Below are 57,671 nucleotides of genomic sequence, written 5' to 3' on the forward strand. Positions count from 1 at the left end.
AAGCAGTCATCGCTAGAGTACGCGGGATAGGGGTAGCGGTCATGATTAGCTGATGTGGGTAAGCGCCTTGCTTGGCCCCTTTCTCACGTAACTCTAATCGCTGGTGGACGCCAAAGCGGTGCTGTTCATCAATAATAACCAGCGCCAGATGATGGAATTCAACATGTTCCTGAAACAAGGCGTGAGTACCCACTACCATTTGTGCTTCACCGCTGGCAATGCGTGCGAGTTCTGCTTCTTTAGCTTTACCCTTTAACTTACCTGCCAGCCAGCCCACTTGGATTCCCATTGATTCAAACCAGTTGGCAAAGTTGATGGCATGCTGTTCGGCTAGCAGCTCAGTGGGTGCCATTAGTGCAACCTGATAACCGTGCTCGATAGCTCGAACCGCAGCCAGTGCCGCGACGAGGGTTTTCCCTGAGCCTACATCGCCTTGGACAAGGCGCATCATCGGGTGAGGCTTCACCAGATCGGCTTCAATCTCTTTTACCACTCGTGCCTGAGCGTTGGTTGGTGAGAACGGCAGTTGTGCCAGAAGTTGGTTCTTCAGTTTTTCACAGGGAGCAAGTGGCAAAGCAATATCTTGCTGTCCTTTACTGCGCACTGCCAACATAGAGAGGTTCTGAGCCAACAGTTCTTCCATGATCAGGCGGATTTGTGCCGGATGCTTACCTTCATCAAACTCATCTAAGTTGATCGTTGGGGGCGGTCGGTGAATGGTGTGCAGCGCCTGAGACATGGTGATTTGGTGATCGTATAAACCCGCTGGCAGTAACTCTTGTACGGCGGCTTTATCCAATAACGCTAACGCCTGCTCGGTCAGGTTACGCAGGGTGATTTGTCTTAGGCCATCTGTGGTTGGATAAACGGGCGTCAGGCTTTGTTCTACATCTGGCTTTTGTTCGCTGATATAGAACTTGTAATCGGGGTGGACGATTTCCAAACCCATTCCACCACGTTTTATTTCCCCGTAAGCGTGTACTAACTTACCTTGAGAAAAGTTGTTCTTCATCGCCGCGGTAAAATTGAAAAAACGCAGCGTTATAGTGCCGTAACCATCACTGATTTTTACCGTGAGCATTTTGCGTTTACCGAAAATGGTATCCACGGCCATCACCTTGCCTTGTACTGCGGCCCACAGACCGGCATGGAGCTTAGCAATAGGATAAATACGGGTACGATCTTCGTAACGAAGTGGCAGGTGAAACAGTAAATCCTGAACCGAATGCAAGCCAACTTTGGCTAGTTTTTCTGCGACTTTCGCGCCAACCCCTGAAAGGGAAGTTAATGGAACAGCAGATAGCAGTTGGGCAGACATAGAAGGCTCAAAAAAATGGTTAACATTGCAATATGTTAACCATGGAGCTGTGTTTTTGTACAGGAAAAAATAAGAGGAGCGACCAGGAACTAGGATCCTAGTCTCGCTATTATTTCTGCTGCATCTCTTTCCACCACGCCTCGTCGGCGATGATTTGACCCTCATCGTCGAGTGGCGGATAAGCGAGACCTTTACGTTTCGCAACTTTAGCCAGAACCGGGTGACCTCGCTCAAACAGAATTCGGTTAATCGTCTCTTTCGGCAGAGCGCTTTCTTCACGCTCGTACATACCAGCGGCTTCACGTTGACGCTGAGCTTCATACAAAATCACCGCACTTGCGACAGAAACATTGAGAGACTGCACCATGCCAATCATCGGGATGATGATGTCTTGATCAGCGAGCTGTTTGGCTTGTTCTGAAGCGCCTGTTTTCTCACTGCCTAAAATGATGGCGGTTGGTTTAGTGTAGTCGATGTCTCGAAAGTCGACAGCTGTTTCCGATAGGTTAGTCACCAGCACCTGCATGCCTTGCGCTTTTAATTCGGTCACTGCGTCTTCGATAGAATCGTGAGTGTCCACTTCTACCCAGTTGCGTGCGCCCGCTGATGTGTGGCTCAGGGTACGCATTTTATTTGGCCAAATGGCGTGGACTTTGTGTAAGCCAGTTGCATCGGCAGTGCGGATAACCGCTGAGACGTTATTCGGCTTGTGAACTTCTTCAAGGCATAACGTTAGGTCGGTCTGGCGTGCTTTCAGGACTTGGTGGATACGGTGGTAGCGTTCTAGGTTCATAGTAAATAAATAGGGATATAAAAAATCGCCACCTAGCGGAGTAGGTGGCGATGATTGTTATTATCTTCTTCTGCGTCGGACTCGAGTCGCGTGTGGCATCGCTTTGATTTTTCTCATGATGCCAGCAAGGTGAACACGATCTTTGGTGGTCAGCAGTACGGTGACGGTATACAGGCGACCATCACGTTCTTCCGTTGACAAGCCATGGATATTCGAGCCTGTTTTCGAAATTACGTTGGTTAGCTCAGCGAGCGCACCCTGATGGTTGAGCATGTCGACTTTAAGTTCAGCGATGAACTCTTTATCGTAATCGTCAGACCAGGCAACTGCCATGTAGCGATCCGGTTCTTTCTGGTAACCACGTACGTTTGGACAGGTTTCGCGGTGAACAACTAATCCACGGCCCGGTGATACGTGAGCAATAATGTGATCATCCGGAATTGGGTGACAACAGTTTGCAAACGTCAGCAGTAAACCTTCCGCGCCACGAATTGGCAGCTTCTTCTTCGAATCGCCAGGAATCGAACTGGTTGTGGTCAGCTCTTCGGTATCACCTAGCAGACGACGCGCAATGACGATACTCATTAACTCACCCAAACCAATTGCAGCCAACAAGTCATCGGTACTTTCCAAACGAAGGTCAGTCAGGACTTCCTGGACGTTATCTGGGTAAATGGAGTCGATAGAGTGGCGACCAAGTGCGTGATTCAGCAAGCGGCGACCGAGTGTGATTGATTCTTCACGACGCATGGTTTTCAGTACTTGGCGAATCTTGGTTCGAGCACGTGAAGTCACGACATAGTTCAGCCATGCAGCGTTTGGACGGGCACCTGGTGCGCTGATGATCTCGACCGTTTGACCGTTTTTCAGTGCCTTACTCAGTGGGTAAGGGTTACGATCAACACGAGCACCAACACAAGAGTTGCCGACATCAGTATGCACCGCGTAGGCGAAGTCAACCGCTGTCGCGCCAAGTGGTAATTCGACGATACGACCTTTTGGTGTGAAGACGTAAATTTCGTCTGGGAACAGATCCGATTTTACGTTTTCAATGAATTCGAACGAGTTACCCGCGCTTTGTTGCAGTTCAAGCAGGCTTTGCATCCAGCGTTGAGCTTTCACTTGCGCTGTCGTGCCAGAGGTATCGCCTTTGTCTTTGTAAGACCAATGCGCAGCAACACCTTTATCCGCCATTTGATCCATATCTTCAGTACGGATCTGTACTTCTACCGGAACACCATGAGGGCCGACCATCGAAGTATGCAGCGATTGGTAGCCGTTGGCTTTTGGAACCGCAATGTAATCTTTCATGCGGCCTGGGCGTGGCTTGTATAAGCTGTGCACCTGGCCCAGAACGCGATAACACGTATCTGCAGTATCAACAACCACTCGGAATGCATAGATGTCCATGATGGTGTGGAAGCGCTGTTCTTTGGTTTTCATCTTGTTATAGATAGAGAACAGATTCTTCTCACGTCCAACAACGCGTGAACTCAGACCGACATCTTGCAGGCGGCCTTCGATCTCGCTGTGGATACGTTGGATCATCTCTTTACGATTACCACGTGCCGTTTTCACGACTTCTTTTAGAACGCGATAACGGTTTGGGTAAAGCGCTTCAAAGCCCAACTCTTCCAGCTCGGTTTTAATATTGTGAATACCAAGACGGTGGGCGAGTGGCGCATAAATCTCTAGAGTTTCACGAGCGATACGGCGTTTTTTGTCTGGTCGAAGTGCGCCAAGCGTACGCATGTTGTGCGTTCGGTCAGCCAGTTTGATCAGAATTACGCGGATGTCTTGCACCATAGCCAGAACCATCTTACGAAAGTTCTCAGCCTGAGCCTCTTTCCTGTCACGGAATTTGAGTTTGTCCAGTTTAGATACACCATCAACCAGCTCAGCTACAGTATTACCGAATTGCTCTTCGAGATCTTCTTTACTGACATCACAATCTTCAATGACGTCATGCAATAGAGCAGCTTGGAGGGTTTCGATATCCAGACGCATTTCTGCCAGGATTCGAGACACAGCGACAGGGTGGATGATGTATGGTTCACCGCTAGAACGGGTTTGCCCTTCATGGGCATCTCGCGCTACCACATAAGATTGACGCAGAGCCTCAATCTGAGGCTCTGTTAGGTATTCTTGGGCAACGTCTTTGAGGCTATCGAATAGATACAAATTATAGGCCCGGGAGGTTGTTGAATTCTCGAGTCAGAATTAACGGTTGTGAGCGATGCTGCTTACTGCCGCTAGCTCTGCCGCTTCTTGCTCTTGTTGTTCTTGACGTTCACGAGCGTCCAGAACTTCTTTCGTGATTAAACCTTCTTCGATTTCGCGAAGTGCGATAACCGTTGGCTTATCGTTCTCTTCTGGCACTAGTGCATCTTTACCGCCAGTTTGCATTTGACGAGCGCGGCGAGCCGCAATCAGTACTAGGTCGAAACGGTTGCCAACTTTTTCAACAGCGTCTTGAACAGTTACGCGTGCCATGAGGACTCCAAATAGTTAACTAAAATATTAGAATGACGAGAAAGTATACAGTCTAACTGCTTTATTTACTAGCGATTAGACGTGCCACTGTAAGCGGGCTTTCTCCGGTGTTTTATTGTCTGCTCTTTGCTACGGAAAATTAAGAGCAAAGAAGCAAGAATTCTTTATGTTTTACAGCGTGACTTTATATTGAAGTTACTCTGCTAACAACGCGTCAAGCATACCTTTATATTTAGCAGCTTGCTTTTCTTCCTTCAATCTTTCAGCTCGAAGAATCGCTTTAAAGTCCATCAGCGCTGTATCGAAATCGTCGTTTACAATCACGTAATCGTACTCGTTGTAATGCGAGATTTCTGACTTGGCTTCTGCCATGCGCTTGGCAATGACTTCATCGCTGTCTTGGCCGCGAGTGTTCAGGCGACGCTCTAGCTCACCATTTGATGGTGGCAGAATGAAGATGCTTTTTGCTTCAGGCATTTGCTCACGAATTTGTCGTGCACCTTGCCAGTCGATATCCAAAAATACGTCGATACCTTTGTTTAGCGTTTCTTCAATCCAGACGCGGGAAGTGCCATAGTAGTTACCGAATACTTCGGCGTATTCCAAAAAGTCACCTTTCGCAATAAGAGCTTCAAACTCTTCTTTTGCTACGAAGTGGTAGTGGATACCGTTTTCTTCACCAGGGCGCATGTCGCGAGTGGTGTGAGACACAGACACTTTCATTGCGTATGTCGGATTGCGCTCCAACATTGCTGAGATCAAGCTAGATTTACCTGCGCCGCTAGGTGCAGATACGATATAGAGAGTACCTTTGCCCATTGTACTGTTCCACTATTGATTGGATTGATTGAGTGCCGACGGAAAGTCGCGACAGTCTTATAACGATAGCACTGGCGTTGTTGAATTAACCACCAAAGGGATGGATATTGGTGATAATCCCGCCAGAAAAATGGAGGCGAAGAGTATCATGATCTCTATATTGTTGCCAGTTGATCTTTCTATCTGTACTCACTGTTAATAAAAGAGCAATTTATGCTGATGTGACTTATTCGGACTCGGTTTCTAAATAGACGGAAAAAAGGGGAAGCTTTCACTTCCCCAGGCGTGCGACTGACTCACACTTAATTTTTAAGTTTATTGACTTGTCTGAGCTTAGCCCTGGCTTTCTAAGAAAGTGATCCAAGGGTTCGCAACGGCTTTCAAGTCAGGAGACTGAGCGGCACTTTGCATTGCTTTAAGAGCACTGTCTGGCTGGTTCAGCTCAAAATATGCCATGCCACGAATGTAGGCTAATTCGCCTTTTTGATCGCGCTTGGCATCAGGAGCGGCGTTTTGAGTAAACTTCGTCGCTTCTGAATATTGCTTGTCTAAAATCATCAAACGAGCGATTTTGATTTGAGTTTTCGCCTTTGGAGCCAAGTTATAAGCTTGTTGGTAGACGTCGATTGCTCGTCCAAGCTCCTGTGCTTGCTGCCAGAATGCCCCCTGCTTTTCTAGATTCTCCGCGTTACGCTCTACATGACCTTCGTCAAAGGCCGTTTGAAGCGTTTTTGCTGCTCGGAATGGTACGCCTTGATAAGCCTGGAAGTTCACTAAGCGCAGGTACTCTTTTTCATCTTCCAGAAGACCTAGTTTATAGGCCATCTCCAGAGTAGAAAGGGCATTACGCTCTTGGTTTAACTCCATGTAGATACCAGACAATTGCGTCCAGTAACGCTTATTTTTCGGGTACTTGGTCGTTAAAATCTTCAGAACACCGGCCACGCTCTTGAACTGTTTGAGTTCATAATGCGCAGACATCAGCAGCTGGTACCAGGATTCGCTAGGGTCTTTACTCATTGCAATGGCCTGTTTAGTCGGCGGAATCGCATTTTTGTAATCTTCTAGCTGAATATAAGCACTCGCCAGCGTGATGTAGGCATGAGCTTGCGGTTTTTCTTCCGTTGTCTCGGCAATTTTGAACCACTCTTTCATAGTAGAGACGGACTTTTTAAACTGACCTTCAGCAAGATAAAGCTGAGCCACGCTGTAGCGAACCTGTTGAGCAACAGGGACAGGCAGCGCGTTCAAACTCAATGCATCAGCAAAGTATTTGACCGCTTTGGGATAGTTATCTTGCAACGAGTACAAGAAGCCCATTTGTTGCAATAACACGGCGCGGTCGTATTCACGTTTGCTGCTACTTAACGCTGAGTTCAGTTTCGAAATCGCTTCCGAATACTTTTCCGTTGCGATCAGTTCCTGAACTTTATTGACGGTTCTGAATGTTCTGTCAGACAACTCAGGAGTGCTGGAGAAAGCAGGCGCGCCGTACGCACCTGCAATGAACACCAGAGAAGCCAACAATTTTGTGTATGATTTCATGATTGCGACTCCTTAGTTGGTAGAGAACTCGATTTCTTGAGAAAGGCGAGAACTTACAGCTTTACCATCAACCATCTTAGGTTTGAAGGTCCATTTAGCTACGGTTGTTTTCGCTGCTTTACCCAAGCCTAACTTACGTGGTGTTTCTTTTAAGACTTTTACATCTTCGACGCCACCGCGCTCGTTAACGGTAAACTCTACAAGTACGATACCTTTCTCAAGTCCCGAGCGTGCCGCTTTACGAGGCATCTGCGGTTGGAACGTGGCCAGAGGAACCGGGCCTCCGCCGCCAATGACCTGAGCACCACCACCTTGTGTGTAGTGACCCAGTACTGAACCACCCGTTACGTTAACTGGAAGGTCTAGATTAGGCATGTTCATTGGAACTTGATCCATCACCGGTTTCACGGTCGACGTCACCTTCATTTCTGGTGGTGGCGGCGGACGCTTAGGTGGTGGTGGTTTCGGGAGTTCGCGTTTTTTCTCCTGTACTTTTTCGTCTGGTTTAATGCGAATGAAATCGACCATACGCTGATCATCATTCGACACTAGCTCGTGGCGCTCTTTGTTTACCAGCTTGTCCATCCCCCAGAACAATCCGAGGGAGACAATGAGCGCCAGTGCAATTGAGGCCAGATACCGCATAAGCTTAATCCTTACCGGTTGCGGCAATGGAGATGCTTTCTACACCTGCCATCTTGATCTGGTCCATAACCTTCACGACTACGCCTGCGTTGGCTTCTGTATCCGCCTGGATAACAACTGCACCATCAGGGCTTTCTGCGCGAAGACGCTCGATGTTGGCGCGAACGGCGTCGACTTCAATGCGTCGTTTATCAACCCAAACGTCACCCGCTGCACCAACGGCAACCATGATGTTACCTTTCTTCACGGTTTGTGCTGAGCTTGCCGTTGGGCGGTTTACTTCAATACCAGCTTCTTTAACGAACGATGTTGTTACGATAAAGAAGATCAACATGATGAATACGATGTCGAGCATCGGTGTCATATCGATAGCGGTTTCATCACTGCTATCACTGCTATAGCGTCTTTTCATGACCTATACCTCTAATTCCATTTACTCAGGCAATATGCTTAAGCTTATCTTCCAGCTTTTGCGTTGTGACTTTGGCTAAATGATCAAGACGTGAACTAAAGAACAGTCCTGACAGAGAAGCCACCATCCCGGCTAACGTTGGGATTGTTGCCTTTGAGATCCCCGAGGCCATTGCTCGAGGGCTTCCTGTTCCTGTAACCGCTAAGATGTCGAATACCTGGATCATGCCGACAACCGTGCCGAGCAGACCGAGTAGGGGACAAAGCGCAATCAATACTTTCACGATTGGCAGACCCTTTTTATTCTCAATATCCTGACGAGAAACGATTTCTTGTCGGATCATCTTTGCGTTCCAGCTTTGATGTTCTGAACGCTCACTCCAAAGAGTCACGGCTTTTTTCGCGGCTCTCGGAGCGACGGCGGCAAAGTAGAACCAGCGTTCTAGCAGCACTGCCCACAACATGAAGCTGAGGATGAAGATGGCGACGAGTACATCGCCACCCATTCCCAAGAAGCGCCTAATTGATTCAAGTTCTCCAACTAACCACCACATAACGCCTCCTTAGCTTTCGGCTTTATGTAGTTTTTCCTGATAGCGAGCGATGAAACCTGCACTCTGTTCTTCAAGAGTTTGAACCAAACGACGACCTTTACTGTGTACGATGGTGTAAAGGAACAGTAGAGGAATTGCGACAACCAGACCTAGCATGGTGGTTACCAATGCTTCAGAAATACCGCCAGCCATTAGTTTCGGATCGCCGGTACCAAATAGCGTGATTGCCTGGAAGGTACCGATCATACCCATTACTGTACCCAATAGACCTAGTAGCGGTGCAACAGAGGCAAACAGTTTGATTGAGCTAACAAAGCGTTCGATGCTTGGCGCATTGCGTAGGATGATTTCGTCCAGTTTCGCTTCAAGATCTTCAAGGTTGTCGCCTTTGTGCTCTTGGTAAGCTTGGATAACTTCACCTAGTGGGTTACCAGGGATAACCGTGTCAGATTTCGCCTGTTTACGCATCTTGCCACCGATAACCTGAAGGCGTAGGAAGCAGAACAGTGCAATGATGACACCGACAGCACCCATAGCCAGGATGACGTAACCAACGATACCACCTTGGTCAATACGTTCCTGAACGGTCGGGCTCTGTACCAATAGCGATAGGATTACGCCACGAGACGGGTCAAGGAACAGCGGCTCGTATGTGCCTTCTGCTGATTCGAAACCAGCAACTTGGCTTGTGATGTTCTTGCTTGGCTGACGTGATAGTTCTTCGAACTTGCCAGTTTGAGGTACGTAAATGACGTATTTGCCATCTGCAATTGCGTTGAACTCACCTACTAGTGTTACGTCGCGAACCGCTTCTTTACCTTCACCGTAAACAACGGTTGCTTGTGTTGTTGATGTATCACCAGATACGACAACTTGTTGAAGAATGGTGTGCCAGAATGCTTCTAGCTCTTGAGTTGACGGTAGCTCTTTACTTTCTGCCAGTTTCGTCAGCAGTGCATCACGCTCTGGGAACTGAACGGCATTTTGCGAAGCGGCAAACAGACCTTTAAATTCGCCTGCGTATTGACGAACTACACCAAACATTTCACCCAAGGTACCTGAACGAACACGCAGTGTTTCGGTTAGTTCAGTCAGTTGTTTGTCGTTTTCGTCGAACGTTGCTTTTAGCTGATCACCCAGTGCTTGTTGTGAGGCAAGCTCATCGCGCGCTTGTTGTAGCAACACGGCTTGTTGATCACGATCGCGCTTGAAGATTGCTTCGCGTTCTTTGTTTTCTTTCGATTCAACAATACTTTCTGATTTTACGTTTTTCAGTAGTTCAGACAGTGTTTGTGGGGTTTCTGCTTGAACGCCAGAAACCATAAATAAGCTAGCTAATAGGCCAGCGGCTAGAGTTTTGAATCCTTTCATCTCTTATTCCTCCCCAGCAAATACAGGCAGTTTGATCAGCGATGGTGGCGCTTGCTTCTTAGCGATGCGCAGACCTTGCTGTACAGCAATACGGTAGCTTTCAGGTAATGTTTCCCATTGACGAGTTTGTTGGTTCCACATACCCGTTTCACCGCCGTCTGGAGATTGGAATAGAAGTGCCGTACGACCAATGCGCAAGAAGTCGTAAGTCACAACTTCGCCGCCACGGTCCAGGCTAGCTTTGTAAGATTCGATAGAGCGCGAGAAGCCTTCTTCGATTTGGTAAGCTTCCATTACTTTACGGAATTTCTCTGAAGTCGTTACGTCTGCACGGTCCATCAGGCGACGTAATTCTTGAACGCGTTTGTTACGTTCTTCTTTTTGGAACGGCAAGTCGAGCGTCACGAATTCGTCTAGTGCATCGATCATTTTTAGTGTTAGAGGGACAACTTCGGTTGCCGTTTGATCGATTTGAGCAATCTGATTGTTTAATGAATCCAACTCACCTTGTTGAGATTGAACCATACGGTTAATTTGGTCATTGTAGACTTTCATGCTGTCGATTTGACGAAGTAAGCCTTTGTATTCAGCCAACATGCCTTCAGTGCTTTCAGCGTAGTTGTCGATTTTTTCTTGTGAAGCCTGTGAAGACTTAGTGGTTTGTGCTTGATTAGAGACTACGGTTCCTGAGTCAGCAGCCATTGCTGCACCACTTACCGACAGGATCGCGGCAGTCAACGCACTTACGCCAAATTCCTTTAACGTCATAGTAGCATCCTTGTTAGTGTATAAAGTCAGTCGAATAGGGCGCAGGAAATCCTCCTGCGCCAAAGGTCTTAATTAAAAGTTTTGAGAGTATTTCAAGAAGTAAACGCGGCCTTGAATGCTGTATAGGTCTGACTCATAAGTCACGCCATCAGCTTCAAATGCTGGATCTTCGTCAGTCAGGTTACGTACACCTGCTGTGAATTTTGCATCCCATGGAGCCAGGTAGTTGTACGCCACGTTCCACGTTGTTTGTGAAGAGATGTGGCCAATTTTCTTGTAGTTGTCATCAACATCTTGCGCCTGGTCTGCGATGTGATCTGCAGATAGGTAGATGTCGTGATCTTCAAGGAAGCTCACACCAACACCAGAGTTGAAGCGGTACTCAGGCAAGCCGTTGCGGCCTACTTGGTTGTTTGTTGGACCGCCAACGTATTCAGGTGTGCTGTAGTCAAGTACGTAGCTACCCATAAAGTCGTAACGAACAGTTGCGTAATCGAAGTCGTAACGGTAGCCCAGTTTCAGGTCGATACCAGAAGTGTCTAGTGTACCTAGGTTCTGAAGGCCCGCTGTTGCTTCTACGATACGACCATTTGCATCACGGATGATGTTCGGGTTAGAAACGCCAGAGCTACGCTCTTCGTCGATCATGCTTTGCAGAGTATTCAGTGTGATCATGTCATCAATGCTGATGTTGTAGTAATCCACTGTTACGTCTAGATCTTCGATTGGTGAGTAGCTCACACCAAAGTTAAACGATACTGATGTTTCTGCTTCCAGATCTTCGTTGGCAGTACGAGTCACATCGTATTGAGTTTCTGGACAGTCTGCATATGCAATGCCATTCGCTGAACAGTAGCTGTAGTCTTTTGCGAAGTCTGACGAGTAGCTGTCAGCCGCGTAAAGGTCAGATAGTGTTGGAGCACGGAAACCCATGCCAGCGCCAGCGCGGAACATCAGGTTATCAAGAGGCTGGTAACGGAATGATACTTTTGGCGAGATTTCATCACCGAAGTCACTGTAGTGGTCGTAACGAGCTGCGATGTTCATTTCTAGCTCATCAGTGAATGCGATCAAAGATTCCGCGTAGAATGCGTAAGTTTCGCGATCACCTGCAGCAGAGTTACCCGCACTACCGATGATGTTACCCGCTTCACTTTGTGGATCGTAGATGTCTGAGTAATCGTAAGTTGTGAACTCGGCACCAAGGTACAGTGGAATCGTTACGTCACCCACTTGCGCAAGGTCAAACTGAAGACCGCCAGAGAATTGGTGCATTTCCATTTCTGTTTCACGGCCAGTACCTGCAGAAAGCTGATCTGTCGCGTCTGCGCTGAACTCACCGTTTACAAATTGGCCTGACTCAGCCAGTTGTGATGCTGCTGAACCGAAGACATAACCAGTACCTGTTTCGCTACCGTTGGAGTAGTTCATATGGTAGCCAGCTTCCCAAATCACGTCACCGAATGTGTCAGTGTAAAGCGTGCCATCTAAACCTGCTTTGAAGTCAGCCTGGAAGTCTTTAACGGTATTATCACGTGTTCCCACGTTGTTGAAACGGTAGTAGACGGCTGCTGGACCTTTCGTTGGATCAAGACCATTTTCAGTGAAGAAATCAGCACCGCCACTAGTAGTAGGATCAACGGTAAAGTAGCCTGCAGCAGGTGCAAAACGGCCAAAACTTTCGTTACGGTTCAACAGTAGCTGTGAGTTAAACGTAGTGTCGTCAGTCAGGAAGATATTACCGTTAACAAATACAGTGTTACGCTCTAGAGAGGCAGTTTGAGCCGCTTCGCCAGTGTAGTCGTAACCACAGATGTCACCCAGGCCCGGGTAGTTTGTTAGGCCAACAAACCCTTTTGATGTACAAGATGCATCAGTGTTGTAACCGTTAAGCGCTTTCAACTCGCCGTCATGGTACACGTTACGTCCGTAAATACTTACGCCAGACATATCGAAGTAGTTCGCTGCGTCAGTATTCGTTGAGCTTAGGTAATCGCGATCGCGTTGGTAGATTTCATCTTTGCTGTCATGCTCAAACGAGAACATGATGTTACCTTTCTCGCCGCTGGTACCCATCACAAGCGCAACGTTTCCTTCATCACCGCCTTCCTGGCTAGGGATGCCTGAACCAACCGTTACGTTAATGCCATCAAACTCTTCTTTCAGGATGATGTTAACTACACCAGCAACCGCATCAGAACCGTATACCGCAGAGCCACCGTCGGCCATTACTTCAACACGCTCAACAATCGCAGATGGAATCGCGTTGATGTTCGCTGCGCCGCCACCCATGGTTGCAGAACCAGGAAGACGTTTACCGTTAACAAGAACCAAAGTACGTGAAGCGCCTAAACCACGCAGAGACATGGTTGCCTGGCTTTGCCATGAGCTACCAGAGCTTTCACTGTAAGAACCAAATGAGTTGAATGAAGATTTACGTAGAACGTCTGCAATCGATACGTCACCAGCACGTTCGATCTCCGCACGACCGATCACTGCTATCGGAGTGCTTCCTTCCATTGATGCGCGCGTAAGGCGCGAACCAGTAACTTTCATTTTTTGAAGTTTTTCAACTTGCTGCTCTTCTGCCTGAGCTGCTACAGGTGCGAAAGCCGTCGCCGTACCCAAAGCAAGGCTGATCGCAACAGATAAAGCTGTTGTGTTTTTATACATCCTTGTTGCTCCAATTTATTATTATTTCCTGTGTCTGGTCGTAAACGACCAAATGTGACGTTAATGTTTCGTTAACGTGCGGCCAATGTATAACCGAGGTCAAAAAAGGAAGTCAAACCAGTAGTAAACTAGGATGGTCAAATGTAAAAAAGATGTAAAAATCTGAAGAGATTATGAATTGCAGAATAATTAACCAAGTAATTATAAAAAAATGACATTAAACCTCGATAAAACACCGTGTTTTGTCTTTCTTGTAAACTTTAATGGGTTATGTTGTGTATGGTTTTTAAGCGGGTAATTGAATCTGAAAAAAAGTATTTTTCCAGTGAATAATTCTGACATGGGTTTTATATGTAAAGCTAATCAAGTTAGCTCTAGCACGTAGGGTGGTATCAAAATATGATACCCGTTGCTACCAAAGGGCTCACTCGTGATTTCGAGTCAATATGCTTGGTTGGTATTTGTCTTATTATTCTTAATTTTTGCATTTTTATGTAGGGTTTTGGCTCTAATTTAGTCAGATTGATATTCTGTATGAATTATTTTTGTGGTTTTTTATCATTTTTTACCAAAATATTGCGTTTTTTTTGATAGTGGACGAAGTGCGTCATGTTTTGTTTTTAAACACTTGAAGCCAATGTGGATTCAAGCTAAATATGACGCTGACATTATTGCAGTGATAAAAAACAAGTTATTGACCCACATGGAACGTGCTTCAGTGATTTGAATTTCTGCAAGATAGATATGCACCATTTGGGGCCGGTATTTTTTCTGTTACGCCGGTCTAAATTGGACAGTAGACAAGGAGCAAGTTGTATATGCTGTCGTACTTTTTACGCCGTTTAGCGTTAGTGATTCCGACGTTTCTCGGAATTACCATTCTTATTTTCGCCATTACTCGTTTTGTACCAGGTGGTCCTGTTGAGCGTATGTTGTCTCAAATGCAATCACAGGGAGATGGCGCCGCCTCTATGACGTCTGCAGGTGGTAACACCGCGCTTTCTGACGATCAAATTGCAGAGTTAAATGCTTTCTATGGTTTGGACAAGCCAGTGATGGAAGCGTACGTCGAGTGGTTAAGCCGTTTGGTCACGTTAGATCTTGGCGAATCAACCCGTTACTACGAGCCAGTATCAGAGATGATTGCAGAACGCCTGCCTGTTTCTCTGTTTTACGGAGGGATGACGTTCTTTATCAGTTACTTCATCTCCATTCCTCTCGGTTATTACAAGGCGCTCAAGCATGGCTCCGTGTTTGATTCCTCTTCCTCGATATTGATATTTGTTGGCTATGCCTTACCTGGGTATGTGGTGGGCGTGCTTCTCATTACCTTGTTCAGTTATCACCTCGAGTGGTTCCCTATGGGAGGCTTTGTTGGCGATGACTTCGATGACTATGAAACCTTCTTTGAGCGAGCCAAGGACATCATGTGGCATGCCGTGTTGCCATTGATTTGTTATCTGATTGGTGACTTTGCCACGCTGACAATGACGATGAAAAACAACCTGATGGAAAACCTGTCATCAGATTACATTCGTACTGCAATCGCAAAAGGTTTGCCGTTCAAGAAAGCTGTTCGCCGACATGCTTTGCGTAACAGTTTAATTCCGATTGCGAGCCATTTCGGTAACTCTTTACTTTTCTTTATGACGGGCGCATTCCTGATCGAGGTTATCTTTAACATTGATGGTATTGGCCTGCTGGGCTACGAGTCCATTATGGAGCGTGATTATCCTGTAGTTATGGGCATTGTTGCCATCAACGCGATCTTGTTGTTGATCGGTAACATCATTTCAGATGTCTGTGTTGCTTTAGTCGACCCTCGTGTGAAGTTTGGAGCGTAAGATGTTTACAGTCAGTCCATTAACTCAAAAGAAAATTCGCCACTTTAAAGAGATCAAACGTGGTTACTGGTCATTCGTGGTTTTATCAATCATGTTGATCCTCTCTCTGTTTGCAGAGCTGTTGATCAACAGTAAAGCTCTCGTCGTGAAGTATGACGGCAGTTTCTACTTTCCTGTGGTCAGTGATGTACGCTTAGGCAGTGATTTCGGCCAAAACTCCGCAAGTGAAGCAGATTACCGTGTACTGCAGAAGGTGTTTGAAGAGCAAGGTGGAGATAATTTTGTCATTTTGCCGATCGTTCCTTGGAACCCGTATGAGCAGGATTTCAGCGGTGATTTCCCGCCAACAGCACCGAGCGCTGAGAATAAGCACTATTTAGGTACTGACGTTATCGGTCGAGATATCTTAGCTCGTCTGGTTTATGGCTTTAGAACCGCGATGGGATTTGCGTTGCTAACCATGATCGTCTCGTACGCGATTGGTACAGCAGTAGGTTGCGCGATGGGTTTCTGGGGCGGCAAATTCGATTTGTTCGTTCAGCGACTTATCGAGATCTGGTCGATGGTGCCATTCCTGTACGTGATTATGATTCTGGTTTCAATCGTTCAGCCCACCTTCGCGCTCTTCGTCGCCATCAACGTTCTCTTCTCCTGGATGGGGATGACGTGGTACATGCGGACCATGACCTATAAAGAGTCGGCTCGTGAATACGTAATGGCAGCGCGTGCTTTGGGTGCATCAACGGGACGTATTCTATTTAATCATATACTTCCTAATACGATGGTTATGATTGTAACACTGGCTCCATTTACTATTGCGGCTAACATTACTGCACTAACAGCGTTAGATTACTTAGGCCTTGGCCTAATGCCACCAACACCGAGCTGGGGTGAGCTACTGCAACAAGGTAAGTCGAATTTAGACTCGCCATGGATTGTGTCTTCAGTAGTGACTTCGATTGTATTGGTATTGGTGATGGTGACCTTCATTGGTGAAGCGATCCGAGCGGCTTTCGACCCGAAAAAATTCACACGCTATGTTTAATTAAGCGTGTGAACAAAACATAAAAAAGGGAAGTTTTATGAATAGATTACTTTTAGCGTCTACGTTGACCGCCCTGAGTTTCGGTGCAATGTCCGCGACGCTCCCGACTGACTTAGAATGGAAAACAAACTGGGATGAGCCGCAATATGGCTCTCCAGAAGCTAAGCGTGGTGGCACTTATCGCACTTATATGTCGAGTTTTCCACAGACATTACGTAGCGTAGGGCCAGACGCGAACGCAGGACTGCGTGCTTTCTTGTTAGATGACACTCCGGGGTTGGTGGTGCGCCATCCGGATACTTTGGAATTCATTCCTGAGCTGGCAAATGAATGGGCGTTGGCTGGTGATAACAAGACGGTTTACTTCCGACTAAACCCGGAAGCGAAATGGTCGGATGGCAAGCCAGTGACTGCAGACGATTTTGTCTTCATGCTCAAGTTCTACCGTTCCGCAGATATTCTTGAGCCTTGGTATAACGATTACTACAACAAAACGGTCGCAGACGTCGTTAAATTCGATGATCACACGTTTTCAGTTGTAGCAGCTAAAGAGTTCAACCAAGAAGAACTGATGTTGAGAATGGGCGCGTTACGCCCACGCCCAGCGCACTTCTATGCTAACCCAGCCAAAGATGAAAACGGCGATGGCATCCATGATGATTTTGTTCGTTACTACAACTTTAAAAGTGAACCAACCACAAGCGCTTACTACCTGGATGATATCAAGAAAGGCAAAAGCGTAACGTTTAAACACGTTGGTAAAGACTGGTGGGGCTATAGCAATAAGTACTACCAAAACCGCTACAACGTCGACAAGATTCGTATCACTGTCATTCGTGATAATGACATTGCGATGAAGCACTTTGAGAAAGGCAATCTCGACGCCTTTGGCTTAATACTACCAAGTTTGTGGCATGATAAATCGAACACGGAACCGTATCAAAAGGGCTACATAGAGAAGTTCTGGGGCTACAACCAATATCCTGTAGGGGCTGGTGGCCTTTGGATCAACACGGCACAACCGCTATTGAATGATCTTAATGTGCGCAAAGGTGTCACCTACGCGACGGATTTCGATGGCATGATCGAAAATGTCTTGCGCGGTGACTACTCCCGTAAGCCTAATCCAACCGGTTTTGGCCATGGCAAATACTCGCTGCCGGATGTAAAAGCACCCGCCTTTGATGTCGATAAAGCTATTGCAGCATTTGAAGCCGCAGGCTTTGACCAAATTGGGGCTGACGGCATTCGCGTTAACTCTGAAGGTCAGCGACTGAGTTTCGAGTTGACCTATGGAACGCCTGTCCACACTCCGCGTATCGCTTATCTAAAAGAGCAGGCTAAGTTGGCTGGTTTGGACATTGAACTGAAACTGGTGGATGGTTCTTCGATGTTCAAATATGTGCGTGAGAAAAAACACGATCTCGCTTTCCTGACCATGAGTACTTCTGAGATTCCAACCTATTGGGAATACTTCCATTCGGTCAATGCCAATAAGCCGCAAACGAACAACTTCACCAATTACAGCACACCAGAGCTGGATGAAAAAATCATGGAGTATCGTTTCGGTTTAGATATGGATAAGAAAATCAAACTCGGACACGAAATTCAGCGCAACATTATCGATGCGCACGTGATTATCTCAGGCTACATGGTGCCTTACGTTCGCTACGGCCACTGGCGCTGGCTAAAGCTACCAGAAAAACCGATGAACCGTATGACAGAAGCACTTTACAGTGATGGTGTTATTGGTGACGGCACATACTGGATCGACAGTGATGTGAAAAAAGAAACTCAAAAAGCGATGAAATCGGGTAAGACATTCGAGCCTGTAGTTGAAATCGACGACACCTATAAGCTGTAAGGAGGTGTTATGGAAAACGATGTAATTTTAAGTGTTAAAGACCTCGAAGTAGAATTTATGACCGACGATGGGCCGGTAAAAGTACTCCATGGTGTGAACTTTGATGTTCGAGCCGGGCGCACGCTTGGCTTAGTAGGTGAGTCGGGCAGTGGCAAGAGTGTGACTTCAATGTCTATTATGGGGCTGCTGCCGAAGCCATACGGTAATATTGTGAAGGGTGAAGTGAACTACCGCGGAACCAATCTGGTGGATTTGCCTGCAAATGAAATGTATGCAATGCGTGGTAACCGCATTTCTATTATCTTCCAGGATCCAATGACGGCATTGAACCCTGTTCACACCATCGGCCGTCAGATTTGTGAAGTACTCGAACTACACCGCCCAGAGCTGGATAAGAAGTCACGCGAGTCCTATGCAATTGAAATGTTGGATAAAGTAAAAATTCCAATGCCAGAAAAGCGTCTCAACGAGTATCCGCACAACTTGTCTGGCGGTATGCGTCAGCGTGTCATGATCGCAATGGCACTGGCTTGCAAACCGGACATTTTGATCTGTGACGAACCAACAACTGCACTGGATGTAACCGTACAGGCGTCTATCCTTGAACTAATGAATGATCTTCAGGAAGAGACGGGCATGGCGATGATCTTCATTACCCACGACCTCGGTGTGGTGGCAGAAGTGTGCGATGACGTGGCAGTGATGTATGGCGGGCGCATTGTTGAAAAAGCAGAGATTTTTGAACTGTTTGATAACCCGCAGCACCCATACACGGAGCGTTTGATGGGATTGATGCCAAGCTTAGATAATGAACCTAAGCAGATGATCGACATCAAACCAATAGATGCAAGTATGTTTGCTCACTAGTACAAAGTGAACGAGTCATAAAAGAGGATGTTATGGCAAAAGAAGTATTAAGAATTGAAAATCTTAAGCAGCACTTTGTATCTGGTAAAGGACTGTTTAAGAAAGGCTACACGATTAAGGCAGTAGACGGTGTGTCTCTGTCTGTCGGTGAAGGGGAAACACTGGGTCTGGTAGGAGAATCAGGCTGTGGTAAAAGTACCTTAGGTCGAACTATATTAAAGCTTTACGAACCAACGGAAGGCAAAATCTTTTTCGAAGGCAAAGATATCACCAAGTTGTCGGTAAAAGAGATGCGCTCTCTGCGTAAAGACATGCAGATTGTATTTCAGGACCCGATGGAGTCGCTGAACCAGCGCCACACCATCGGTATGATACTGGAAGAACCCTTTGTTATTCATAAAATTGGTACGCCAGCTGAGCGCAAACAGTGGGTGAAAGAGTTATTGGTTAAAGTAGGCTTGCCAGAAACGGCAGTAAACCGTTATCCGCACGAATTTTCTGGTGGCCAACGTCAACGTATTGGTATCGCTCGAGCTATTGCGTTAAAACCAAAACTCTTGATTTGTGACGAGTCTGTTTCGGCGCTGGATGTATCCGTTCAGGCTCAGATCCTGAACCTGTTGTTACAGCTGCAGCAAGAAATGAATCTGGCGATCATCTTTATCTCGCATGACTTATCGGTGGTTAAACATGTCTCAGATAAGGTCGCAGTGATGTACTTTGGTAAGGTGGTAGAAGCGGGTAACGCGAAAGAGATCTACGCCAATCCTCAGAACGAATACACCAAAAAGTTGCTATCTGCTATTCCGATTACGCACCCTAAATACAGGAAGAAAAAGCGTTTGGCTGAAAAAAAGCAGCGAGTGGCGTAAGCTGTGCCACTTCTAGGTTAAACAATAAACGCTCCGCCAAATAGTCGGAGCGTTTTTGTTTTGTATGATTTTACAGCTAGCATGCTAAACTCAGGTTTATCTCTTTGGTTTTATTTGGATAATTGACTATGGCGTCAGAGTTACCTAAATCATTCAGCCGACCGTTCTTAAAAATCTTCCATATCTTTGAGGCGATACTGTTGGTCGCTATTACCTTGGCGACCTTGTATGCCATGGTAGAAGAGTTCATTCATGTTTTTATTGAAAAACGCGTATTGCTAACAGACATCTTGTTGATGTTTATCTATCTCGAAGTGTTAGCGATGGTTCGGCAGTTTGTGATGAACGGGAAAATTCCGGTTCGTTACCCTATCTATATAGCAATGATGGCGATTGCTCGTTACATCACTCTTGGTATGAAAGAGTTGGATGCAGTTCCTGTTGTTTGGTTATCTCTAGCGGCATTGATACTTGCGGCGGCGACATTGTTAATTCGTATCGGTCATCATTACTGGCCGTACGTAGATAACCGCACGGCGGAAAAAGACGAGTAAAGCAGGCTTTATCCCAAATGGTTGAATCAATCAGTGGCTGAACTATTGTTGTTCAGCCATTTTTTCATAGTAAAGCCGCTGCTGCTCATTGAGTTCTTCTCTGATTTTTGCGGTTTCCTGTTCATTCCCGAGCAAGCTAAGACAATAATCCATATCGGCTTGTGTAAAGCGTTGCTCTGTTTTGGCCTTATGAGCGAGGGAGCGTATCGGGTCTGAACACTGGTTACGCTGGGTAATTTCTTTAAGGGGTTTACACGGTTTATAAGCCTCAAAGGCAAATGACATCGGTAAGTAGCCAGTCCATTTTAGTTGTTTGGCCATGATTGAGCAATGCAGCAACGCTTCTGCGCGTTCTAAGTCGACTTCCGGTTCTTGCTCTGCTTTGCTTATCGGAGAAAAAATTAGAGAAAACAGTATGCTGCTATAAACAAGAGATTTATTGATCATAATATGGCCTCGTTTTATAGCTGGCTTTCTTTGCTAACGGCAATGTATGTGGTTTGTGATAAATAATTATAGTTTATAGGTTTGCGTAAGTGTGCTTATTCAAAGTAAGAGTAAAGGTGAAAGAGCGCTGTTATATCAGTTTGGGTATGCCCATTTACTTAAAAAGCGCGATTTGAAGATTAAGTCCCCCCGTTTTAGGTGCTAATTAAGATATTTCTATCTGGTTTTTTAGTGTTTAAATGAGCCCTTGCTTTGTCCGACCTACAGCTATCTTCTCTTTTTGAACCTGATTTTGAGATCTAACTCGAAATATACGCTTGAGAATGAAGTACAAAAAATAATTAAGTTTTTTGTAAATGCGGACTTTGAGGAAATATCCCACATATATTGGCTGAGAGTCTAAACGGTTTTTTAAATCAATATTGGACTTTATTTTTAAAGTTGTTACTTATTTCAGTGTTATTTGATGTTTTTTAATTTTTGTTACTTCCGGTGTTACCAGCTTATTAATATTTAGACTTGTGATTTAAGGCTATTTAATTTTCTAATTCTTTAAATTTAAGTGATTTTGTTAAATATTTGTTAATCAAAAAGTTCTGTTCTCATTAAAATTATCACCGATACTGTTGCGATAGTCATGTCACTGGATAATCTAACTATTTTCTTGTTTACCAGGTGTTACATTTCTACTGTCTTATAGTCGCCTCGTTCCTCCCCAATTAACAGATTAAGATGACCGTTTAATGTCGATGCTGGAAGAAAACGAGTGATTGATGGGTTTGTTTGTCAGAGTCTAATTTTTAGAATTGTCATTACCCAATCCGTGGAAGTGATATGTCAATTTTAGGCAATTTATCTGTCGAAATTGTGCAAACAGTTTTTTACATTCATATTGATTTCTTATATGATGGCCAAAATTCTAAAATTCATATATTAATCAAGGTTAAAGATAATAGAGAACTATTATTGCGGCTCTTTATTGGTATACCCTCACTTGCAGAAAAAAAGGAGATTCAAGTGAAACTTTCACTATTGGCAATCGCGGTTGGCTCCATAATTTTAGTCGGCTGTAATGATAGTAGCACTGATACTATATCGTTTTCTAAGGATGTACGTGCATTCGATGGTGCTGTTCAAGGTATGACTGCTCAGTTTGATTGTATTGATGGTTCAGGCGGCGCTATCAACGGGACTACTGACTACGATGGTTTTATCACTATTGAAAATGAAACGTTTGCAACTAACCCTGAAACGTGTTCTGTAACCTTCAATGGTACTGCCGATGCCGTGGATACCTCTAATGGTAAAAGCATGTCGGGCGTAAGCTACAGTGTGCCAAAAGGCTTGCTCCAAGCGGGCCAAGAAGCAGCGGCAACGCCACTGACGACAATTATTGCCAAAGTGCTTGGTGATGACGTGTATTCTGAAGAAGTTGCTAAAGAGACTTTGACAAAACTGGGTATCGATATTGATCAGCTGAACAATGATGGTGTCCAAATTGATGTTCTTGAGCTGCTTACTGACCCAGAAACAGCACTAAATACTCTTAAGGCATCGAGTCCAACGGTTTACTCAGAAATCATGGTTACCACAGTTGTACTGTCTGACACGCTTGTCGCTCAAGGTGACAAAGCAGATGTAACTGTTGATCAACTTGCTAATGTTGCTAGAAGGGTAAGTCAGGCTGTACTGGATGAACATCCAAACTATCCAGAAAATGACAATGGTGACGAAATCTATGTTGATCTTTCCGAAGCATTGGAAGATGACGCAGTATTCAGCGAAATTGCTGATGCCGAACAAGACGATGATATCGACTCGACTGATCCAATCTTTGATAAAATTACTGATGATATAGCATCAGCTAGACCATCGGTTCCCGTCCCTGATCCTGAGCTTCCATCTACAGGCGGTACAGGTGGTACAGGTGGTAGTGGTAGTGAAGGCGGCGGCGGCGCTTAATAACTTTCACTTTCCTCATCATCGTTAAAAGATTAGTCACCCACAGCGTTCGCTTTGGGTGACTTTTTATCAATGGATGTATCGCATGTTCAAACCAAATTTTTCATTGCAAAGCTGCATACCAGCTGTTTTGCTTTTAGCCCCCTGTGCCAGTTTTGCTTCACCCGATAACCTCTCTTCATATCAGAGTTTCACCGGATTGGGATTTACCCCAAATGCTCAGGTGATTGATACTGGGGATTTTCATGTTTCTTTCAGCCAAGGCGCTCCTTATCAGGGATCTATTGCTCAGCTTGATGACTGGTTTTTTGGTGTCGGTATTCTTCCTGGTGTCGAAGCCGGGGGGAGAATCGTAACCAAAACTTACGATTGTAATATTTACTTTGACCAAGACTGTGGCATTCGAGACCTGTCAGCGTCTTTCAAGGCACAAGTGCCCTATTTCTATGACTTCACCGGCATCCAACTAGCTGTAGGGGCTCAAGATGTTGGTGGTGCTGTCAGCTTTTTTGATGCGGCTTATGTTGTTGCAGATAAAACCTTCGAAGATTATGGATTACGTTTCAGTACTGGCTATGGTAAATCCGATCTTAGCCTTGGGATTATGGATGGGCCATTTGGTGGGGTAGAGTGGCAACCGCTTCCCTTTACCCAACTTGTTGGCGAATATGATGCCAGCGAATTCAATGTCACAGCGAAGGTTTTTACTCCCGAGGGCTTTTTGCCCTATGGCATTCAAACCTCTGCTCATGTTGAACTTTACACCGGCCACCAGAGTAGTGAACAGACGCTATGGGGCATCAATACTGCCATTCCATTATTAGGTTATAGCAGCAATAGTATTAATAGCCGTAAGCGATTGAAACTGGCTGAACAAGAAACGACTGAGCAGCGTCTTGCCTCTGAGTTGGCTGAAAGTAAATCAACTAGCCTGACGTCTTTGCAACAAGCTCTCAAGAATGAAGGCTTTATCAATATTCAAACGGGTACCCATCTTAACCAATTTGTTGTTGCCCTCGAAAACCGACGTTATAACCACAACGAAGTTGACGGTGTCGGTGTGGCCTTGGGCTTAATCGCAACAAACCTAAGCCATGATACCCTTGCTGATATGGTAAGTAGCAGTGATGCACCAGTGATCAACGTGCTGTTGTTGAACAACAATATTCCAGTAATGCGAGTTTCCACTACACTGGACTGTTATCAGGACTTTTTGGTGACAGGCGAGGTATGCAAGCAGACCTCGTTTTCGTCAAAAAACCTCAATGAATACCGCAAACAGACTCAGTGGATCCACCAGAATATCAACGAAGGTATTGGTCGCTCGCAACTCATCTTTGCGCCGATTATGAATTACAATGTTGCTACGGAGTATGGTGTTTTTGATTATTCTGTCGGTCTGAGCTCCAACTTATATACACCACTGTGGCAAGGCGCTGCGTTTGATATCCGACATGTATTGCCGCTGGGGGACAGCGATGATTATGACAGCGGTGGTATTTGGGAAAATCAAAGCTTAGATAATGAGATCAACCGTGTTCTAATCCACCAAGCTTTCCGTCTACCTATTGATATTATGACCCAGTTTTCTGCCGGTTATATCTACGGTGGTTACCTCGGCGGGATGAACGAAACGCAATGGAATTCACCTGAAGGGAACCATGGCGTTAGCTTCCAAATTAGCGAATTCACCTACAAGGATGATGTAGACTCACGTGGCCGTCAAATCGAAGACAAAGCGACCCGCTTAGCCAACTATACCTATTCAAAACCAGACTGGAACTGGCAGTTGAGTTTACGAGGTGGGGAGTATTGGTTTGGTGATAAAGGCTTTGATATCACGACCACGCATTGGTTAGGTGACGCTAAATTCTTTGCGAAATACTTGAATAGTGAAGATGAAGAATTTCTGACTCTTGGGGTTTCTTTACCATTGACGCCTTGGCGAGACATGAAGCCTGGATACTTACAGGTTAGAGGTATCGACCAATATGAGCTGACGGTACAAACTCGAATCAATGATTCTCACAACAATGTGAATACCGGCCTTGGGCAGTCTATTGAGTTGCAACACAGTTTGGAGCGTGAGTATCTTAACCGTTCGAGGCTAACACCAGCGTATTTCAATACCAACCAACAGCGTATGAGAAATGCGTATATTCGTTTGTTAGAGCAAGAACTTTAAGTAGATTAAAAGTGATATTTAAGGGCGGTTACCTAATTTAGGCTCCGCCCTTTTTTCTTTAGAGGGTTAGGTATGTGAAAGTGATAAATACCCTAGAAAATATTATTCGATGTTCTGGATCTGTTCACGCATCTGCTCAATCAGAACTTTTAGCTCGACGCCAGATGCCGTGATGTCCGTGCTGATTGATTTCGACGCTAGAGTGTTCGACTCACGATTGAACTCTTGCATCATGAAATCCAGACGACGACCGACAGCGCCACCTTTTTTCAGAATGTTAGTGGTTTCTTTTACGTGAGAGTCGAGACGATCCAGCTCTTCTGCAACGTCAGATTTTTGCGCCAAAAGGATAAGCTCTTGCTCCACGCGAGAAGCATCCAGCTCGACTTTGGCATCTTCAAACTTAGAGAACAGACGCTCACGTTGCCACTCCAGGATTTCTGGCATGCGCGCACGAACTTTTACCACTTCTGCAGTAATAGCATCTAGGCGTTGTTCGATCAGCGCTTTCATGTTGTCGCCTTCACGGCCACGCGCATCAATAAACTCACCTAAAGCTTCATCAAAAGCACTCAGTAAAACCTTGTTTACTTCATCCATGTCTTGCTCTGGCGTTTCCATCACACCTGGCCATTGCATGACTTGGAATGGGTTGATGCGGCTTAGTTCGCCCGTCATGTGCATCACTTGCTCTGCCGCTTTAATCACTTGGTTTGCCAGAGTTTCATTGATGCTAAGTTCACCTTTCGCGGCTGGGTTCGCTTCAAAACGAAGGTTACACTCAACTTTACCGCGAGCCAGGCGCTTACGAAATCGCTCGCGTAGCAAAGGTTCTAGTGCTCGGAATTGTTCTGGCATGCGGAAGTAAGTTTCCAGGTAGCGCTGGTTTACACTGCGGATTTCCCATACCGCCGAACCCCAATCGCCTTTCACTTCTTTGCGCGCATACGCTGTCATACTGTAAATCATCGAATTTTCCTGTCTTCAATTTTTTGAAAATTACCTAGAGAGTGTATCACGGAGTGAGAATAGGTGCGCGGGATGTAGCGCGATGTACTAGGGAAATGTGCATCGATTGCATGACTTGTGACCTAGGAATCCGGAATCGATTCCGCTATAATCCTCGCCCAACCAAATCGTCTTCTCCTCATATTTAAGGTAGATGCCCATGCGTCCAAACGATCGCAAGGCGGACCAAGTTCGCCCAATCAAAATTACTCGTAACTACACCGCTTACGCTGAAGGCTCAGTGTTAGTGGAGTTCGGTAATACCAAAGTGTTGTGTAATGCGACCGTCGAAGAATCTGTACCGCGCTGGCTAAAAGGCCAAGGTAAAGGCTGGGTAACTGCAGAATACGGCATGCTGCCACGTGCAACACACTCTCGTACTCGTCGCGAAGCGGCAAACGGTAAGCAGGGTGGCCGCACGATGGAAATCCAACGCCTTATCGCGCGCAGTCTACGTGCTGTTGTCGACTTAAAGGCGATGGGTGAGTTTATGATCACCGTTGACTGTGACGTAATTCAAGCGGATGGCGGCACAAGAACTGCTTCAATCAGTGGCGCAAGCGTTGCGATGGCAGATGCGTTCCAGCACCTAATTGAGAGCGGCAAGCTAAAAGCAAACCCAATGAAAGGCCACGTAGCGGCGGTTTCTGTTGGTTTGCTAGGTGATGAAGTACTGTGTGACCTTGAATATGTTGAAGATTCAGCCGCGGATACCGACATGAATGTTGTCATGACTGAAGAAGGCAAGATGATTGAAATTCAGGGCACAGCAGAAGGCGAACCGTTTAGTCACGAGCAACTGATGGCACTGCTGGAGTCGGCGAAAATCGGCATTAGCGAAATCGTCGCGGCGCAGAAGGCGGCGTTAGAAAATTAATTTTTAAAAATAGCTTCCCCGCAAAGGAAGCTATTTTTTTGCGTATTTTTAGGGCTTTTGTCCTAGAACTTTAATACTGATATCCACACACTGAAAATTGAGAGAAATCCATGAAAGCATACCAGCGTGAATTTATTGAGTTTGCACTTGAGAAAGAAGTTCTTAAGTTTGGTGAGTTTACTTTGAAATCAGGCCGTAAGAGCCCTTACTTCTTTAACGCTGGTCTTTTCAATACAGGTCGCGACCTTGCTCGTCTTGGTCGCTTCTACGCAGCCGCATTGGCAGACTCAGGTATCGAGTTCGATGTGTTATTTGGCCCTGCGTACAAAGGTATCCCTATCGCGACGACAACAGCAGTAGCACTTGCGGACCACCATGATATCGACACGCCTTACTGCTTTAACCGTAAAGAAGCGAAAGACCACGGTGAAGGTGGCAACCTGGTAGGTTCGGCTCTTGAAGGTCGCATTATGCTGGTTGATGATGTGATCACAGCAGGTACCGCAATTCGTGAATCGATGGAAATCATCAAGGCGAATGGTGCTGACTTAGCTGGCGTGTTGGTTGCTATCGACCGTCAAGAAAAAGGCAAGGGTGAGCTGTCTGCGATTCAGGAAGTGGAACGTGACTTCGGCTGCGCGGTGATCTCTATCGTGAGCCTGGGCGACCTGGTGACTTACCTTGAAGAGAAAGGTAACGCAGCAGAGCACCTGGAAGCAGTAAAAGCGTACCGCGCAGAATACGGCATTTAATCTATTCTGAAGCTTTAAAACGTAAAAAAGGGGCTGGTGGATATCCATCAGCCCCTTTTTATTTTGTTACCACTTATCTGTAGCGAATGCCTTTTGGCACGTTTTCATCCTGCATGGTTTTGTAGCGCTTATGCAGCCACATCCATTGTTCAGGAGCGCGTAAGATGACTTCTTCTACGTATTTGTTCATGTACGCTGCGGCGGCAACTTCGTCTTTTTGCGGGTAATCGGCTTCAATGCATTTATCTGCAATGATTTCATACTTGCCCTGCTCATTGCGGAAACCAGAACCCGGAACAATGGCACACTTCGACGTATAAGCCAGAATGCTCGTACCTGTTGTCGTACACGCATCCTCTACTGCGAAGAATGGCACATACACCGATTTGTTGCGTCCGTAATCGTGGTCAGGTAGATAGAACAGACGTTCACCACTACGCAAGACGCGAATCATCTTTTTCACGTCTTTACGGTCAATCAGTTTGTTGCCGTTATGGGTGCGGCCCCAGTACTGGATAAAGTTATAAGCTGGATTATCGTGTGGACGAAACGCACCGTAACCAGCCAGTCCCATGACTGCAAAAGCACGTGCGGTGATTTCAAGGTTCAATGCATGCACACAGCAGAGTAGGACGCCTTTTCCTTCTTGCGCCTTTTCTTTCAGAGCACCAACATCTTTTTCCACTAGCAGCGTTTTAAAGCGCCAAGTTGGCCAGAACCAGGTAATGCCGGTTTCGATCAGTGCCATGCCGGTGTTTTTGAAGTTTTCGGTAACGATACGATCGATGTCTTCTTGAGACTTGTCCGGAAAAGCCAACTCAAGGTTACGCTTTGCGACGTGTACTCGTTTTTTACCATAACGCATGCCGAGCTTACCCACCGATTGGCCCAACGACAGAAGCAAGCGGTAAGGAAGAATATTAACGATGATCGCCAGTAGACCAAACCCTATCCACACGCCCCAGTTGCGTGGATGGAGAAGGGAAAGAGAAAACTCTGGCTGCATGTGGTTGTCTTTACTCATAATCTCTACTTAATTTGTGCGCTGAGCAATGCCCAATATTCATCAAAGTTGGCAGTAGGTTGATATTTGAAGTCACTACGAACAAAGCGGTTTAGACTGCCTTCTACTTGACCTAGGATCTGTGCCGCAAGAATGCGTTCTTCTACAGGGAAAGATTTCCCTTCACGAAGTTTACGTTCACGTAGGATCTGACGCAGTTGCGTTTCAATTCGTTCGAATAGCTGATTGATTCGCTCACGCAGACGTTCATTCTCAAACATTAGAGCATGACCTGACAGAATGCGTGTCAGACCCGGGTTACGCTCCGAAAAGACCAGAATCAGGTGCATCACCATGCGGATACGCTCTAAGGTATCTTTTTCGTCGTCAAGAATACGGTTAATACGAGTCATTAATGCTTCTTCAATGAACTCGATCAAACCTTCGAACATACGCGCTTTACTTGGGAAATGGCGGTAGAGCGCCGCTTCTGAAACGCCAACTTGTTTCGCCAGTTTTGCCGTAGTAATACGTGAAGCGCCTTCTGTAGATTCAAGCATCTGTGCTAACGCTTGCAAGATCTCTTCACGACGATTGGATTTTTTACTGCCGGCCATTAGTTATTTCCTTTCAAAATACAAAGTTGAGCGGAGGGGATTATAAGACGCTAAGTCGGATCAAACTAGACTACTGAGGGTGGATTGGGAGTTACAACACCCTCAATTGTCATGTTTGTACTAAATTTTCGCCAGTTTCTTATCAAAAAATGAGCACTAATTACATTAATGCGTGCATTTTTTCGAGGATTTTAAAACTCAGTGCCTCTTTAGATTCTAAAGCGAGAGCGAGTTCACCTTCTGGCCAGAAAAGAGTAATCGCATTGTCGTTGCTGTTGAAGCCTTGTCCTTCAACCGATACGTCATTTGCACATATCATATTGAGGTTTTTCTTCACTAACTTACCACGAGCATAAGTTTCGACATCGTTAGTTTCAGCGGCGAAGCCGACAGTGAATGGGCGCTTGTCTGTCATGGCTGCAACCGACGCAACAATATCAGGGTTTTTCACCATTTTGATGACCATCTGGTCGTTGTCTGCGGTCTTTTTCAATTTTTGAGACGCGATGTCTTCTGGTCGGTAATCGGCTACTGCTGCGCAGCTGATAAATGCATCATGGCTGGTGGCGTGCGACATTACAGCATCATACATTTCCTGAGCGCTTGCGACGTTAATGCGTTCAACGCCCGATGGAGTAGTTAAACTAACTGGGCCGCTCACCAAAGTTACTCTTGCTCCCAGTTGTACTGCTGCATTCGCCAGTGCAAAGCCCATTTTGCCAGAGCTGTGGTTGCTGATGTAGCGAACAGGATCGATCGCTTCGCGAGTTGGACCGGCGGTGATCAGTACTGATTTTCCTTCGAGTACTTTAGGCTGAAAAAACTGCTCACACAGGTGAACCAGCTGCATTGGCTCTAACATACGGCCTGGACCAACATCACCACATGCTTGTTCGCCAGCACCAGGGCCCCAAATGTGCATGCCACGACGAGCCAAGGTTGCGATGTTCTCTTGTGTGGCCACATTACTATACATCTGTTGGTTCATTGCCGGAGATAGCGCAACTGGTGAATCAGTGGCTAACACTAGAGTTGTCAACAGGTCATTTCCCATCCCTGCCGACAGTCGAGCAATCAAATCAGCCGTTGCTGGCGCGAGCAAGACTAAATCGGCCCATTTTGCCAATTCAATGTGCCCCATCGACGCTTCAGCGGCGGGATCAAATAGGCTGTCAGAGACTGGATGGCCAGAGACCGCCTGCATGGTGAGAGGAGTAATAAACTCCTGAGCCGCCTTGGTCATCACGACGCGCACTTGTGCGCCTCTCTCTATTAAACGACGAGTTAGCTCCGCACATTTATACGCGGCAATACCGCCACTGATGCCGAGTAGAATTTTCTTTCCTGCTAGTGTTTGCATGTGAAATCTCCAATTTTTCTGGCGACGAGTTTAGCACAACTCAAAGTCTTACCGCCTGCGTATATTTAGTTTGCTTACTTTGCTATGCCACTATTATGTGGTCGTAATTCGAAGTGACGTACCCCAATAATTCGGCTGAAAATTCACGATCTGGTTGGTAATTTTAAACTTTGATGAACCACTAAATTACACAGAAAATCAGAACGGAACTAAAAAAGCGAAAGTCATACTCGACTTTCGCTTTTTGTTTTGTGGAATAGGGGCTCTTACCTATAAAGAGACAGTCGATGATACTCAAATCCTTACCGAATGAGTCGATGCCTCGGGAGAAGTTGCTCCAGAGAGGACCACAAGCGCTAACCGATGCTGAATTACTCGCTATATTTCTGCGTACAGGCACGCAAGGCATGAACGTGATTGAATTGGCGGATTTCCTAATTCAGGATTTTGGCTCGCTCAGGCAGCTGTTTTCAGCGTCAGAGAAAGACTTCTGCCAACATAAAGGTTTAGGGCAAGCTAAATATGTTCAACTACAAGCCGTGCTTGAGATGACTCAGCGTTATTTAGCGGAAACTTTAAAGCGTGGTGATGCCTTAACCAGCCCGGAACAGACGAAGTTGTACCTCTCATCGATTTTGAGAGATCGACAAAGAGAGGCCTTTTATATTCTTTTTCTCGATAATCAGCACCGCGTTATAAAAGATGAAATCTTATTCGAAGGAACGTTGGATGCGGCGTCGGTTTATCCGCGAGAAGTGGTGAAGCGAGCCTTGCATCATAACGCGGCAGCCTTGATTCTTGCTCATAATCATCCGTCTGGTGTGGCGGAGCCGAGCCAGTCTGACAGAAGAATTACTCGCCGTTTAATCGACGCTTTAGCACTGGTAGATATTCGCATTTTGGACCATTTCGTCATCGGTGATGGAGAAAGTGTCTCTTTTGCTGAAAGAGGATGGATATAACTGTGCGTTTTTTAGGTTGTTAGTTGCAAAAAATCTGCTATCATCCACGCCACTAAATTTTAAACTGAATTCAGCTTGGACTGCTAGAAAAAACCTGCTGTCTAAAAAAGATCACGAAAACCTGTAAAAAGGATCTGTTCGGGTCTTGAGCAATGCATGTCAAGTTAGTATAATGCGCGACCTTTGATAGCCTTGTATGGATTTTCCATAGCGGTTCTTAACCTCTAACTTCTTTTTGAGAGATAGAGAGGTTCGGCCACCAAGGTTGATATCGAGCTGAAACGATTTTGGAGAAGACATTCATGTCACGAGTATGCCAAGTAACTGGTAAGCGTCCAGTAACGGGTAACAACCGTTCACACGCACGAAATGCTACTAAGCGTCGTTTTCTGCCGAACCTACAAACTCATCGTTTCTGGGTAGAGAGCGAAAAACGTTTTGTTAAACTACGTCTATCTGCTAAAGGTATGCGCATCATCGACAAGAAAGGTATCGATACTGTTCTTGCTGATATGCGTGCACGTGGCGAAAACGTTTAAGAGGAAATAAGCAATGGCAAAGAAAGGCGTTCGTGAGAAAATCCGTCTAGTATCTTCTGCAGGTACTGGCCACTTCTACACAACTGATAAGAACAAGCGTAACATGCCAGGCAAATTTGAGATCAAGAAATTTGATCCAGTTGTACGCCAGCACGTTATGTACAAAGAAGCAAAAATCAAGTAATTGGTTTCTGACTCTTTTACGAATTGAAAAACCCAACTTTCGAGTTGGGTTTTTTATTACCTCCAGTTCCTAGCACTCATCCCCATTACTCTTCCTCACGGCTTTCTGCATCTGTTTACAGATTTTCTAGTCAATATTTATCTGCTTTGCTAATTTACTGTGGCTTACAGAAATTAGGAGTGATTATGCGCATTAGTCCGGCTCGTCGTCGCCGATGGAACAATATCCTTATCCTAGGTGTTATCGCTTTTATCGTGATCTTAAATGCGCCGATGTGGATCAAAACCTACTTATTATCAGAAGAGGTGGATCCATATCCTAATTTACTACGATCTGATCATCAGGTGAGTGCGATTTACTATAGCGGTTGGGAATTAGAAGTTAAGAACGGCGAGTGGCAGGCCAATATTAAAGTGAGTATTCCTTCTGAAGAGCTTGTGGCTCGCTGGCAGTCTTTAGAGGGCACGGAGCTTACTGAGCAGCAATATGAGACGTTGAAACATCAACTTAAGGCGCCAGAGTCGATCGAAGTATGGTATCAGGATCTTGATGAACCACAGCGTATCACCTTCTACCGCTTAAGCGATTTTTGGCTGTTCAAGAACTGGCAAGATAAATGGATTGCGATTTCAGTGGATGATGGTTACCTCCTTCCTAAGTAATATGACTGCTTGAATCATCCCTGTATTTATCCACGAGTTTTCGATTATGCTAGCCGAGCAGATTAATAAGAATAGACAATTGAACGGAGCCAACAATGCCTGAATTACCTGAAGTCGAAGTCAGCCGTATGGGAATCACGCCGCATATGCTTGATCAAACGATCCAGGCGTTTGTGTTTCGTACCCCCAAACTACGCTGGGATATCCCCCAGGAACTGAAACAGCTTGAAGGGCAAGTGATTCGTGCAATCCGGCGCCGTGCCAAGTACCTGTTGATTGAGACTGATAAGGGAACCGCGATTGTTCATCTGGGTATGTCAGGCTCGCTACGTGTGCTTGATGCCGATTTTCCACCGGCTAAACATGATCATGTGGATCTGAAGCTGACTAATGGCAAAGTACTGCGCTACAACGACCCGCGTCGATTTGGAGCGTGGTTATGGTGCGCGCCGGGTGAGTCTCACACCGTGCTTGATCATATGGGACCTGAGCCGTTAACTGACGAATTCAATGCTGAATATGTGGCAGAAAAAGCGCAAGGCAAGCGTGTTGCTGTAAAGCAGTTCATTATGGACAACAAAGTTGTTGTCGGCGTTGGTAATATCTACGCGAATGAATCACTGTTTAAATCTCGGATCCATCCAACCAGACCTGCTGGCAAAGTCACATCGCAAGAATGGGCGTTACTGGTTACCAACATCAAAACCACGCTAGAAATCGCAATAAATCAAGGTGGTACCACGCTCAAGGATTTTGCACAAGCAGATGGCAAGCCTGGATATTTTGCCCAGGAACTGTTGGTTTATGGTAAAGCGGGTGAACCTTGCCCCGAATGCGGAGAGCCGCTTAAAGAGCAGAAGATTGGTCAGCGTAATACGTTCTTTTGTGAGGAATGCCAGAAGTAAAACTTTTCGCTAGAAGTGTTTTAAAATAAATGGATTGCTGAGAAGCTGAAGCCTGAAGTAGCCTAGCATGGCTAAGTCAGGCTTGTTCATTAATTGCGTTTTTTGTTGTGCATCGCGTCCGCCACTATTTTTGGCACGAATGCACTGACGTCTCCACCATGAATAGCCACTTCGCGGACGATTGTCGATGAGATAAATGCGTACTCTTCGGCCGGAGTGAGAAACACACTCTCTAAGCCAGGCAATAAACGTCGATACATATTGGTTAAACCGAATTCGTATTCAAAGTCTACTGTGGTTCTCAGGCCGCGTATCAGCACATTTGCATTAACATCGCGTGCAAAGTCCACCATGAGTCCGGAAAAGCCTTGGGCAGTAACATTGTCTAGATGTGCGGTGACATCTTTTACAAAGCTGACTCGCTCTTCTAGTGTAAACATGGTGTTTTTACTTGGACTTTCGGCGACCGCGACAATGACTTCATCAAACATATCAGCCGCACGTTCGATCAGGTCGAGATGCCCATTGGTGATTGGATCAAAGGTGCCTGGGTAGATTACTCTTTTCATTTTTCTATTTTCTTATAAAGCTCAAGGTACTGCTGGGAAGTATAACTAATATCGAACTTTTCGAGCTTTTTAACCCCATTTTGTATGAAGCTGGCTCGTTTTTGTTGGTCTTCATAGAGTTTCACGATTGCATCGGTTAATGCATCGCCGTTTCCGGGCTCGATTAAAAAACCGTTGTAGTCATGTTCAATAATATCCGGGATTCCGCCTGTGTTCGCACCAATCACAGGTAAGCCCGCAGACATCCCTTCTAAGATCACTGAGCCCAGTCCTTCTGTGTATGACGGGTGAATTTGCAGATCGGCGGCGCTAAACCAGTCACCCATATTCGTTTGTTTACCTTCAAAGCTAACGTTATTAAGTCCGCTAGCTTGTTGCTCAAGAGCAGGTCTCTCTGGACCATCACCGAGTAAACAGAACTGTATGGGCAGGCTGGATTCTTCGAGTTTTTTTGCCGCTGAAATGGTGACATCAAACCCTTTATGTTTAAGCATATTCGCGGCCTGAATAACCAAAAACTTGCCTGCGAATCTTTGTTTAATCGATTGAACCGTTTTCTCGTCACTAGGGTACTGGACAGGAGAGCTCGGGATTTTATGTGTCTGTAATGCGGGATAGGCATCATTAACACGCTGAACAATCTCGGTACTTAAACCGACCACTGCTGCTGCTTTGGAGTAGGCTAGATTTGCTAACCATTTCTTTTTTAAAGCGTTGTCTATACGGCGAGTGACAATATATGGCGTGCCATACAACATGTGTTGAATCAAGGCCCAGTAAATTGCTCTGCCTTCATGCACATGAATTAATGTGCAATTTTCGGTAACTGACTTTGAGTGAGCTTTAGTAAAGTGCGTCGCGAGCACCAGTTTTACGTCCAGTTGGTGGACAGCTTCAGCAAAAGGGCTTTTAGGGTTCGCGACAACAGTGAGGTCATAGCCTAACTTAACTTGTTGTTTGATAAGTTGCAGAGTTTGGTTCTCACCACCGTGATACCCAGACGCTAAATTCACGTGGCAGATATTCATGCTTTGACCTTTTCGCTCTGAAGGTTAGTTAGCACCTTATCCAACATGGCGATGACAGACTCGCTGGTAATTCTCTCCATCGCTTTTTCATCTTGAACTCTGGTACGCCAGTCAACCTGAGAAGGCAGTTTTTGGGTTTCCGCCCAAAGCGCGTCGTTGTACGCTGAAACGACCAACGATCGATAGTTATAAGGCCCGGTACGTTCTGGATTATGATGCGCATAAAGCCCAATAACAGGTGTACCCATGGCATTGGCCATGTGTGTTGGGCCGGTGTCTGGTGCTATCACAACATCGGCTTTATCGAGCAATGCCAGCATTTGCTGCAGCGAACTTTGACCAATGAGATTGGTAACTGGCACATCAAGTGCTTTCTCAATATCACGACCAAGATCTTTTTCAACTTGGGCAGGACTGCCAGCAAGAATGACATTTAGATTATTCTTGCTGGCATGATGAATCACATCTGCATACCCTTTAGCGGTCCAATTTTTGTAGGCCTTACTCGCACCAGGAACAATGACTAAGTTTGTTTTTTCGTTGGATAGATTCTTCGTCGCCCAGCTCCGTGCATCATCATTATATTCTAGCGACCATGATGGGGTGAATTCAGGCACACCAAGCGTAATCGCAAATTGGCGTAAACCATCTAAAACATGATTGGATTCAGGAGAGGGAACCTTCACGTTCGTAAACAAGCGTTGCCCGTCTTGGCTTCTCTTCGCATCAAATCCAAGTTTGTATTTGGCTTTGATTCCTATCGTCAGAACGCTCGCTCTGATGGCGTATTGCATATGAAGTAATGCATCAAAACGAGTGCCTTTAAGTAGTTTCCAAACTCTTAGATATTCGGAAAAGCCATTCTTTTTGTTAAACACCACTACGTTAATATTTGGAATCGATTTAAGCAACTCTGCTTCTAGCTTTCCGGTGATCCAGGTGATCTCCGTTGTAGGCCAGTGCTTTTGTATCGCTTGTATAACTGCGATGGTGTTGCATACATCACCAATAGCAGAGAGTCTCAGAATACAAATTTTCTGTGGTGGTTTATTAAAAAGGCTCATGACTCTGAAGAGGGTTGTTATTTATCTCTGAATTATGCAGTTGCATCAACAGAATGTATACCCAAATCACCCTGAGTTGTGTGATTTGGCGAGTCAGGGTCCAAGAACGAGTATGCAACAATCCTAATTTTTAGTGGTCCAACCCTTTAGTATTGATAGGTGTTTTTAATCCTTTTGTTTGATTTTGGTACAGGCTTTCGCCAATAAATTGAACTAGGATGAAATTTTGGTTTCAGGAGCACAAAATGGAATGCTATTTGTAAAAACTAGGTCAGTTTTTGATATTATTTCTCTGTTTTATATTAGGAATAAATTTAAATATTACTTAGCCTTACGTGTCTAGATTCATATTTTGGTCTTTATAGTAAGGAAAGTGATATATACGTATCGTAATTGGTGGATATATTAATGACAAACGTGGCTGTATTTGTTCCACACAGAGCACAATTTGGAAACATCACAACGCAAATTCCATTGCTTTGCGCCATAAGAAAAGAGATTGGAGATGCAAATATTACGATTTATACCAAGGCCAAAAGCAGTCAGCTTCTTGTTTGTAATGGACTTGCAGACAACGTCATTAATTACAAAGGCTGGAATATTCTAAAAATAGTAACGAGTATCAACTCGAATAAATTTGATAAAGTTTTTAATATTTACTCCGGCTCTGAGCGTGTTCATGCAGCACTGCTGCTGGCTAAAACAAAAGAAAAATACGCGTTTAGCAACTCCAAGCTTTTGAATAAATGTGGCTTATATAGTAAGCATTTATTTACGCCAAAAGGTCGACAGTACATCGCAAAAAACAATCTCGATTTAGCTAATGTCGCATTTGGTACTAACTACGATACCACGATAATCAATATGCTGGGATCAGAAGCCGGGCAAGATGTAAAGAAAAGCGCGTTAACTTTGGTGCCAGCTGGTGGCGCTGGTGCTTTTAAAGTCTGGCCAATTGAAAGGTACTGTGAAGCTGCGAAAGAGATCTATCTTAAGTCAGAAAAGATTGAAAAAGTGAATGTTATTCTTGGCCCTCAAGAAAGCTCGAAGTCAGCAATTGTAGATAACTTATTACAAGACATCCCATATGAAATAAAGCACTCTCCCTCTATTTCTGGATTAGTAGATATTGCCAATGAGTCCGTGCTAACGCTGTCGAACGATTGTGGCCCGTGCCATATATTCCAGATGATGAAAGTGCCGATGGTGATGATTTGGGGCTGGGAGTTTTGCAAAAATTCGGCAAAGGCGCCTTATTTTGTATTACCAGAGTGGTACCACAGTACTGATCATTCTTGGTGTGTGTTTCCATCTGAATGTAGCAAGTCTATAGAATCTATATCTGTAGAAAGGGTGAGTAGCTTATCTTTGATGGAGTTGAATCGGCAGACCCAAGTATTAGAAACCGCTTAGTTTTGCTCAGGCTAATCGGGGATTCGATTGAATCCACATGAAACTTCAGATGTGAAAAGGCTCCCGACAAGTTGTGCGGAGCCTTTTGTATTTTATCGAATTACGTCGGCGCTATTATTTTTGCTGTTTCTTTTTCCACGCTTGTTTGATCAGTTGATAATTCATTTCCATAATGTTACTCACGTCCAGAGGTGCTACTGACTCACGACAGGCCGCTCGGAATTCGTTAGACTTTGCTTTGTCTGCCCAATGACTCATTTTCTGTGCGAGCTTTTCAATTGAAAAGTCAGATTCGAGAATTGAGCTCACTTCGTCGTTCATCACCTCTTTTGCACCACAGTCGACGGTGGTAATCACTGGACAGCCGCTTGATAACGCTTCAATGGCAGTAAAACCAAATGGTTCATATTTGGTAGGGAAAACATAACAAGATGCCATGCTAAAGAAGATTTCCGGATTGTGTTGTTTACCTAAGAAATAGCATTTATCTTCAATACCAAGTTCTTTTGCCAGGTCTTGGTACTGTTGAGGGTGCTGTTCATTCCCTACAATGATCAAGCTTGCCTCTTCTTTCAGCAAGCTAAATGCCTTGAGTGTCGGCTCTAATCCTTTGCGGTGATAACCTGAACCAAGAAACAGAAAGATAGGGTGTTTATCGTTAATTTGTAGTTTCTTTTTTAACTCAGCTACTTGTGTCGTGCAGTTTTCACGTGAGAAACGGTTTAGATCAACCGCGTTATGAATCGTGGCGATTTTATCTGGCGAGACCCCGTAATCTTCCATGATTTCGGTGCTGCTTTTATGCGAGTTCGATACCACGAAAAGATTATCGGCAGACGACAGGGCTTTGCGCTCGATATACATGGAGATGCGGTCCCTTGGCGTCGGTTTCTTGCCTTTTCTCAGATCAACGATGTGTTTTCGAGTGCCTCCACCAACACGAATCAGGTCGTGTGTCCAAGTTTTCCCCAACGCATAAACAATATCATAGTCATTTTTATTGACGTGGTTTTCAACCGCTTTCGCAAACCGATAGGCTCGATGCGCTTTACCAATACTGAGAGGTTTTAGTGTGACAAATTTAATGTTTGGGTGACTTGGTTCTTCGTGAGAACGGCAAATAATGGTGACGTCTTCACCTTGTTCGCACAGGTATTTGGACAATTGATTTAAGAACAGTTCTGTGCCGCCAACTTTAGCGTGACGCATGTGAATCAGTGCAATCTTCATTATGAACCCTAAAGCAGAAAATGGTGTTTATGTTAGCTTAAACCCAAGTTTACCAAAGGTCCTTCACTAAAGATGCTGTTCCGGGTTTATTTTTAAGCCAAACAGCCAGCTTGTTCCCGTTTCAGCTTCATTGGTACTCATGTAGAATACGTCGCGTGAAGGTTTAGGCGATCATTTAATCATGGGGCGACATGAACAAAAATAACGAAAAGACTACCGGAAAGCCTGGTCAAACAGGGTTAAGGCGCATCTACAATGCGACTTTTTATTCCGCGAAAGGGATAAAAGCTGCATTCAAACATGAAGCGGCCATTAGACAAGAAGTTGGCTTATTAGTCTGCGCTGCCGTCATCGTATTTTTGTTGGATTTGTCGGCGATAGAGCGTGTTTTGATGTTTGGAAGTGTCGTATTGGTGCTGATTGTCGAGTTACTTAATTCAGCTATCGAAGCCGTGGTTGATCGTATAGGTATTGAGAGGCATGAATTGAGCGGCAGAGCAAAAGACATTGGCTCGGCTGCCGTAATGGTAGCGCTAATGCTAGCCGGGTTCACTTGGTTAACGATCCTCTTCTTTTAAGGAACAGCATGAAACTTTTTAAACACGACAATACTCGAGTTTGGTATGACGAATCGGTAGTTTCAGAGCCGGAAAAAACGCTGTTTGATATTGAATACTGGCAGAGTCTGAACGCAGTTGTTGGTAGTGCAACTGGGCGTGGAACCACTTGGTTTGTCCAATTTGATACCATGCAAGCCGCTCTGCGTCATTATAGGCGTGGTGGTTTGTTTGGAAAGTTAGTTAAAGATAATTACTGGTTTTCTAGTTGGGAAAAGACTCGTAGTGCGGCGGAGTTTCAGCTCTTACTTACGTTAACGGAAGCGGGTGTGAATGTACCGAAGCCCATAGCCGCAAGAGCGGTCAAAACAGGCTTCACCTACCAGGCGGACTTACTCAGCCAACGTATACCAAATGCCAAGGATTTAGTAAGCATCCTCCAAGGGCAGGCTTTACCAGTCGAAATGTACCATAAGATTGGGCAAGAAATTGCTAAAATGCACAACGCTGGCGTTAATCATACCGATTTGAATATCCACAACATCTTGATTGATGCCGATGAGAAAGTGTGGATTATTGATTTTGATAAGTGTTGTCAACAAGCTGGCTCAGAGTGGCGGAGAACGAACTTAAATAGGTTGTTGCGTTCTTTTCGCAAAGAACAACGTAAGCGAGCAATTCACTGGCAAGAAGATGAGTTTAACCATCTTCTTACTGGGTATAAGTGACATATAATTGGCTGAGTAGTACAACAATAGAGATAAAAACCTGCCTGAGTTTTCGTTCTTATTTTACAACGCACCTCATGGTTATCACTTCCCAGGTGTTTTTTCTCACAATACGAGACAATGTCCCACCTGTAGACTAACTCTTGCTATTAAGAATCCTAGCGGCTATATCGTTGGTAATGGATAAACCTGGATGATCATCATCAAAGTAGAGTGGTACCTTATCTCTAACGGCGTAGCACTGACTATCATCACAGAAGAAATCTTTTATCTCAACGGGGTGCAATCCCGGATTAAAAGTTGATTTAGACATAAAAGAATAAATCAGTTGGTTTCGCTGTTCGTAGTACGAGACGTCGACAGACGGAATATTCGTTAGGTCTTTTTTCTGCATGTATGCCTGGTCCACAAGGGTTTTTATACTAACCCCCATTTCTGGCACAGGCATAACTAAATACACTTCCTTTCCTTGTTCAAGAAGAGTATTTACCGTGAGTTTTAGTGATTGTAACACCTGTTCTTTTCTTTCGTCAGAATAGTCATTGGGTAGGTCAGGATAAGAGTGTTCATTACCACCGAATAAGTGAGCCGAGTATCGGTAGGCAATAACAACATTTTTGATTTCATCAGATGATGAAACAAAACTTACGACATCGTTAGTCCAATTCACACAATCACTAAATTCTTCGCTTTGCATATACGATGGCGGACACCCTGACATTGTGAGCTGGATAAGATTTTTACTCGCTTTTTTTAATGGTTCAGATAACGAGAATGCTAGCTCTGAAGCATGGCTATCACCTATGATGGCCCATTCTGGTACCCCAGAAGAAAAAGTACAGGCATCCTTCGGTTGTTGCCCTGTATATTTAACGATATGACATTTGGATCGGAACGGACTCATTTGTGTTTTTTTGCTTAACTTTCCATATAGCTCTACGAGTTCCGGCTCTAAAGTGCCTCTTGTTGGAAAGCCATTTTCTTCTGCGATGAACTTGGTTGTACCGACCAAAATTAGAATTATCCACAAAGGTTTACACTGAAGAAGGAGGCGTTTAGCAGAATGTATGTTTTTAGTAAATCGGACTTGTTCCACGGTATGGTAACTGAGTCCACCTAATAATAGACTCAGTGAGATTCCAGCAAACAACCAGAGCGGAGTGTTTAAGTTCAGTTTGTAGAAAAGAACCACGACAGGCCAGTGCCACAAGTAGATAGAATACGAATATAAACCTATCTTTTGGACTACATAAGAGTCATTCACTCTGTTGTTTTGGTTTGCCCATAAAATAATGAGTGCACCGAGTGTGGGGAGCAACGTTACTAAGCTAGGCCATATGTAATCTTTATTTATTACCAACGCAGTGCTTAAAACTAGCAGCCAACCTACATACGCAGGGTAAGGTCTCCTCGGCTTGTAAAGAACCGCCCAAGAACCTAAAAGCATCTCCCAAGCACGTGCTGAAAGCATAAAGTAGCCACTTGTATCGCCACTAGATGATACATATCCACAGTAAAATAAACTGATTAGGAGTAATGTATTGATAGCGATTGAAAGACGAGCCTTCGAAAATAGCTTCAATACGATGCCAATGAAGATCGGGTAAAGTAAATAAAACTGCCATTCGATAGAAAGTGACCATGTGTGTAACAACCACTTTTCTCTCGAGGCAGCAGCAAAGTATCCCGCTTCACCTAAATAAACTTGGTTTGATAAGAACGTTAAGCTGTATCTGGCATGCTTGGCTAGCGTCTCATACTCTTCTCCAGCAAAGTAAAACCAGCCTAAGACTAATAATGCAATACAGAGAAATGCGAGCGCAGGTACAATGCGGTTTAATCGTGCTATGTAAAAATTGATTAATGATGATAGGTTTACCTCCTCTCTTTGGAGGATTATTTTGGTCATCAAAAAACCTGAAATGACGAAGAACACATCAACGCCAACAAAACCTCCAGGCACCCAAGTGGAATTAAAATGGTAAACGACAACTAAGATTACAGCTAATGCTCTTAGTGCATTGATATCTTTTCTAAACTGCATATTTTTGGACTTGGGACTACATTGATGAGCTTTTACAGGTAGGTTTGAGGTATATCTAACGCTACCTAGCAGTAGATCATTACTCGTGAGTTATTGATGAAGTTCATAGTATAAGTGAAAGCATCACTTGTTCATATCAGGTATATGGAAACTTATAGAACAAAGCAGGTGAAACATCTTGGAATCGAAAAAACAGGCCTTGAGTTGGATAATGAGATTATACCAATCGTAGTCAATAACTGGTTACTCTAGTTGTTAAAAAACTTAATAATAACTTTATTTTTCTTGAGCTTGCGCTGATGATAAGGATTCTTAATCCTTCAACTTCAAGATACTTAGGTATATAAGTTCATTTAGAAAGTAATTGCGGTAATTACTCACTGCTCTACAATCTCTCCCATCAGGTTTAGATAGTAAATCAGTGTTTATGTTTTAGGTCGCTGAGTTGCAGAATGTTGGACTCTATGGCTTCATTTTTAACTAGGACAATAAACGACTGATAGACCTTCACGTTGGAAATTACTCAAATGAAGATATTAGTTACTGGCGGTGCAGGCTTTATAGGCTCTGCAGTTGTGCGTCATATCATCAATCATACTCAAGACTCTGTTGTTAATCTCGACAAGCTAACTTATGCCGGGAACTTGGAGTCTTTGGCTGAAGTGTCCGATAATAGGCGTTATGCGTTTGAACAGGTCGATATCTGTGATCGTTTCGAGCTAGAACGTGTCTTTAAAGAACATCAACCTGATGCTGTCATGCACCTCGCAGCGGAATCTCATGTTGATCGCTCAATTGATGGTCCTGCCGCTTTTATTGAAACTAATATCGTTGGTACCTACACCCTTTTAGAGGTTGCTCGTGCATATTGGAATCAGCTAGATACAGATGGCAAGGCGGCGTTTCGCTTCCATCATATTTCAACAGATGAAGTATATGGAGATCTAGAAGGAACAGATGATTTGTTCACTGAGGAAACTTCTTACGCGCCATCTTCACCATACTCTGCCTCTAAAGCGTCAAGCGATCATCTAGTGAGAGCGTGGCAACGAACATATGGCTTCCCGACTATCGTCACTAACTGTTCTAACAATTATGGTCCGTATCATTTTCCTGAAAAACTGATCCCATTAATGATTTTGAATGCGCTAAAAGGAAAGCCGTTACCAGTATATGGTGATGGTATGCAAATTCGTGATTGGCTATTTGTTGAAGACCATGCAAGAGCGCTATACAAAGTCGTGACAGAAGGCGCTATTGGTGAAACATACAATATTGGTGGGCATAACGAAAAAGCTAATATAGATGTCGTACAAACTATATGTGGATTGTTGGAAGAGTTAATACCAGAAAAACCTCAAGGTATTGGACATTACCGAGATCTTATCACCTTCGTTAAAGACCGCCCTGGACATGATGTCCGCTACGCAATTGATGCCTCTAAGATTGAGCATGACTTAGGTTGGACTCCGCAAGAAACGTTTGAAACAGGCCTGCGTAAAACCGTTATGTGGTATTTAGATAACGAAAACTGGTGGCAGCGTGTTTTAGATGGTTCGTATAGCTTAGAGCGCCTCGGCAACTAATTGAAAAAGGTATGAAAATGAAAGGTATTGTACTTGCGGGTGGTTCTGGGACTCGACTTTATCCAATTACACGTGGTGTATCAAAACAGTTGTTACCAGTGTACGACAAGCCAATGATTTATTACCCGCTGTCGGTATTAATGCTGTCCGGTATTAAAGAGATTTTGGTCATCACGACTCCAGAGGATCAAGAGGGCTTTAAGCGTTTACTTGGAGGTGGGGCTGATTTTGGTATCTCGCTTACGTATGCAGTTCAAGAAAAGCCTGAAGGTTTAGCTCAAGCTTTTATCATCGGTGAAGAGTTCATTGGTGACGATTCTGTTTGCTTAGTGTTGGGGGATAATATCTTTTATGGCCAAGGTTTTACTCCGATCCTTAAAAATGCTGCGAGCTCTTTAGAAGGGGCGACGGTATTTGGTTATCAAGTGAAAGACCCAGAGCGTTTTGGTGTTGTGGAATTTGACGACAACATGCGAGCGATTTCTATTGAAGAAAAACCTAAGGTGCCAAAATCAAATTATGCGGTTACCGGCTTATACTTTTACGATAACGATGTTGTTGAGCTGGCAAAGCAAGTGCAGCCATCTGAGCGAGGTGAACTGGAAATCTCTACGCTGAACCAGATGTATCTGGATCGCGGCAAGCTAAATGTCAAACTACTTGGGCGTGGCTTTGCTTGGTTAGACACCGGGACCCACGCCAGTCTACATGAAGCTTCTTCTTTTGTTGAAACCATTGAGAATGTTCAGGGGCTGAAGATCGCGTGTTTAGAAGAAATTGCGTTTAAGAACGGTTGGCTCAGTCAGGAGCGGCTAATAGAATTAGCAAGCCAGCTGGATAAAAACCCTTATGGTCAATATTTAAAAGCACTGGTGAAGTAGCCATTTTAAATGCTTTTTTATTTAGTTTGAGATTTGAAGTGTCTGGGAATGACCTTGTTTTCAAGGCACTTTACAAAAATGAGTATTAGTATGTTAATCCCATTTAATAAAGCACCAGTGACAGGTAAAGAGTTAGCTCTTATCACTAAAGCCATTGATAGTAAGCAGTTATGTGGAGGTAAGGACTTTAGTCTTCAATGCCAAGATTGGTTCGAAAGAAAACTTAAAGCGAAGAAGACGCTTATCACTCCATCTTGCACACATGCTTTAGAACTTGCCGCAATCTTATTAGATATACAGCAAGACGATGAAGTTATCATGCCAAGCTATACCTTTGTTAGTACAGCAAACCCCTTTCTATTGAGGGGGGCAAAAATAGTTTTTGTCGATATTAGGGCAGATACGATGAATATTGATGAAAACTTAATTGAACCTGCGATAACAAGTAAGACTAAAGCGATAGTTCCAGTTCATTATGCGGGTGTCGCTTGTGAGATGAATATGATTATGGATATAGCAAATAAGTATGACTTATTTGTTATCGAAGATGCTGCTCAAGGAGTGCATGCTCATTATGAAGGTAAACCATTAGGTACAATAGGTCACATGGGAGCTTTTAGTTTTCATGAAACCAAAAACTATACAAGTGGTGGTGAAGGTGGCCTTCTAATCATCAATGATGACAGGTTTATTGAACGGGCTGAGGTTATAAGAGAAAAGGGAACCAATAGAAGTTTATTCTTTAGAGGAATGGTAGATAAGTATAGTTGGGTTGATATAGGCAGTTCATATTTACCATCAGAAATCCAATCTGCTTACTTAATGGCACAATTGGATGCTTACGATGAGATTAATGAAAAAAGAAATGAAATTTGGGATAAGTACTTCACAGCTTTTACTGTTTTAAAAGATCAAAGCCTAGTTGAGCTTCCTACTGTTCCAGAAATGTGTACTCATAATGCACATATGTTCTACTTAAAATTAAAAGATTTAAGCGAAAGAACAAGATTAATAGAGCATTTAAAAGAGAATGGTGTAGCTGCAGCTTTTCATTATGTTCCGCTACACTCCTCAGAAAAAGGGATGAGTTCAAGTGTATTTATTGGTGTTGATCAGTATACAACACAAGAAAGTGAAAAATTGCTGAGGCTTCCTATATTTTATAATATGACTGATGAAGAAGTAGAACATATCATATCCCATACACTGTCGTTTTTTAAGAATGCATAGTTTATGAATAATAAAAATATTCTACATGTTGGAAATATTGATAAATTTATATTTCCGTTTGTTAAATTTAATGAAGAAAATCTACAGGATTATCACCATGAATATCTATTTTATGGTTACGATGCAAGATTGGATGATGCTCTACGTGTAGTACAATGTAAAAATAAAGGTAAAAATAGAAATATTAGAAAAATTTTGTTTTACATAAAGGCAATCAAAAAGATTAAAAGAGCTGACGTCGTTATTCTTCATTCAACTAATAATAAAGTTATTAACTGGCTTCTTTATCTATTACCGAAAGGTAATGCCAAAAAGTGTAAGTGGATTGTCTGGGGGGGAGATTTACATAATGCACAACTTTCACCAGAGAAGCAGAAATCGTTTCCTGAGCGAATCAAGCGAAAAGTAATACCTTGGTTTTCTTCAATAGCGACCGTATCCGAAGGTAATTATAAGTTGGCTAAGAAAAATTATGGAGCAACCGGAAACTTTGTTCAGTGCTTCTCATATCCAACAAATATTCCACCAAAAATTCAGGGTAACGATGATAAAAGTAGCGAATCTATTAATATTCTTGTGGGGAACTCTGCCGATCCAATAAATGAGCACGAGGGAGTTTTTCATAGGTTAGTAAGTAGTCCATATTATTCAAAAAATATGAAAGTTTACTGCCCTTTAAGCTATGGACATAAGGCTTATAGGAAAGAGATTACTGAACTTGGTTTTAAGTTATTTGGTAAAGAGAACTTTTATCCATTGACAGAACTTTTGCCAATTGATGAGTACAATCAGCTTTTATTGAGTATAGATATTGCTATCTTCAATCATAAAAGGCCTCAGGCTCTAGGCAACACAGTCTCTTTACTTAGCTTAGGGAAAAGAGTTTATGCATGTAGTAATACATCACAATGGAATTTCTTTAATGAGTTAGGTGTACACATTGGTGATGTGAAAGAATTAAACTTGAAAGAAAATATAAACAGTGAAAAAAATTCGAAAATCATAAATGAGTTTTTTTCTAAAGAAAACCTAATATTACAGCTTAATAATCTTTATAGCTCCTAAAATATTAAATTGAATCTTTAATGAGAGGTCAAAATGAGAGTGTTTTTAACTGGTATGATGCGCTCTGGTACTACGTTATTACAAAAAGCGTTAGATATTCACCCTGATGTGTCAATATCCTATCAGAGTAGTACTCAAGACTTTTTGAAGTGCATCAAAGGCTTTCACCGATCATTAAACTTAGACAAATACCATCTTTTATCTCACTATTCAGGTAATAGTGAATATACATTAAAAGAGCTTAATCATTGGTTGTTACTCAACCCAGGTGTAGATATTCTTATGCCTGAGAGTGATGATAGTAAAGTTTGTGGTGTTAAGGAAGTTTTGGCAGAAGAGTTCATTCCTTTTTTTATCAAGAATGGTATCAAATGTATTTTAATTGTGAGGGATCCTAGAGATGTGATCGCTTCAATGTCATTTGGTAATGGTGAAGAATATACAGGAAAGGAAAGACCAGTACTATTTGATCTGAGAAACTGGAGAAAGAGTGTACTTATTGGTGAAGTGTTTAAAAATGAGCCAAACTTAATGGTAGTCAGAATGGAAGATTTATTGATACATCCTGATGAAGTGATGAGCTCTATCTATTCTTTCTTAGAGGTTGAGTCACTACCTTTTGAACAATTAACTGATCGGATGAATTCATCATCATGGAAAGGAAATTCTTCATTTGGTGAGAAAAAGGCATTTGATACATCTGCTATTGGAAATTACAAAAAAGTTCTTCCCTCTACGGTAATTGAGTATATTGAAACTATTTGTAAAAAAGAGATGGAGTTGATGGAGTATGACACTTCAATCTCTTCTAGCAATGAAGATATTATACATACCTACGTGGAACCATTTAAAGTTGACAGAAAAGAGTTTGAAAGTAACTATTCATCCAGTAGTGAAAATGTAGAATATGAAGCAAGAAGGCTGAATAGGTCGATTAAGTCCATTATTAAGGATGAGCTGGGGTTTTAAGATAAATAATAATGTTATGAATAGTGGTCAGATACTTAAGTGTAAATAAAAACTCTGACCACAATTATTATTTTTAACTTATATAGTCTTTAGCATTTTTACCAGTATTGAAAATGAGGTCTAAGATAGACACAGCATGTTCAAACTCTCCATGCTTTTGAGAATATTCAGGATAATGAGAGTAGTTCATCCACTCAATCTCTATGCCTTTAGAAGTAAACTTATTCTCATCGATATAATCTTTTGCAGCAGGCCCTGAAATATAATATTGGTAGCCAAGTTTTTCCAATATTTCCAGTACTCTCTCTTGTTTTTTTTCCTTTAGATTTAGCTCCCTTGAGTCCATAAACTCTGTTTTGAAGCCAAGAACTTCTTTAGAAATAAACTTGATAACAGACTGGTTAAATTCAGAAAGATTATCCCATTTGTTGTCATAGATATAATCGAGAACAAATTTATATTCATCAAAATATGGACAATCTTTATACTCGCTGATTATTTTGTTTTTGTGCTTGTTAACCCATTTCTTGTCATTTAAAGGTACTTCACAAATCAATCTTTTTTCATTGGTCCCACAAGGAATTGAAAGCCATTCAGTTCCCTTTGCCGTTTTTATTTTATTTCTATTTCTCCAATCATTTTTTGTGTATTGGAGATCATCATGAAAAACGAAAAGATCTGATTTTTGTATTAAGTCAAAGTAACCTTTCCATGGAATATAGTTAGATTGTAATATGGCTAGTTTTTTCATATATTCTCCAGTAATAACCGTAAGGCTACATAAATCTTTTTTCTGCGTTGACGATTCGTTCAATACTTAATTTTATTGGCTCGGTCTTTTTGATTAAGGAGCCCTTAGTTTGGCTTTTATTGTTAGAAGTTAGATCTAGCACTTTTTTCGAGAGTTCATGTTCATTAGCAATGATCGTCAAAGCGTGTTGAGAAGAAAGATCTTCTACAATTTCTGTAAAATTATAATAGCTCGGTCCAGTAATAACTGGCACGCCAAGTGCGGCCGGTTCCAACACGTTGTGTCCGCCAACTTTATCACCAATTAGGCTCCCACCCATAAAGCAGACATCGGCTGCGCCGATTAAAATCAACATCTCACCCATGGTATCGCCGAGGTAAACTTGAGTTGATTCAGCTACGTCTGACTGTGAGGTACGGCGAATGGTTTCCAAGCTATGTTTCTGACAAAGTTCAAAGACGCTATCAAAACGCTCCGGGTGGCGAGGGACTAAGATCAGTAAAGCATCAGAGTGAGATTCTAAAACTTGCTTGTGAGCCTCTAATACTTGCTCGTCTTCCCCTTTGTGCGTACTTGCCGCTATCCATATGGGTCTCTTCTCCCCAAGCACAGAGCGCAGCTCTTTTGCTTTTGCTCTTACTTCGTCTGAAATTTGGATATCAAACTTAATCGAGCCAGTTACAGTCAATTTTTCCTTCGCCACCCCTAGGTGAGCAAAACGTGTTGCATCTGATTCGGTCTGACATAACACTTGAGTTAACTTCGGATGTAAGAGGTTAAACAATGGCTGCACTTTGGCGTAGTTGTTACATGACTTTTCAGACAGGCGTGCATTAACAACAGTGATTGGAATTCCTGCTTTATGCACTGTATTTAGGGTATTTGGCCAAAGCTCAGTTTCAATGATCAGCATTTGCTTTGGGTTTGTGGCTTTTAAGAAACCTTTCACTGCGAAACTAAAGTCGATTGGCATGTAGCGGTGTTCGACTAAATTACCTAATTTTTCTACTTGCTCGGCCCCGGTACTGGTGGTCGTGGTAACTAGAATCGTCTGTTCAGGATTCTGTTGTTTTAACGCTTTTATTAGTGGTGCGGCGGCGATGCTTTCACCTACAGATACGGCATGAATCCATATTGGACGTTGGTCAGTATTGAGTTTTGGCGTGATACCGAAATGCTCTTTCCAACGCGGACCAAACTTAGGCTTGTTTGGCTTGCTCTTATACAAACCAAACAAAAGAATTGGCGATGCAAGTACCAGTAGTACCGTGTATATCAGTCGAATTAACATGAGCTAATAGTAATCGCTTCGAGCTTCTGGATACTGTCCAACACTTGTTTTGGCGACAACTCCGTCAGGCACTTAAGGTGGTTATACTGACATTCACGTTGAAAACATGGGCGACAATCAATATCGGTATGAACAATCTCGACTTTGTCTGCAAGTGGCGGCGTGTATTTTGGTGAAGTAGAGCCATACACAGCGACGACATTACAACCTACCGCGGCAGCAACGTGCATTAAGCCGGAGTCGTTTGCTACGACGGTTCTACACGCAGCCAGTAAATCAACGGCTTCAATTAAACTGGTTTGTCCGGCTAGAACATGAATATGCTGTTGGAACTGTGGCGGAACTAGGGCTCGAATCCCATTACATGTTTCAAGATCTTTTTGCGAACCAAATAGCCAGATCTGATGGCCTTCTTTACTCATCCGTGTCGCAACTTCCGCATAATGCGTTTCTGGCCACTTCTTCGCTGGGCCAAATTCTGCACCTGGACACAAGCCAATAATCGAGCGTTCTTTATTCAGGTTGAACTTCTGGATGGTTGCCTGTTGCTCTTCTGTATTGATCGCAAGGCGAGGGCGAGGCAGCGTCTCCAATCCACCTAGTGATGATGAGTCCACCATCTCCGATTGTGGATAAGCCAAAGCCACATAACGTTCCACCATGTATTGGAACGACTTCATGTTAGGACGAATGTCATTCAGCAAGCCATAGCGCATCTCGCCTTTCCAGCCGGTGCGAAGAGGAATGTTAGCAAACCAAGGTATCAGAGCGGATTTCGCCGATTTTGGCAGGATATAAGCGTGATCGTATTTCTTCTCACGCAGTGTTTTACCAATTTCACGCCGCCCCAGCAGGTTAAATTCACCATGCCCAATCGGCATTTCAATGGCCTTATTCACCTCAGGCATACGCTCTAAGATTGGTTTACACCACCCGGGTGCAATCACATCAATTTCGCTTTCAGGATTCAGTTGCTTTAAAACAATGTATAGGGATTGCGACATCACCATATCGCCAACCCAAGAAGGACCAATAATTAGAATTTTGTTTTTCGACATGTTGATATCACTTCTCTTTAATAAAGCCATGCTCACGCATTTCACTGTATGGGTTACTGCCATCCGCCTGTGTACGCAGTAGACGCAGGGTCCACATGTATTGCTCAGGGTTTTTCGTCACAAAGTACTCAATGGCTTCATTGAGTGAGCGAGCATCGTCGCTGTCGGTTTCCTGAAACGTTAGCGGAGGCATAAACTCAATACTAAAGCGACCAGTTTCCGGATCCAGTGAGGCAAAAGTCGGGATTACTTTGGACTTTGACAGTTTCGCCAGTTTTGTCAGACCTGGCAGGGTTGCCTTCGTCGTCGCGAAAAAGTCCACAAATTCACTGAGTTCAGCGCCATGATCCTGGTCTGGTAGATAGTAGCCTAAGTAACCGTCTTTAATCGATTTGATGAAGGGTTTGATCCCTCCAGAGCGTTCGTACACTCGGCCACCATATTGCACGCGTTGGCGATGCATTAGCCAGTCTGTTACTGGGTTTTTCTGTCTTTTCGCCATCGCAGAAACAGGTAAGCCTTTTGAGGCAAGTAGTACCGCAGGTATATCAATCGACCAAGAGTGCGGCACTAATAAAATCACTTTTTGATTTTGTGCTGTAAGGTCGAACAATTGTTCTGAGTTTACAAAGTCACACTTTGATTGCAGCCATTCTGGCGAACGCAAAGAGACCAGGCCAAATCTAAGCGTAAATACTCCGGCAGTGTAAAGAGTTTTGTAAACCAATTGGTCACGCTCTTGTTCACTTAAATGTGGGAAACACAAGGCTAAGTTTGTCTTTACGTTGTTGACCGAGTTTGCTTTAGATTTAACTAAACGTGATGCCAGCTCTTTTGCCAGCCACTGGTGAAAAGCGAGGGGCAGCAATGCGATAAGAATGGAGCTAAAAACAGCGAGCCAGGTCCCCCAATATTTAGGCTTGAGAAATGAGCGTTCAAACTCAGGGTTATAGGCTTTGGGATCGAAATCATCACGTTTATTGGTCATGGGGTGTCTTGTTACCTATACGTATGGAGACGAGTGATTTAAATGTAGATAAAGGAAATGATACAGGCTATTGAAGCTGAGTAAAGGTGGCAGGTCATAATCACCGCCACCTCATAATTGAGAACAAAGATGCTTAGCGGTTTTGGATGGCTAGGTATTCAGCGACACCTTCTGCAACCGTTTTGAATTCTACGTCGCAGCCTGCTGAGCGTAGCTTAGTCAGATCTGCTTGAGTGAACTCCTGGTAAGCGCCTTTTAGATGCTCAGGGAAAGGAATCGTTTCGATTTCACCTTTTCCGTGGTGAGTGATCACCGCTTTCGCGACCTCTTCAAACGACTCCGCGCGTCCTGTGCCACAGTTAAAGATGCCTGATACGCAGTTTTCAAAGAACCACAGGTTGACTTTACATACATCGCCGACGTAGACGAAATCACGCTTAAAGGTCTCACTACCAGCGAAGAGTTTCGGGTTTTCACCTGCATTTAGCTGGTTATTTAGGTGGAAGGCAACGGATGCCATGCTTCCTTTATGGTCTTCACGAGGGCCGTAAACATTGAAGTAACGGAAGCCAGTGATTTGAGATAGGGTCTCACCGTGCTCTTCAGCGTCTTGCCATAAGCGACGTACGTAGTTATCAAACTGTTGCTTAGAATAACCGTAGACGTTGAGTGCGCCTTCGTATTCTCGCTCTTCAACAAAGGTGTCTGTCTCACCGTATGTGGCAGCAGAAGAGGCGTAAAGGAATGGAATTTCACGGTCTAAACAATAATGCAATAACTCTTTTGAGTACTCATAGTTGTTTAGCATCATGTATTTACCATCCCACTCGGTGGTTGCAGAACAAGCACCTTCATGGAAAATTGCTTCGATAGCACCGAAATCATCACCCGCCATAATTTGGGTAAGGAAGTCGTCACGATCCATGTAATCTGTGATGTCCAGATCAACTAAGTTCTTAAACTTTTTACCATTTTTGAGGTTGTCGACAACCAGAATGTCGTTCATACCAGCTGCGTTGAGAGCTTTAACAATGTTGCTGCCGATCATGCCAGCACCACCAGTTACGATGATCATAGAACTTCCACCATAGATTAAAATTTTCTCAGGAATTTTAGCAAGAAACGTTATACAGCGCTATTGAAGAGGTAAAGAAAGGTTATAGGGAGTAGGGCCTAGTAGTCTAGGCCCTCGCGTTAGTTACTTCTCATCCGAATGGTTTGGTCGCTGGTACCAAGGGTTTCGTTCATCTGTTAGTTCGATCAAGCTGTATTTGCGACCCAGCTTCTGACCACCATCACGAGTCAGTGGCTGCCAACTAAAGTTTGCTCGGTTGTTGCTTGGCTTAACTGTCATGATGTCGTAAGGAATTGAAATATAAAATCCTTTTGTAAAGCTACCTTCACCAAACTCCTCGGCTGACAAGTCACTCACAGACGCAAATACGCCAGCGATTACGCCGCTCTTGAACTGCTTGGCGAAATTCAACTGAGCACCTTTGTCACCACCTAAGAATTGACCAACATCCAATTGGACCATCGTATCAGACAGGAATTCCCATTGTGGGTAGTAGTAGCCGGATACAAATCCAGTGAAGCCCTTATCAATAACTTGGAACGGACGACCATACTCAGGAATGTTCTGCCATTTGTCGGTGTAAACGCCAAAGTAACTTTGTGGGTCGCGTTGAGAAATTAAGTTAACGTCAGCACCAATGGCCCAATTTGAGCCTTGCGGGCGGTATAAAAACTCTGTACCCACACCAGCAAACATACTTTCTAGATAACCCGCGTAGAACTGCTGGTCTATCGTATCCGAGTATTCTTGGAACCAAGTTAGCTGTAGGTTTGACATGGTTATGTCGTGTTCATTTTGGTAAGCACGGAACATGGTACGTACACGTGGAATTGTTGTACCATCTGGTGGTGTTACGTAAACAAACTTATCGTAGTTGTTGTACCAATCCCAGTAAAGCGAGCCGCCTATTTCTAGGTTGTCAGTTACCCAGTACGAAGCATTACCATTTAAACCAACGCTAAACAGGTAAAAGTCTTCTGCGCTCCCCAGAGTTTGAACTAATTTAGGTGCAAAACCCCAGTCAAAGCGCTTAAATCCATCATAGGTCGCTTCACCTTGTGGCTTTTGGTTGGATATTGAAACTGCATCCTCGATTTTGGGGTTGACGTAGTTTACTTGTGCGTAATCGCGATATTTATCTTTAGAGATCACCATTTGGTTTGCTACTAGTCCACGGTTGCGCTCATTAATGGTAAACGTATCAACACTCTTTGGCACTTGGTTAGCTAATACGGCAGCGGCTTTTTCATGTGCCTCATTGCGATCACGATACTTTTTCTGCTCACCAACAATCGATACAGTATCATCCTTGGCGTAGATTTTGGTATTTTGATAACCCGCAATCTTATTTAGGTCTTCCGTAACGCGTTCCCAATCGACCTGAGAAAGTTCGGCTGGTTGGTTGTCTTCTGCTTTTGGCGTTGGTGTATCACGCCAGAAAGATGGCATCCTATTGAAGTTAGTGTACAGACTTAAACCTGCTACGAGGGTATCCCCACGCTCATAACTTACGCGTAGATCCGCCATATGACCCAAGCGGTATAATACACCAAAGTTCCATGGTGTATGTGGGGTCATGTCTACGCCTCCAAATCTGGCAGGAAAATCATCACTGTAATCGTTGCTGTCGTATTCAAGTTTAAAACGCAGCGGCGCATACAACGTTTGGTATTCTACACCGCCAAATAGAGCTGAAGAACCTTTAAACCAGCGTTCAAAATCTACACTACCACCATCGTTTTTATAGTCAGATGGTCGATCACAGAAACGGTCAGACGCTTTACAAACCGGGTTACTTATACTATTCCGAGTGCCCAGATATCCCCAGCCCATACCCAAAGTAAAGTCGAACGTCCCTACGTTGGAATTAGAGTAGCGTTTGGTTGCAGCAATATATTCGGCATCAAACAGGCCCGTACCGGCAAAATCACGAACGCCAATAGAAAGTTCTGGCAAGTACTGTGATTCTTCTAAGAGGCGAACTTTGAAATCGACGCCTTTATCTGTGTATTTTGTATCGCCGGAGTAGTCAGGGTCATCGCTATAGAAAAGATCATTGACCAATGTATAACGAAGGGTCGCTTCCAGCCATGGCATCACCTGCAATGTGACATTATAAAACTGGTATTCATTGCTGAAATTGACAGCAAAGTTAAATTCCCCTTCTGGCGCCATACGGCCAGTTGGCATCTGCATTAGGCCTACACCGCCAAAGTTCATCTGTGACGGCTGTAATGGTGGAGCTTCAAACGGCACATCTTGAGCCCAAACTAATGCTGGCCCCATTAACGAAAGGGTTAAAGTGTTTCTAATCAGCGTCATAGTGGACTCTTAGTTGAGGTTGGCTTTAGTTGTGTCAGTAACTTCACAATATCCTGATCCATTTCAGAGCTTTCAAACTCCTCATATGGGATATAAACCATGGTCAATGGCGGCAGATAATATTGCGTCGTCAACCAAGAGCCGTGGTGAGGGTGAACAACTTTTCCGTCTGGATAAATTAGGATCGGTGGGTATGCAAGTTCACCAATGTCGTTCTTTAGGTTTGCAACTTGTTGTTTTAAAGCAATACCTGCTTGTTCTTTAACTGAATAGACTTGTTCTAAGTTTCCTAGATAAATAACTTTTTCTTCTCGCTGCGGAGATACGAGCGTTAGGTCACCACTTATGAGGGGGTTATTAAATTTATCTAAGCGGATGTCATCCAAATCAACAGCAGAGAATAAACGCGGAGAAAATTGATGTTTTTGGATGTATTTATAGAAAGGGTGAGCGACCAGGTTATGCTGAATCATTTGATTCAATACCGAGTTTTTTAACGCTGTTGATTCTCGTAATGAGTGTTCAGAACTGTCAAATAACGTTGTTCCAAGGGGGTATTGTAAACGAAGGTTTTGCTGTTGTGCCTGCTTTAGAACATCTACTAATCGAGCAGGTTGTTCGAATTGTAACTGTTTACCCACACCAACTAAGTCAACGTTTAAATATGAAGCATTATCAGGGGCTAATCGAGCCGAAACACAAGTAGTACTTGCGCTAGCTAGCAAAGCTACACCTAATAAAGGTAACAGTCGTTTACTCATGATTTGCTGTATCCTTTCAGTATCGTTAACTCAATAGGTACCATATTTGGTCCTAGGTGCTGTAGAGTCTTCACGACTTGCCCTTTATCATCTACCCAGTAAAAGTTTTCAACGGTTTCAGATAGGCTTGGGAACTCAACGAATTCGCGATAGACATCGACTGATGTTGTAGATAGTGGAGTTGTTACTACATCTTTACCTTGATAGGTTCGTGTAATGTGAGCAGGAAATCCGTATCGGTATCGTTCTTCCCAATCATAAGAAAGTAGATATTCAGTATTTGTTGGCGTGTAAGCAGGTATTTGACCATACACACCAGCTATATTGTTGTTCTGTAAGTTTATGGTTTTAACAATATGGCCATTCTCGGTAACGACCATAGCTTTATCTGAACTTACCCATTTCAGTTGCGTTTTTCCGGTAAGTGGGTCTTGATCTGCAAAGGCTAGAACGACAAAAATTTGTTTTTGGTTACCTATCTTAAGGTATGCGCTGGCGTAAGGTACTGTTTCAATTTCTAGCGGCGAGAGCTCTACATCGATGTAGTTACCATAAGCTTCTTGAACGGTTGCGGACACATCATTGAATTTTTGCGTACATCCGAACATAAGACTCAATACCGGTAGGATAACAAGTAGGCGCTTCCACTTTATTGTTCGAAAGATATTCATTGTTCCCTCTTGAAAATAAAATCGCCCTGAATAAATCAGGGCGATTATTAATCGACTGCTTTTGGGTATTACTGCTGAGCAGAAGCAGAAGCAGAAGCAGAAGCTGTTGTAGTGCTAGAGTCACTGTCTGTTGCAGCTACTGCAACTACAGTTGCTGCTGCTGCTGCACCAACACCTACCGCAACTTCACCGCTAGCAAGAGCAGATGCGCCTTCAGTTGTGCCTGCTTCAGGAGCTGCAAATGCTGTTGACGCACTTAGAGCCATAAGAATAGCCAGAGCTGTATTCTTCATTATTTATCCTTTTTATATCCGGTATATAAAACATCGATGTTTGGAGCATAAATTAATGCTCCAAAATCTATTCTAGATAAAAAATCATCAGCATGTAAACAGTTTCGTATCTATTTGGTTGTTAATTTTAAGAAAATAAACAGCCTAAGGAGGAAAGATGGGGAGGACAATAGCTAGCTTAGAATAAACTCCGCATTC

At 43.9% G+C, this 57,671-nt stretch carries 54 protein-coding genes (1 of these 54 cut by a window edge); 23 read left to right on the forward strand and 31 right to left on the reverse strand.

What is annotated here, in order from left to right; genetic code table 11:
- From recG to DBX26_RS00595, 12 genes are all read right to left on the reverse strand, one after another.
- On the reverse strand, nt 1–1,318 hold the 5' portion of the coding sequence (gene recG / locus DBX26_RS00540) for an ATP-dependent DNA helicase RecG (protein WP_118117435.1). It extends 764 nt beyond the left edge of the window; 1,318 of the gene's 2,082 nt are visible here — the first part of the coding sequence; it begins with the start codon at nt 1,316–1,318; its stop codon lies off the left edge, out of view.
- Nucleotides 1,319–1,427: 109 nt separating this feature from the next.
- The gene (trmH, locus tag DBX26_RS00545; protein WP_020335705.1) at nt 1,428–2,111 is read right to left on the reverse strand and encodes a tRNA (guanosine(18)-2'-O)-methyltransferase TrmH; all 684 of its coding nucleotides are present in this window, start codon (nt 2,109–2,111) and stop codon (nt 1,428–1,430) included.
- Between the two features lie 60 nt (nt 2,112–2,171).
- Nucleotides 2,172–4,292 (reverse strand): bifunctional GTP diphosphokinase/guanosine-3',5'-bis pyrophosphate 3'-pyrophosphohydrolase, encoded by a 2,121-nt coding sequence (spoT, locus tag DBX26_RS00550; protein ID WP_014230559.1) that lies wholly within the window; start codon nt 4,290–4,292, stop codon nt 2,172–2,174.
- Nucleotides 4,293–4,331: 39 nt separating this feature from the next.
- Nucleotides 4,332–4,604 carry a DNA-directed RNA polymerase subunit omega gene (rpoZ, locus tag DBX26_RS00555; RefSeq protein ID WP_005379346.1) on the reverse strand — a complete coding sequence of 91 codons (273 nt, stop codon included), beginning with the start codon at nt 4,602–4,604 and terminating at the stop codon, nt 4,332–4,334.
- 195 nt (nt 4,605–4,799) lie between these two features.
- Nucleotides 4,800–5,423 (reverse strand): guanylate kinase, encoded by a 624-nt coding sequence (gene gmk / locus DBX26_RS00560; RefSeq protein ID WP_014230561.1) that lies wholly within the window; start codon nt 5,421–5,423, stop codon nt 4,800–4,802.
- Nucleotides 5,424–5,756: 333 nt separating this feature from the next.
- Nucleotides 5,757–6,968, reverse strand: a complete 1,212-nt coding sequence (locus DBX26_RS00565; RefSeq protein WP_014230562.1) for a lipopolysaccharide assembly protein LapB — start codon at nt 6,966–6,968, stop codon at nt 5,757–5,759.
- 12 nt (nt 6,969–6,980) lie between these two features.
- Complete coding sequence (locus DBX26_RS00570) at nt 6,981–7,613, reverse strand: energy transducer TonB (protein WP_014230563.1); 633 nt, start codon at nt 7,611–7,613, stop codon at nt 6,981–6,983.
- Between the two features lie 4 nt (nt 7,614–7,617).
- A complete protein-coding gene (locus DBX26_RS00575) occupies nt 7,618–8,025 on the reverse strand; it encodes a biopolymer transporter ExbD (protein ID WP_014230564.1) in 408 nt (135 codons plus the stop codon).
- Nucleotides 8,026–8,050: 25 nt separating this feature from the next.
- Entirely contained in the window at nt 8,051–8,578 is a 528-nt protein-coding gene (locus DBX26_RS00580) for a MotA/TolQ/ExbB proton channel family protein (protein WP_005458945.1), read from the reverse strand.
- Nucleotides 8,579–8,587: 9 nt separating this feature from the next.
- On the reverse strand, nt 8,588–9,949 hold the full coding sequence (locus DBX26_RS00585) for a MotA/TolQ/ExbB proton channel family protein (protein WP_020335707.1): 1,362 nt from the start codon (nt 9,947–9,949) through the stop codon (nt 8,588–8,590).
- A 3-nt stretch (nt 9,950–9,952) separates the two neighbouring features.
- On the reverse strand, nt 9,953–10,717 hold the full coding sequence (locus DBX26_RS00590) for a DUF3450 domain-containing protein (protein ID WP_118117437.1): 765 nt from the start codon (nt 10,715–10,717) through the stop codon (nt 9,953–9,955).
- Nucleotides 10,718–10,789: 72 nt separating this feature from the next.
- A complete protein-coding gene (locus DBX26_RS00595) occupies nt 10,790–13,390 on the reverse strand; it encodes a TonB-dependent siderophore receptor (protein ID WP_118117439.1) in 2,601 nt (866 codons plus the stop codon).
- 818 nt (nt 13,391–14,208) lie between these two features.
- Here DBX26_RS00595 and DBX26_RS00600 point away from each other — a divergent pair.
- The 6 genes from DBX26_RS00600 to DBX26_RS00625 all read left to right on the forward strand — a co-directional run bounded on the left by DBX26_RS00600 (nt 14,209) and on the right by DBX26_RS00625 (nt 20,436).
- Nucleotides 14,209–15,234 carry an ABC transporter permease subunit gene (locus tag DBX26_RS00600; RefSeq protein ID WP_014230569.1) on the forward strand — a complete coding sequence of 342 codons (1,026 nt, stop codon included), beginning with the start codon at nt 14,209–14,211 and terminating at the stop codon, nt 15,232–15,234.
- 1 nt (nt 15,235) lies between these two features.
- Nucleotides 15,236–16,279: an ABC transporter permease gene (locus DBX26_RS00605; protein ID WP_014230570.1), complete on the forward strand. Its 1,044-nt coding sequence runs from the start codon at nt 15,236–15,238 to the stop codon at nt 16,277–16,279.
- Between the two features lie 37 nt (nt 16,280–16,316).
- Entirely contained in the window at nt 16,317–18,143 is a 1,827-nt protein-coding gene (locus tag DBX26_RS00610) for an extracellular solute-binding protein (protein WP_118117441.1), read from the forward strand.
- Between the two features lie 9 nt (nt 18,144–18,152).
- The gene (locus tag DBX26_RS00615) at nt 18,153–19,010 is read left to right on the forward strand and encodes an ABC transporter ATP-binding protein (protein WP_020335711.1); all 858 of its coding nucleotides are present in this window, start codon (nt 18,153–18,155) and stop codon (nt 19,008–19,010) included.
- A gap of 32 nt (nt 19,011–19,042) precedes the next feature.
- Nucleotides 19,043–19,882, forward strand: coding sequence for an ABC transporter ATP-binding protein (locus DBX26_RS00620; protein ID WP_014230573.1), 840 nt, complete (start codon nt 19,043–19,045; stop codon nt 19,880–19,882).
- Between the two features lie 128 nt (nt 19,883–20,010).
- Nucleotides 20,011–20,436, forward strand: a complete 426-nt coding sequence (locus DBX26_RS00625) for a phosphate-starvation-inducible protein PsiE (protein ID WP_014230574.1) — start codon at nt 20,011–20,013, stop codon at nt 20,434–20,436.
- A 42-nt stretch (nt 20,437–20,478) separates the two neighbouring features.
- Here the strand turns inward: DBX26_RS00625 and DBX26_RS00630 are convergent, their stop codons facing one another.
- A complete protein-coding gene (locus DBX26_RS00630) occupies nt 20,479–20,883 on the reverse strand; it encodes a hypothetical protein (RefSeq protein ID WP_118117443.1) in 405 nt (134 codons plus the stop codon).
- A gap of 1,017 nt (nt 20,884–21,900) precedes the next feature.
- Here DBX26_RS00630 and DBX26_RS00635 point away from each other — a divergent pair.
- Complete coding sequence (locus tag DBX26_RS00635) at nt 21,901–22,845, forward strand: excinuclease ATPase subunit (RefSeq protein WP_118119723.1); 945 nt, start codon at nt 21,901–21,903, stop codon at nt 22,843–22,845.
- An 85-nt stretch (nt 22,846–22,930) separates the two neighbouring features.
- Nucleotides 22,931–25,030, forward strand: coding sequence for a YjbH domain-containing protein (locus DBX26_RS00640; protein WP_118117445.1), 2,100 nt, complete (start codon nt 22,931–22,933; stop codon nt 25,028–25,030).
- Nucleotides 25,031–25,132: 102 nt separating this feature from the next.
- On the opposite strand, the gene DBX26_RS00645 is transcribed toward DBX26_RS00640, so the two are convergent.
- Entirely contained in the window at nt 25,133–25,999 is an 867-nt protein-coding gene (locus DBX26_RS00645; protein ID WP_014230578.1) for a YicC/YloC family endoribonuclease, read from the reverse strand.
- A 199-nt stretch (nt 26,000–26,198) separates the two neighbouring features.
- Between DBX26_RS00645 and rph the strand changes: the two genes are divergently transcribed.
- Entirely contained in the window at nt 26,199–26,915 is a 717-nt protein-coding gene (gene rph, locus DBX26_RS00655; protein WP_118117447.1) for a ribonuclease PH, read from the forward strand.
- 110 nt (nt 26,916–27,025) lie between these two features.
- Nucleotides 27,026–27,667, forward strand: coding sequence for an orotate phosphoribosyltransferase (pyrE, locus tag DBX26_RS00660; protein ID WP_118117448.1), 642 nt, complete (start codon nt 27,026–27,028; stop codon nt 27,665–27,667).
- 73 nt (nt 27,668–27,740) lie between these two features.
- On the opposite strand, the gene DBX26_RS00665 is transcribed toward pyrE, so the two are convergent.
- The 3 genes from DBX26_RS00665 to coaBC form a co-directional block, all read right to left on the reverse strand.
- Nucleotides 27,741–28,691, reverse strand: coding sequence for a Kdo(2)-lipid IV(A) acyltransferase (locus tag DBX26_RS00665; RefSeq protein WP_118117450.1), 951 nt, complete (start codon nt 28,689–28,691; stop codon nt 27,741–27,743).
- Nucleotides 28,692–28,696: 5 nt separating this feature from the next.
- Complete coding sequence (slmA, locus tag DBX26_RS00670) at nt 28,697–29,287, reverse strand: nucleoid occlusion factor SlmA (protein WP_014230582.1); 591 nt, start codon at nt 29,285–29,287, stop codon at nt 28,697–28,699.
- A gap of 160 nt (nt 29,288–29,447) precedes the next feature.
- The gene (coaBC, locus tag DBX26_RS00675) at nt 29,448–30,647 is read right to left on the reverse strand and encodes a bifunctional phosphopantothenoylcysteine decarboxylase/phosphopantothenate--cysteine ligase CoaBC (protein ID WP_118117452.1); all 1,200 of its coding nucleotides are present in this window, start codon (nt 30,645–30,647) and stop codon (nt 29,448–29,450) included.
- Nucleotides 30,648–30,934: 287 nt separating this feature from the next.
- Between coaBC and radC the strand changes: the two genes are divergently transcribed.
- The 5 genes from radC (at nt 30,935) to mutM (ending at nt 33,899) form a co-directional block, all read left to right on the forward strand.
- A complete protein-coding gene (gene radC / locus DBX26_RS00680; RefSeq protein WP_014230584.1) occupies nt 30,935–31,609 on the forward strand; it encodes a DNA repair protein RadC in 675 nt (224 codons plus the stop codon).
- Between the two features lie 302 nt (nt 31,610–31,911).
- Nucleotides 31,912–32,148 (forward strand): 50S ribosomal protein L28, encoded by a 237-nt coding sequence (gene rpmB, locus DBX26_RS00685; protein WP_005384783.1) that lies wholly within the window; start codon nt 31,912–31,914, stop codon nt 32,146–32,148.
- A gap of 13 nt (nt 32,149–32,161) precedes the next feature.
- The gene (rpmG, locus tag DBX26_RS00690; RefSeq protein ID WP_004410866.1) at nt 32,162–32,332 is read left to right on the forward strand and encodes a 50S ribosomal protein L33; all 171 of its coding nucleotides are present in this window, start codon (nt 32,162–32,164) and stop codon (nt 32,330–32,332) included.
- 185 nt (nt 32,333–32,517) lie between these two features.
- Nucleotides 32,518–32,994 carry a hypothetical protein gene (locus tag DBX26_RS00695; RefSeq protein WP_118117454.1) on the forward strand — a complete coding sequence of 159 codons (477 nt, stop codon included), beginning with the start codon at nt 32,518–32,520 and terminating at the stop codon, nt 32,992–32,994.
- A 95-nt stretch (nt 32,995–33,089) separates the two neighbouring features.
- A complete protein-coding gene (gene mutM / locus DBX26_RS00700) occupies nt 33,090–33,899 on the forward strand; it encodes a bifunctional DNA-formamidopyrimidine glycosylase/DNA-(apurinic or apyrimidinic site) lyase (RefSeq protein ID WP_118117455.1) in 810 nt (269 codons plus the stop codon).
- Nucleotides 33,900–33,988: 89 nt separating this feature from the next.
- On the opposite strand, the gene coaD is transcribed toward mutM, so the two are convergent.
- From coaD to DBX26_RS00715, 3 genes are read right to left on the reverse strand one after another with little or no spacing between them, the layout of a single operon-like run.
- A complete protein-coding gene (gene coaD / locus DBX26_RS00705) occupies nt 33,989–34,468 on the reverse strand; it encodes a pantetheine-phosphate adenylyltransferase (RefSeq protein WP_118117457.1) in 480 nt (159 codons plus the stop codon).
- Nucleotides 34,465–35,496 (reverse strand): glycosyltransferase family 4 protein, encoded by a 1,032-nt coding sequence (locus DBX26_RS00710; protein WP_118117459.1) that lies wholly within the window; start codon nt 35,494–35,496, stop codon nt 34,465–34,467. The genes coaD and DBX26_RS00710 overlap by 4 nt, the downstream gene beginning before the upstream one ends.
- Nucleotides 35,493–36,560: a glycosyltransferase family 9 protein gene (locus tag DBX26_RS00715; RefSeq protein WP_118117461.1), complete on the reverse strand. Its 1,068-nt coding sequence runs from the start codon at nt 36,558–36,560 to the stop codon at nt 35,493–35,495. Before DBX26_RS00715 ends, DBX26_RS00710 begins: the two co-directional genes overlap by 4 nt.
- Before the next feature lie 408 nt (nt 36,561–36,968).
- Here DBX26_RS00715 and DBX26_RS00720 point away from each other — a divergent pair, with 408 nt between their 5' ends.
- Complete coding sequence (locus DBX26_RS00720; protein WP_118117463.1) at nt 36,969–37,973, forward strand: glycosyltransferase family 9 protein; 1,005 nt, start codon at nt 36,969–36,971, stop codon at nt 37,971–37,973.
- A 114-nt stretch (nt 37,974–38,087) separates the two neighbouring features.
- Here DBX26_RS00720 and DBX26_RS00725 read toward each other — a convergent pair whose 3' ends face one another.
- Nucleotides 38,088–39,203: a glycosyltransferase family 4 protein gene (locus DBX26_RS00725; RefSeq protein ID WP_118117465.1), complete on the reverse strand. Its 1,116-nt coding sequence runs from the start codon at nt 39,201–39,203 to the stop codon at nt 38,088–38,090.
- A gap of 191 nt (nt 39,204–39,394) precedes the next feature.
- On the opposite strand from DBX26_RS00725, the gene DBX26_RS00730 reads away from it, so the two are divergent.
- Together DBX26_RS00730 and DBX26_RS00735 are read left to right on the forward strand one after the other, a co-directional pair.
- Nucleotides 39,395–39,781 (forward strand): diacylglycerol kinase, encoded by a 387-nt coding sequence (locus tag DBX26_RS00730; protein WP_118117467.1) that lies wholly within the window; start codon nt 39,395–39,397, stop codon nt 39,779–39,781.
- Nucleotides 39,782–39,789: 8 nt separating this feature from the next.
- On the forward strand, nt 39,790–40,488 hold the full coding sequence (locus tag DBX26_RS00735) for a 3-deoxy-D-manno-octulosonic acid kinase (protein WP_118117469.1): 699 nt from the start codon (nt 39,790–39,792) through the stop codon (nt 40,486–40,488).
- A 136-nt stretch (nt 40,489–40,624) separates the two neighbouring features.
- On the opposite strand, the gene DBX26_RS00740 is transcribed toward DBX26_RS00735, so the two are convergent.
- Complete coding sequence (locus tag DBX26_RS00740) at nt 40,625–42,532, reverse strand: acyltransferase family protein (RefSeq protein WP_118117471.1); 1,908 nt, start codon at nt 42,530–42,532, stop codon at nt 40,625–40,627.
- Between the two features lie 527 nt (nt 42,533–43,059).
- Between DBX26_RS00740 and rffG the strand changes: the two genes are divergently transcribed.
- The 5 genes from rffG (at nt 43,060) to DBX26_RS00765 (ending at nt 48,263) form a co-directional block, all read left to right on the forward strand.
- Nucleotides 43,060–44,118: a dTDP-glucose 4,6-dehydratase gene (rffG, locus tag DBX26_RS00745; RefSeq protein ID WP_118117473.1), complete on the forward strand. Its 1,059-nt coding sequence runs from the start codon at nt 43,060–43,062 to the stop codon at nt 44,116–44,118.
- Nucleotides 44,119–44,135: 17 nt separating this feature from the next.
- Nucleotides 44,136–44,999, forward strand: coding sequence for a glucose-1-phosphate thymidylyltransferase RfbA (gene rfbA, locus DBX26_RS00750; RefSeq protein ID WP_118117475.1), 864 nt, complete (start codon nt 44,136–44,138; stop codon nt 44,997–44,999).
- Between the two features lie 90 nt (nt 45,000–45,089).
- Complete coding sequence (gene rffA, locus DBX26_RS00755; protein ID WP_118117477.1) at nt 45,090–46,229, forward strand: dTDP-4-amino-4,6-dideoxygalactose transaminase; 1,140 nt, start codon at nt 45,090–45,092, stop codon at nt 46,227–46,229.
- 3 nt (nt 46,230–46,232) lie between these two features.
- Entirely contained in the window at nt 46,233–47,294 is a 1,062-nt protein-coding gene (locus DBX26_RS00760) for a TDP-N-acetylfucosamine:lipid II N-acetylfucosaminyltransferase (RefSeq protein ID WP_118117479.1), read from the forward strand.
- Between the two features lie 33 nt (nt 47,295–47,327).
- The gene (locus tag DBX26_RS00765) at nt 47,328–48,263 is read left to right on the forward strand and encodes a sulfotransferase domain-containing protein (RefSeq protein WP_118117481.1); all 936 of its coding nucleotides are present in this window, start codon (nt 47,328–47,330) and stop codon (nt 48,261–48,263) included.
- Nucleotides 48,264–48,336: 73 nt separating this feature from the next.
- On the opposite strand, the gene DBX26_RS00770 is transcribed toward DBX26_RS00765, so the two are convergent.
- From DBX26_RS00770 to DBX26_RS00810, 9 genes are all read right to left on the reverse strand, one after another.
- Complete coding sequence (locus tag DBX26_RS00770; protein ID WP_118117483.1) at nt 48,337–49,014, reverse strand: WbqC family protein; 678 nt, start codon at nt 49,012–49,014, stop codon at nt 48,337–48,339.
- A gap of 25 nt (nt 49,015–49,039) precedes the next feature.
- Complete coding sequence (gene waaA, locus DBX26_RS00775; RefSeq protein WP_118117485.1) at nt 49,040–50,305, reverse strand: lipid IV(A) 3-deoxy-D-manno-octulosonic acid transferase; 1,266 nt, start codon at nt 50,303–50,305, stop codon at nt 49,040–49,042.
- The gene (gene waaF / locus DBX26_RS00780) at nt 50,299–51,363 is read right to left on the reverse strand and encodes a lipopolysaccharide heptosyltransferase II (RefSeq protein ID WP_118119725.1); all 1,065 of its coding nucleotides are present in this window, start codon (nt 51,361–51,363) and stop codon (nt 50,299–50,301) included. The genes waaA and waaF overlap by 7 nt, the downstream gene beginning before the upstream one ends.
- Nucleotides 51,364–51,370: 7 nt before the next feature.
- Nucleotides 51,371–52,351: a lauroyl-Kdo(2)-lipid IV(A) myristoyltransferase gene (gene lpxM / locus DBX26_RS00785; RefSeq protein ID WP_118117487.1), complete on the reverse strand. Its 981-nt coding sequence runs from the start codon at nt 52,349–52,351 to the stop codon at nt 51,371–51,373.
- 133 nt (nt 52,352–52,484) lie between these two features.
- Complete coding sequence (rfaD, locus tag DBX26_RS00790; protein ID WP_118117488.1) at nt 52,485–53,426, reverse strand: ADP-glyceromanno-heptose 6-epimerase; 942 nt, start codon at nt 53,424–53,426, stop codon at nt 52,485–52,487.
- A gap of 123 nt (nt 53,427–53,549) precedes the next feature.
- Nucleotides 53,550–55,748, reverse strand: a complete 2,199-nt coding sequence (locus tag DBX26_RS00795) for a YjbH domain-containing protein (RefSeq protein WP_118117490.1) — start codon at nt 55,746–55,748, stop codon at nt 53,550–53,552.
- Nucleotides 55,745–56,509, reverse strand: a complete 765-nt coding sequence (locus tag DBX26_RS00800; protein ID WP_118117492.1) for a capsule biosynthesis GfcC family protein — start codon at nt 56,507–56,509, stop codon at nt 55,745–55,747. The genes DBX26_RS00795 and DBX26_RS00800 overlap by 4 nt, the downstream gene beginning before the upstream one ends.
- Nucleotides 56,506–57,180 (reverse strand): YjbF family lipoprotein, encoded by a 675-nt coding sequence (locus tag DBX26_RS00805; RefSeq protein WP_118117493.1) that lies wholly within the window; start codon nt 57,178–57,180, stop codon nt 56,506–56,508. Before DBX26_RS00805 ends, DBX26_RS00800 begins: the two co-directional genes overlap by 4 nt.
- Nucleotides 57,181–57,248: 68 nt before the next feature.
- Nucleotides 57,249–57,473 carry a hypothetical protein gene (locus tag DBX26_RS00810; RefSeq protein WP_014230604.1) on the reverse strand — a complete coding sequence of 75 codons (225 nt, stop codon included), beginning with the start codon at nt 57,471–57,473 and terminating at the stop codon, nt 57,249–57,251.
- Nucleotides 57,474–57,671: the final 198 nt, after the last annotated feature.

Origin of the sequence: Vibrio sp. dhg, assembly GCF_003443775.1 — a bacterium.
Lineage (GTDB): Bacteria > Pseudomonadota > Gammaproteobacteria > Enterobacterales > Vibrionaceae > Vibrio > Vibrio natriegens.

What these genes read in the sequence shown, in the direction of transcription:
- trmH (WP_020335705.1), bottom strand. Translation starts at nt 2,111, where the DNA reads ATGAACCTAGAACGCTACCACCGTATCCACCAAGTCCTGAAAGCACGC.
- rpoZ (WP_005379346.1), bottom strand. Translation starts at nt 4,604, where the DNA reads ATGGCACGCGTAACTGTTCAAGACGCTGTTGAAAAAGTTGGCAACCGT.
- gmk (WP_014230561.1), bottom strand. Translation starts at nt 5,423, where the DNA reads ATGGGCAAAGGTACTCTCTATATCGTATCTGCACCTAGCGGCGCAGGT.
- DBX26_RS00565 (WP_014230562.1), bottom strand. Translation starts at nt 6,968, where the DNA reads ATGAAATCATACACAAAATTGTTGGCTTCTCTGGTGTTCATTGCAGGT.
- DBX26_RS00570 (WP_014230563.1), bottom strand. Translation starts at nt 7,613, where the DNA reads ATGCGGTATCTGGCCTCAATTGCACTGGCGCTCATTGTCTCCCTCGGA.
- DBX26_RS00575 (WP_014230564.1), bottom strand. Translation starts at nt 8,025, where the DNA reads ATGAAAAGACGCTATAGCAGTGATAGCAGTGATGAAACCGCTATCGAT.
- DBX26_RS00580 (WP_005458945.1), bottom strand. Translation starts at nt 8,578, where the DNA reads ATGTGGTGGTTAGTTGGAGAACTTGAATCAATTAGGCGCTTCTTGGGA.
- DBX26_RS00585 (WP_020335707.1), bottom strand. Translation starts at nt 9,949, where the DNA reads ATGAAAGGATTCAAAACTCTAGCCGCTGGCCTATTAGCTAGCTTATTT.
- DBX26_RS00590 (WP_118117437.1), bottom strand. Translation starts at nt 10,717, where the DNA reads ATGACGTTAAAGGAATTTGGCGTAAGTGCGTTGACTGCCGCGATCCTG.
- DBX26_RS00595 (WP_118117439.1), bottom strand. Translation starts at nt 13,390, where the DNA reads ATGTATAAAAACACAACAGCTTTATCTGTTGCGATCAGCCTTGCTTTG.
- DBX26_RS00600 (WP_014230569.1), top strand. Translation starts at nt 14,209, where the DNA reads ATGCTGTCGTACTTTTTACGCCGTTTAGCGTTAGTGATTCCGACGTTT.
- DBX26_RS00605 (WP_014230570.1), top strand. Translation starts at nt 15,236, where the DNA reads ATGTTTACAGTCAGTCCATTAACTCAAAAGAAAATTCGCCACTTTAAA.
- DBX26_RS00610 (WP_118117441.1), top strand. Translation starts at nt 16,317, where the DNA reads ATGAATAGATTACTTTTAGCGTCTACGTTGACCGCCCTGAGTTTCGGT.
- DBX26_RS00615 (WP_020335711.1), top strand. Translation starts at nt 18,153, where the DNA reads ATGGAAAACGATGTAATTTTAAGTGTTAAAGACCTCGAAGTAGAATTT.
- DBX26_RS00620 (WP_014230573.1), top strand. Translation starts at nt 19,043, where the DNA reads ATGGCAAAAGAAGTATTAAGAATTGAAAATCTTAAGCAGCACTTTGTA.
- DBX26_RS00625 (WP_014230574.1), top strand. Translation starts at nt 20,011, where the DNA reads ATGGCGTCAGAGTTACCTAAATCATTCAGCCGACCGTTCTTAAAAATC.
- DBX26_RS00630 (WP_118117443.1), bottom strand. Translation starts at nt 20,883, where the DNA reads ATGATCAATAAATCTCTTGTTTATAGCAGCATACTGTTTTCTCTAATT.
- DBX26_RS00640 (WP_118117445.1), top strand. Translation starts at nt 22,931, where the DNA reads ATGTTCAAACCAAATTTTTCATTGCAAAGCTGCATACCAGCTGTTTTG.
- DBX26_RS00645 (WP_014230578.1), bottom strand. Translation starts at nt 25,999, where the DNA reads ATGATTTACAGTATGACAGCGTATGCGCGCAAAGAAGTGAAAGGCGAT.
- rph (WP_118117447.1), top strand. Translation starts at nt 26,199, where the DNA reads ATGCGTCCAAACGATCGCAAGGCGGACCAAGTTCGCCCAATCAAAATT.
- pyrE (WP_118117448.1), top strand. Translation starts at nt 27,026, where the DNA reads ATGAAAGCATACCAGCGTGAATTTATTGAGTTTGCACTTGAGAAAGAA.
- DBX26_RS00665 (WP_118117450.1), bottom strand. Translation starts at nt 28,691, where the DNA reads ATGAGTAAAGACAACCACATGCAGCCAGAGTTTTCTCTTTCCCTTCTC.
- slmA (WP_014230582.1), bottom strand. Translation starts at nt 29,287, where the DNA reads ATGGCCGGCAGTAAAAAATCCAATCGTCGTGAAGAGATCTTGCAAGCG.
- coaBC (WP_118117452.1), bottom strand. Translation starts at nt 30,647, where the DNA reads ATGCAAACACTAGCAGGAAAGAAAATTCTACTCGGCATCAGTGGCGGT.
- radC (WP_014230584.1), top strand. Translation starts at nt 30,935, where the DNA reads ATGATACTCAAATCCTTACCGAATGAGTCGATGCCTCGGGAGAAGTTG.
- rpmB (WP_005384783.1), top strand. Translation starts at nt 31,912, where the DNA reads ATGTCACGAGTATGCCAAGTAACTGGTAAGCGTCCAGTAACGGGTAAC.
- rpmG (WP_004410866.1), top strand. Translation starts at nt 32,162, where the DNA reads ATGGCAAAGAAAGGCGTTCGTGAGAAAATCCGTCTAGTATCTTCTGCA.
- DBX26_RS00695 (WP_118117454.1), top strand. Translation starts at nt 32,518, where the DNA reads ATGCGCATTAGTCCGGCTCGTCGTCGCCGATGGAACAATATCCTTATC.
- mutM (WP_118117455.1), top strand. Translation starts at nt 33,090, where the DNA reads ATGCCTGAATTACCTGAAGTCGAAGTCAGCCGTATGGGAATCACGCCG.
- coaD (WP_118117457.1), bottom strand. Translation starts at nt 34,468, where the DNA reads ATGAAAAGAGTAATCTACCCAGGCACCTTTGATCCAATCACCAATGGG.
- DBX26_RS00710 (WP_118117459.1), bottom strand. Translation starts at nt 35,496, where the DNA reads ATGAATATCTGCCACGTGAATTTAGCGTCTGGGTATCACGGTGGTGAG.
- DBX26_RS00715 (WP_118117461.1), bottom strand. Translation starts at nt 36,560, where the DNA reads ATGAGCCTTTTTAATAAACCACCACAGAAAATTTGTATTCTGAGACTC.
- DBX26_RS00720 (WP_118117463.1), top strand. Translation starts at nt 36,969, where the DNA reads ATGACAAACGTGGCTGTATTTGTTCCACACAGAGCACAATTTGGAAAC.
- DBX26_RS00725 (WP_118117465.1), bottom strand. Translation starts at nt 39,203, where the DNA reads ATGAAGATTGCACTGATTCACATGCGTCACGCTAAAGTTGGCGGCACA.
- DBX26_RS00730 (WP_118117467.1), top strand. Translation starts at nt 39,395, where the DNA reads ATGAACAAAAATAACGAAAAGACTACCGGAAAGCCTGGTCAAACAGGG.
- DBX26_RS00735 (WP_118117469.1), top strand. Translation starts at nt 39,790, where the DNA reads ATGAAACTTTTTAAACACGACAATACTCGAGTTTGGTATGACGAATCG.
- DBX26_RS00740 (WP_118117471.1), bottom strand. Translation starts at nt 42,532, where the DNA reads ATGCAGTTTAGAAAAGATATCAATGCACTAAGAGCATTAGCTGTAATC.
- rffG (WP_118117473.1), top strand. Translation starts at nt 43,060, where the DNA reads ATGAAGATATTAGTTACTGGCGGTGCAGGCTTTATAGGCTCTGCAGTT.
- rfbA (WP_118117475.1), top strand. Translation starts at nt 44,136, where the DNA reads ATGAAAGGTATTGTACTTGCGGGTGGTTCTGGGACTCGACTTTATCCA.
- rffA (WP_118117477.1), top strand. Translation starts at nt 45,090, where the DNA reads ATGTTAATCCCATTTAATAAAGCACCAGTGACAGGTAAAGAGTTAGCT.
- DBX26_RS00760 (WP_118117479.1), top strand. Translation starts at nt 46,233, where the DNA reads ATGAATAATAAAAATATTCTACATGTTGGAAATATTGATAAATTTATA.
- DBX26_RS00765 (WP_118117481.1), top strand. Translation starts at nt 47,328, where the DNA reads ATGAGAGTGTTTTTAACTGGTATGATGCGCTCTGGTACTACGTTATTA.
- DBX26_RS00770 (WP_118117483.1), bottom strand. Translation starts at nt 49,014, where the DNA reads ATGAAAAAACTAGCCATATTACAATCTAACTATATTCCATGGAAAGGT.
- waaA (WP_118117485.1), bottom strand. Translation starts at nt 50,305, where the DNA reads ATGTTAATTCGACTGATATACACGGTACTACTGGTACTTGCATCGCCA.
- waaF (WP_118119725.1), bottom strand. Translation starts at nt 51,363, where the DNA reads ATGTCGAAAAACAAAATTCTAATTATTGGTCCTTCTTGGGTTGGCGAT.
- lpxM (WP_118117487.1), bottom strand. Translation starts at nt 52,351, where the DNA reads ATGACCAATAAACGTGATGATTTCGATCCCAAAGCCTATAACCCTGAG.
- rfaD (WP_118117488.1), bottom strand. Translation starts at nt 53,426, where the DNA reads ATGATCATCGTAACTGGTGGTGCTGGCATGATCGGCAGCAACATTGTT.
- DBX26_RS00795 (WP_118117490.1), bottom strand. Translation starts at nt 55,748, where the DNA reads ATGACGCTGATTAGAAACACTTTAACCCTTTCGTTAATGGGGCCAGCA.
- DBX26_RS00800 (WP_118117492.1), bottom strand. Translation starts at nt 56,509, where the DNA reads ATGAGTAAACGACTGTTACCTTTATTAGGTGTAGCTTTGCTAGCTAGC.
- DBX26_RS00805 (WP_118117493.1), bottom strand. Translation starts at nt 57,180, where the DNA reads ATGAATATCTTTCGAACAATAAAGTGGAAGCGCCTACTTGTTATCCTA.
- DBX26_RS00810 (WP_014230604.1), bottom strand. Translation starts at nt 57,473, where the DNA reads ATGAAGAATACAGCTCTGGCTATTCTTATGGCTCTAAGTGCGTCAACA.